The sequence below is a fragment of the Aromatoleum toluclasticum ATCC 700605 genome (assembly GCF_000378245.1).
GTDB classification, from domain to species: domain Bacteria; phylum Pseudomonadota; class Gammaproteobacteria; order Burkholderiales; family Rhodocyclaceae; genus Aromatoleum; species Aromatoleum toluclasticum.
Window position 1 is genome coordinate 263,003 of the sequence record NZ_KB899495.1, and the last position, 57,671, is coordinate 320,673.

48 protein-coding genes, 3 tRNA genes and 1 pseudogene (2 of these 52 running past the window's edge) are annotated in these 57,671 nt (G+C 64.9%); 13 read left to right on the plus strand and 39 right to left on the minus strand.

Annotation, left to right across the window (positions count from 1 at the left end):
- From F464_RS0110645 to F464_RS0110685, 9 genes are all read right to left on the minus strand, one after another.
- Positions 1-741: the 5' portion of an alcohol dehydrogenase catalytic domain-containing protein gene (locus F464_RS0110645; protein WP_018989793.1), read on the minus strand. 309 nt of this gene lie to the left of the window's left edge; 741 of the gene's 1,050 nt are visible here — the first part of the coding sequence; it begins with the start codon at positions 739-741; the stop codon falls past the left edge of the window.
- Between the two features lie 22 nt (positions 742-763).
- Positions 764-1,219 carry an SRPBCC family protein gene (locus F464_RS0110650; protein ID WP_018989794.1) on the minus strand — a complete coding sequence of 152 codons (456 nt, stop codon included), beginning with the start codon at positions 1,217-1,219 and terminating at the stop codon, positions 764-766.
- A 58-nt stretch (positions 1,220-1,277) separates the two neighbouring features.
- The gene (locus F464_RS0110655; RefSeq protein ID WP_018989795.1) at positions 1,278-1,997 is read right to left on the minus strand and encodes an SDR family oxidoreductase; all 720 of its coding nucleotides are present in this window, start codon (positions 1,995-1,997) and stop codon (positions 1,278-1,280) included.
- 410 nt (positions 1,998-2,407) lie between these two features.
- Positions 2,408-3,166, minus strand: a complete 759-nt coding sequence (locus F464_RS0110660) for an SDR family NAD(P)-dependent oxidoreductase (protein WP_018989796.1) — start codon at positions 3,164-3,166, stop codon at positions 2,408-2,410.
- A 152-nt stretch (positions 3,167-3,318) separates the two neighbouring features.
- Complete coding sequence (locus F464_RS0110665) at positions 3,319-5,811, minus strand: efflux RND transporter permease subunit (RefSeq protein WP_018989797.1); 2,493 nt, start codon at positions 5,809-5,811, stop codon at positions 3,319-3,321.
- Positions 5,812-5,863: 52 nt separating this feature from the next.
- Positions 5,864-6,907, minus strand: coding sequence for a WD40/YVTN/BNR-like repeat-containing protein (locus F464_RS0110670; RefSeq protein ID WP_228215491.1), 1,044 nt, complete (start codon positions 6,905-6,907; stop codon positions 5,864-5,866).
- 138 nt (positions 6,908-7,045) lie between these two features.
- Positions 7,046-8,422 (minus strand): DUF1329 domain-containing protein, encoded by a 1,377-nt coding sequence (locus F464_RS0110675; protein WP_018989799.1) that lies wholly within the window; start codon positions 8,420-8,422, stop codon positions 7,046-7,048.
- A gap of 23 nt (positions 8,423-8,445) precedes the next feature.
- On the minus strand, positions 8,446-10,119 hold the full coding sequence (locus tag F464_RS0110680) for a DUF1302 domain-containing protein (protein ID WP_228215490.1): 1,674 nt from the start codon (positions 10,117-10,119) through the stop codon (positions 8,446-8,448).
- A 435-nt stretch (positions 10,120-10,554) separates the two neighbouring features.
- Complete coding sequence (locus tag F464_RS0110685) at positions 10,555-11,286, minus strand: SDR family NAD(P)-dependent oxidoreductase (protein WP_018989801.1); 732 nt, start codon at positions 11,284-11,286, stop codon at positions 10,555-10,557.
- A 414-nt stretch (positions 11,287-11,700) separates the two neighbouring features.
- Here F464_RS0110685 and fdhD point away from each other — a divergent pair, with 414 nt between their 5' ends.
- Positions 11,701-12,591, plus strand: coding sequence for a formate dehydrogenase accessory sulfurtransferase FdhD (fdhD, locus tag F464_RS28305; protein ID WP_018989802.1), 891 nt, complete (start codon positions 11,701-11,703; stop codon positions 12,589-12,591).
- A 51-nt stretch (positions 12,592-12,642) separates the two neighbouring features.
- On the opposite strand, the gene F464_RS0110695 is transcribed toward fdhD, so the two are convergent.
- From F464_RS0110695 to F464_RS0110715, 5 genes are all read right to left on the minus strand, one after another.
- Positions 12,643-14,109: an FAD-binding protein gene (locus F464_RS0110695; RefSeq protein WP_018989803.1), complete on the minus strand. Its 1,467-nt coding sequence runs from the start codon at positions 14,107-14,109 to the stop codon at positions 12,643-12,645.
- A 159-nt stretch (positions 14,110-14,268) separates the two neighbouring features.
- Complete coding sequence (locus F464_RS0110700) at positions 14,269-15,174, minus strand: DmsC/YnfH family molybdoenzyme membrane anchor subunit (protein WP_018989804.1); 906 nt, start codon at positions 15,172-15,174, stop codon at positions 14,269-14,271.
- Positions 15,175-15,215: 41 nt separating this feature from the next.
- Positions 15,216-15,830, minus strand: coding sequence for a 4Fe-4S dicluster domain-containing protein (locus tag F464_RS0110705; RefSeq protein ID WP_026295910.1), 615 nt, complete (start codon positions 15,828-15,830; stop codon positions 15,216-15,218).
- Between the two features lie 70 nt (positions 15,831-15,900).
- On the minus strand, positions 15,901-18,510 hold the full coding sequence (locus F464_RS0110710; RefSeq protein WP_157353689.1) for a molybdopterin-dependent oxidoreductase: 2,610 nt from the start codon (positions 18,508-18,510) through the stop codon (positions 15,901-15,903).
- A 78-nt stretch (positions 18,511-18,588) separates the two neighbouring features.
- Positions 18,589-19,848 carry an acyl-CoA dehydrogenase family protein gene (locus F464_RS0110715; RefSeq protein WP_026295911.1) on the minus strand — a complete coding sequence of 420 codons (1,260 nt, stop codon included), beginning with the start codon at positions 19,846-19,848 and terminating at the stop codon, positions 18,589-18,591.
- A gap of 517 nt (positions 19,849-20,365) precedes the next feature.
- On the opposite strand from F464_RS0110715, the gene F464_RS0110720 reads away from it, so the two are divergent.
- Together F464_RS0110720 and F464_RS0110725 are read left to right on the plus strand one after the other, a co-directional pair.
- Positions 20,366-21,613, plus strand: a complete 1,248-nt coding sequence (locus F464_RS0110720; RefSeq protein WP_018989808.1) for an acyl-CoA dehydrogenase family protein — start codon at positions 20,366-20,368, stop codon at positions 21,611-21,613.
- A 56-nt stretch (positions 21,614-21,669) separates the two neighbouring features.
- Positions 21,670-22,392, plus strand: coding sequence for a class I SAM-dependent methyltransferase (locus tag F464_RS0110725; protein WP_018989809.1), 723 nt, complete (start codon positions 21,670-21,672; stop codon positions 22,390-22,392).
- Between the two features lie 29 nt (positions 22,393-22,421).
- Here the strand turns inward: F464_RS0110725 and F464_RS28310 are convergent, their stop codons facing one another.
- The 8 genes and pseudogenes from F464_RS28310 to F464_RS0110770 form a co-directional block, all read right to left on the minus strand.
- Positions 22,422-22,871 carry a tyrosine-protein phosphatase gene (locus F464_RS28310; RefSeq protein ID WP_084600477.1) on the minus strand — a complete coding sequence of 150 codons (450 nt, stop codon included), beginning with the start codon at positions 22,869-22,871 and terminating at the stop codon, positions 22,422-22,424.
- Positions 22,872-23,037: 166 nt separating this feature from the next.
- Positions 23,038-23,166 (minus strand): annotated as a pseudogene (locus F464_RS31595) (helix-turn-helix domain-containing protein); the annotation flags it as partial.
- 117 nt (positions 23,167-23,283) lie between these two features.
- On the minus strand, positions 23,284-23,670 hold the full coding sequence (locus F464_RS0110735) for an aminotransferase-like domain-containing protein (protein ID WP_018989811.1): 387 nt from the start codon (positions 23,668-23,670) through the stop codon (positions 23,284-23,286).
- Between the two features lie 70 nt (positions 23,671-23,740).
- A complete protein-coding gene (locus F464_RS0110740) occupies positions 23,741-24,334 on the minus strand; it encodes an STY4526/YPO1902 family pathogenicity island replication protein (protein WP_018989812.1) in 594 nt (197 codons plus the stop codon).
- 253 nt (positions 24,335-24,587) lie between these two features.
- On the minus strand, positions 24,588-25,814 hold the full coding sequence (locus tag F464_RS29905; RefSeq protein WP_198292257.1) for a hypothetical protein: 1,227 nt from the start codon (positions 25,812-25,814) through the stop codon (positions 24,588-24,590).
- 380 nt (positions 25,815-26,194) lie between these two features.
- A tRNA-His gene (locus tag F464_RS0110760) sits at positions 26,195-26,270 on the minus strand.
- A 42-nt stretch (positions 26,271-26,312) separates the two neighbouring features.
- Positions 26,313-26,389, minus strand: a tRNA-Arg gene (locus tag F464_RS0110765).
- Between the two features lie 23 nt (positions 26,390-26,412).
- Positions 26,413-26,489 (minus strand) — tRNA-Pro (locus F464_RS0110770).
- Positions 26,490-26,660: 171 nt separating this feature from the next.
- On the opposite strand from F464_RS0110770, the gene dksA reads away from it, so the two are divergent.
- Positions 26,661-27,086, plus strand: a complete 426-nt coding sequence (gene dksA / locus F464_RS0110775) for an RNA polymerase-binding protein DksA (protein ID WP_018989816.1) — start codon at positions 26,661-26,663, stop codon at positions 27,084-27,086.
- A gap of 90 nt (positions 27,087-27,176) precedes the next feature.
- Here the strand turns inward: dksA and pnp are convergent, their stop codons facing one another.
- The 14 genes from pnp to F464_RS0110845 all read right to left on the minus strand — a co-directional run bounded on the left by pnp (position 27,177) and on the right by F464_RS0110845 (position 41,898).
- Complete coding sequence (pnp, locus tag F464_RS0110780; RefSeq protein WP_018989817.1) at positions 27,177-29,276, minus strand: polyribonucleotide nucleotidyltransferase; 2,100 nt, start codon at positions 29,274-29,276, stop codon at positions 27,177-27,179.
- A gap of 169 nt (positions 29,277-29,445) precedes the next feature.
- The gene (rpsO, locus tag F464_RS0110785) at positions 29,446-29,715 is read right to left on the minus strand and encodes a 30S ribosomal protein S15 (RefSeq protein WP_018989818.1); all 270 of its coding nucleotides are present in this window, start codon (positions 29,713-29,715) and stop codon (positions 29,446-29,448) included.
- A gap of 80 nt (positions 29,716-29,795) precedes the next feature.
- On the minus strand, positions 29,796-30,725 hold the full coding sequence (gene truB / locus F464_RS0110790) for a tRNA pseudouridine(55) synthase TruB (RefSeq protein WP_018989819.1): 930 nt from the start codon (positions 30,723-30,725) through the stop codon (positions 29,796-29,798).
- Positions 30,726-30,731: 6 nt separating this feature from the next.
- Entirely contained in the window at positions 30,732-31,115 is a 384-nt protein-coding gene (rbfA, locus tag F464_RS0110795; RefSeq protein ID WP_018989820.1) for a 30S ribosome-binding factor RbfA, read from the minus strand.
- Positions 31,116-31,118: 3 nt separating this feature from the next.
- Positions 31,119-33,947 (minus strand): translation initiation factor IF-2, encoded by a 2,829-nt coding sequence (gene infB / locus F464_RS0110800; RefSeq protein WP_026295912.1) that lies wholly within the window; start codon positions 33,945-33,947, stop codon positions 31,119-31,121.
- Between the two features lie 17 nt (positions 33,948-33,964).
- Entirely contained in the window at positions 33,965-35,440 is a 1,476-nt protein-coding gene (gene nusA, locus F464_RS0110805) for a transcription termination factor NusA (protein ID WP_018989822.1), read from the minus strand.
- A gap of 24 nt (positions 35,441-35,464) precedes the next feature.
- Entirely contained in the window at positions 35,465-35,893 is a 429-nt protein-coding gene (rimP, locus tag F464_RS0110810; RefSeq protein ID WP_026295913.1) for a ribosome maturation factor RimP, read from the minus strand.
- A gap of 154 nt (positions 35,894-36,047) precedes the next feature.
- Positions 36,048-36,935 (minus strand): 23S rRNA pseudouridine(2605) synthase RluB, encoded by an 888-nt coding sequence (rluB, locus tag F464_RS0110815; protein WP_018989824.1) that lies wholly within the window; start codon positions 36,933-36,935, stop codon positions 36,048-36,050.
- A 61-nt stretch (positions 36,936-36,996) separates the two neighbouring features.
- Positions 36,997-37,590: an SMC-Scp complex subunit ScpB gene (gene scpB / locus F464_RS0110820; RefSeq protein ID WP_018989825.1), complete on the minus strand. Its 594-nt coding sequence runs from the start codon at positions 37,588-37,590 to the stop codon at positions 36,997-36,999.
- Positions 37,571-38,401 carry a segregation and condensation protein A gene (locus F464_RS0110825; protein WP_018989826.1) on the minus strand — a complete coding sequence of 277 codons (831 nt, stop codon included), beginning with the start codon at positions 38,399-38,401 and terminating at the stop codon, positions 37,571-37,573. Before F464_RS0110825 ends, scpB begins: the two co-directional genes overlap by 20 nt.
- 37 nt (positions 38,402-38,438) lie before the next feature.
- Positions 38,439-39,641: a tryptophan--tRNA ligase gene (locus F464_RS0110830; RefSeq protein WP_026295914.1), complete on the minus strand. Its 1,203-nt coding sequence runs from the start codon at positions 39,639-39,641 to the stop codon at positions 38,439-38,441.
- A gap of 3 nt (positions 39,642-39,644) precedes the next feature.
- Entirely contained in the window at positions 39,645-40,304 is a 660-nt protein-coding gene (locus tag F464_RS0110835; protein WP_018989828.1) for a site-2 protease family protein, read from the minus strand.
- A 78-nt stretch (positions 40,305-40,382) separates the two neighbouring features.
- Positions 40,383-41,015, minus strand: a complete 633-nt coding sequence (locus F464_RS0110840) for an L-threonylcarbamoyladenylate synthase (RefSeq protein ID WP_018989829.1) — start codon at positions 41,013-41,015, stop codon at positions 40,383-40,385.
- Between the two features lie 16 nt (positions 41,016-41,031).
- Positions 41,032-41,898, minus strand: coding sequence for a 3',5'-nucleoside bisphosphate phosphatase (locus F464_RS0110845; RefSeq protein ID WP_018989830.1), 867 nt, complete (start codon positions 41,896-41,898; stop codon positions 41,032-41,034).
- A gap of 676 nt (positions 41,899-42,574) precedes the next feature.
- Here F464_RS0110845 and gcvH point away from each other — a divergent pair.
- The 3 genes from gcvH (at position 42,575) to F464_RS0110860 (ending at position 47,636) form a co-directional block, all read left to right on the plus strand.
- Positions 42,575-42,958, plus strand: coding sequence for a glycine cleavage system protein GcvH (gene gcvH, locus F464_RS0110850; RefSeq protein ID WP_018989831.1), 384 nt, complete (start codon positions 42,575-42,577; stop codon positions 42,956-42,958).
- A gap of 67 nt (positions 42,959-43,025) precedes the next feature.
- Complete coding sequence (gene gcvP, locus F464_RS0110855; RefSeq protein WP_018989832.1) at positions 43,026-45,932, plus strand: aminomethyl-transferring glycine dehydrogenase; 2,907 nt, start codon at positions 43,026-43,028, stop codon at positions 45,930-45,932.
- Positions 45,933-46,025: 93 nt separating this feature from the next.
- The gene (locus tag F464_RS0110860; protein WP_018989833.1) at positions 46,026-47,636 is read left to right on the plus strand and encodes a glycoside hydrolase family 17 protein; all 1,611 of its coding nucleotides are present in this window, start codon (positions 46,026-46,028) and stop codon (positions 47,634-47,636) included.
- Here F464_RS0110860 and F464_RS30320 read toward each other — a convergent pair.
- On the minus strand, positions 47,538-47,984 hold the full coding sequence (locus F464_RS30320) for a hypothetical protein (RefSeq protein ID WP_232428886.1): 447 nt from the start codon (positions 47,982-47,984) through the stop codon (positions 47,538-47,540). The genes F464_RS0110860 and F464_RS30320 overlap by 99 nt on opposite strands.
- A 245-nt stretch (positions 47,985-48,229) precedes the next feature.
- Between F464_RS30320 and F464_RS0110865 the strand changes: the two genes are divergently transcribed.
- Complete coding sequence (locus F464_RS0110865; protein WP_018989834.1) at positions 48,230-50,887, plus strand: glycosyltransferase; 2,658 nt, start codon at positions 48,230-48,232, stop codon at positions 50,885-50,887.
- Between the two features lie 88 nt (positions 50,888-50,975).
- Here F464_RS0110865 and F464_RS0110870 read toward each other — a convergent pair whose 3' ends face one another.
- Positions 50,976-51,902 carry a LysR family transcriptional regulator gene (locus tag F464_RS0110870; protein ID WP_018989835.1) on the minus strand — a complete coding sequence of 309 codons (927 nt, stop codon included), beginning with the start codon at positions 51,900-51,902 and terminating at the stop codon, positions 50,976-50,978.
- A gap of 101 nt (positions 51,903-52,003) precedes the next feature.
- On the opposite strand from F464_RS0110870, the gene F464_RS0110875 reads away from it, so the two are divergent.
- The 3 genes from F464_RS0110875 (at position 52,004) to F464_RS0110885 (ending at position 53,610) form a co-directional block, all read left to right on the plus strand.
- Positions 52,004-52,780 (plus strand): ferredoxin--NADP reductase, encoded by a 777-nt coding sequence (locus F464_RS0110875; protein ID WP_018989836.1) that lies wholly within the window; start codon positions 52,004-52,006, stop codon positions 52,778-52,780.
- Positions 52,781-52,912: 132 nt separating this feature from the next.
- Positions 52,913-53,335, plus strand: a complete 423-nt coding sequence (locus tag F464_RS28320) for a hypothetical protein (protein ID WP_157353693.1) — start codon at positions 52,913-52,915, stop codon at positions 53,333-53,335.
- Positions 53,336-53,337: 2 nt separating this feature from the next.
- A complete protein-coding gene (locus tag F464_RS0110885; RefSeq protein WP_018989838.1) occupies positions 53,338-53,610 on the plus strand; it encodes a biotin/lipoyl-containing protein in 273 nt (90 codons plus the stop codon).
- Between the two features lie 24 nt (positions 53,611-53,634).
- Here the strand turns inward: F464_RS0110885 and F464_RS0110890 are convergent, their stop codons facing one another.
- A complete protein-coding gene (locus F464_RS0110890; protein WP_018989839.1) occupies positions 53,635-55,578 on the minus strand; it encodes a CHASE domain-containing protein in 1,944 nt (647 codons plus the stop codon).
- A gap of 196 nt (positions 55,579-55,774) precedes the next feature.
- Here F464_RS0110890 and ettA point away from each other — a divergent pair, with 196 nt between their 5' ends.
- Both ettA and F464_RS0110905 read left to right on the plus strand, forming a co-directional pair.
- Entirely contained in the window at positions 55,775-57,439 is a 1,665-nt protein-coding gene (ettA, locus tag F464_RS0110895) for an energy-dependent translational throttle protein EttA (RefSeq protein WP_026295915.1), read from the plus strand.
- A gap of 107 nt (positions 57,440-57,546) precedes the next feature.
- A protein-coding gene (locus F464_RS0110905) for an MBL fold metallo-hydrolase (protein ID WP_018989842.1) crosses the window boundary here: on the plus strand, positions 57,547-57,671 show its 5' portion. 856 nt of this gene lie beyond the right edge of the window; 125 of the gene's 981 nt are visible here — the first part of the coding sequence; the start codon lies at positions 57,547-57,549; the stop codon falls past the right edge of the window.

The window sequence follows — 57,671 nt, forward strand, 5'->3', positions numbered from 1 at the left end:
GTCCAGCACCAGCGCCGCGCGGCGCGGCCCGCAGAAGGCGCGGATGGTCTCGGCCGCCTGCGCACCGTTGCGCGAATTCACGACGAGGTCGGCGCCGAGCTGGCGCGCATGTTCGAGGCGTCCGTCGTCGAGGTCCGCTGCGACAATGCGCGATCCGCACATCACGCGCAACAACTGCACCGCCATGTGGCCGAGGCCGCCGACCCCGATCACCACCACGTTGGCATCCGGCGTCAGCAGCGGCAGGGCGCGCTTGATGGCGTGGTACGGAGTCAGCGCCGCATCGGTGAGCGGCGCCGCCTCGCGCGGATCGAGCGACCCCAGCGGCACCAGCAGCCGCGGCGACGGCACGAGCATGTACTCGGCCATGCCGCCATCGAGCCCGAAGCCGCCGCCGGCCTGCGGGACGGCATCGGCGTTCTCGCAGTAGTTCTCCATCGACGCCTGGCACGGGCGGCAGTGGCCGCAGCCCCAGTAGCCATACACCGCCACCGGATCGCCCTCGCGCAAGCCCTGCACGCCCGAACCCCACGCCGCCACCCAGCCGGCATTTTCGTGACCGAGCGTGAACGCGGGCTTGCTGCCCGCCCCCTGCGCCCCGTGATCCAGCACGTGCAGGTCGGAATGGCACACTCCTGCGCCGCCGATTTTCACCAGGACCTCGCCCGGTCCCGGAACGGGCACCGGCACCTCTTCCACGACCGGGGGGAGCCCCACCCCGACAAAGCGAAGCGCTTTCATGCCCGTCTCCTTGCCGCCGCGATCACTGGCCGGCGCCACGGATCACGGCAGCCGCGAGGCCGGCGAACATCAGCTCGTAGGCCATGCGCAGCCAGGCCTCGGCGTCGTCGGGCTTGCCCGATTCGGTCGTGAACTCGCTCGCATAGTCGAGGCGGGAACGCTCGCCCGGGAGAGATGCGATGCGGCCGTGGGCCTGGTAGTGCGTGATCCCCATCGGCTTGGCGCCGACGATCGAGAGGCTGTAGCTGAGGTTTGCCGGATCGAGCGCATCGAGCCGCTCGGAGACGGGCGCGTCGTAGCCCTTGTTGTAGATGTGGCGGATCATGCCGATGCCCTCCCCTTCCATATCGACCCGGTCGATCTGCACGGCCGGATCGTGCCTCGGCCACCAGCGTTCGATATGGGCGAAGTCCTGCAGCATGTCCCACAGCACTGCGGCGGGAGCATCGAATTCGTGACTCGTGGCGATCTTGTACATGGTTGCCGGCTTCCTCAAGAATGGTCTGGATGGCATGGCCGAGGGTCTGCGGGTCGGCTCAAGCCGCACCGCCGATGACGCTCGACGCGTTGTCGAGCACGATCTGGGCGCCATTGACGTGGCGCGACTCGTCGCTGGCGAGGAACAGCACCGTGTTGGCGACGTCCTCGGGCTGGCCGATGCCGGGAACGCCCGCTCCGGTCACCGCTTCGAGCAGGGGCGTGGAGATCATGCCCGGAAGGATCGCGTTGCAGCGCACCGGGTAGTTCTTCTCGCGGCAGTGCGCGGCGATGGTGTGCGTCATCGCGGCGATGGCGCCCTTGGCGGCCGCGTAGGTAATGACGCCGGGAAAACCGCGGATGGCCGACAGCGACGAGATGTTGATGATCGAGCCGCCGCGCGCCTTCATCGCGGCGACGGCCTGCTTGCAGCCGAGGAAGGTGCCTTCGGCGTGGATCGCGTTGAGCAGGCGGTACTGCTCCAGCGTGGCGCTCTCGATGTCCGCCGGGACGACGATGCCGGCATTATTGACGAGGATGTCGAGGTGACCGTAACGCTCGAGCGTATGCGCCGCGACCGCCTGCCAGTCGGCCTCGCTGCGCACGTCGTGGCGCAGGAAGTCGCAGTCCAGTTCGCGCGCGAGCGCGCGCCCCGCTTCCTCGCTGACGTCGGTAACGACGACTTTCGCGCCTTCCCGCGCCAACACGACGGCATCGGCCCGACCCAGCCCCGAAGCGCCCCCCGTGATGATTGCCACCTTGCCGCTGACACGTCCCATGTGCTGCCCCTGTGTGGTCTCTGGAGTGTGCCCGGCGGCGGATTGCGAACGCTGCCCGGAGCCGGGATTGGACGGACAGAATAGCCGACCGTCCGGTCGGACGTCCACAAGATTCGCCTGTGCGCTGCACAACAAACGGGACAGGCTGTTTTTATTGTACGCGGCTCTCGCGAAGCATCGACGCCCGACCGGACGGCGGCTACGAGGCGGGTGAGGAGCACGTCTTCCGCAGGATCACCTACCGCGAGGACGACGTGTATTGCGCCCAGGGTCAGAACCTGCCGGCGCTGTGCCGCTGCATTCCGCACAACCCGGTGCGGATGAATGGAGCGTGACGCCGGCGGCACGGATGCACTGGAAGCGTCGGCGGAGGGGCACGTCGGGGTGCCTGCCCCTCGCGCCGCTACCGCTTACAGCGCGGTCCAGCCCCCATCGACCGAGACCAGCGCGCCGTGCACGAAGGACGCCTTGTCGCTGGCGAGCCACAGCACGCACTCGGCGATGTCGTTCCCGCTGCCGAGACGACCGATGGGATGCAGCGCGAGCAGGCTCTGCTCCAGTTCGGCGGCGTTGGGGCGCAGTTCCAGCAAGGGAGTCTTGATAACGCCCGGGCACACCGCATTGATGCGGATATTCCGGCCGCCGTACTCCACCGCGCAGGTCTTGGTCAGTCCCGCCACCGCGTGCTTGCTCGCGACGTAGGCGGAGGATCCGGCCAGCACATGGAAGCTCAGCGCCGACGCGGTATTGATCACCACGCCGCCGCCCTGACGCAGCATCTGGGCGATAGCGTACTTCATGCACAGCCACACGCCCTTCTGGTTGACCGCCGTGACACGGTCGAAATCGGCCTCGGGCATTTCCGTGATGGGCGCGGATTCGCACACGATGCCGGCGTTGTTGTGGATGACGTCGAGGCGCCCCCAGGTTTCGACGACCTGGGCGATCATGCCTTCGACCTGGGCCGCACTGGTCACGTCCACCTTGAAGAAGCGCGCGGTGCCGCCCGCCGCTTCGATCTGCGCCGCCGCTTCACGGCCTTCCTTCTCCGCGATATCGGCCACGGCGACCCGCGCCCCCTCGCGCCCGAACGCCAGCGCCGTTGCGTAACCGATGCCGGTTCCGGCCCCGGTGATAAGTACGACCTTCCCCTCGAATTGCCCGGCCATCAGTGGTCTCCTTGATGATTCTCGTTGTCGTGCCCGCCGGACCCGCGGTCCGGCGGTGCCTGCTTTAGGGACTGCGCCGCCTGCGTCGGCGGACAGGGCCTGTCGCAACAGCGTGGCACCGGGCGGCACGGCCGCCCCGGAGCCGGCATGGGTCACACGTCGGCCAACGCTTCTTTGCGCACGCTTGCCTCTTTGCGCAGGGTCGCCTCATCCGGCAGGGCTGCCTCATCCGGCCGCGTCACCTTGCCGCGGGTCTCCCCCTGCAGCAGGAAGTGCGACAGTGCGGGAATCAGGATCAGTGCCCCGAGCATGTTCCACAAGAACATGAAGGTCAGCAGGATGCCCATGTCAGCCTGGAACTTGATCGGCGACCAGGCCCAGGTGACGACCCCCGCGGCGAGCGTGACACCCACCAACGCCACCACTTTGCCGGTGAAGGCGACCGCGCGCCGATAGGCCTCACCCAGCGAGTAGCCGAGCCGCTGCTGCGCGAGCTGCACGCTCAGCAGGTAGAGTGCGTAATCGACGCCAATGCCCACGCCGAGCGCCACCACCGGCAAGGTCGCGACCTTGACCCCGATCCCCAGCTTCACCATCAGCGCCTCGGCCAGCACCGAGGTCAGGATCAGCGGCAGCACCGCCACCACGACTGCGCGCCAGCTGCGGAAGGCGATCGCGCACAGCAGCACCACCGAGGCATAGACATAGAGCAGCATCGTGCGGTTGGCCTCGCGCACGACGATGTTGGTCGCCGCATCGATACCGGAACTGCCGGCCGCGAGCAGGAACTTGCGCTCGTCCGTGTCGTGCTTCGCCGCGAACGCGCTCGCCGCCTGAACCACCGCATCGAGCGTCTCCGCCTTGTGGTCGGACAGGTAGGCCAGCACCGGACTCAGCGAGCAGAGGTTGTTGAGGAACTCCGAGTTCCATGCCAGCGCGTTATTGATCTGCGCGTCGACGATCGACTGCGTGTCCGCCACCGTGAACCATTTCGGATTGCCTTCCGACGAGCCGGCGATGTAGGAGCGCATCGTGTCGGCGAGCGAGGTCGAACGCTGCACGCCCGGCACCTGCTCGAGCGTCCAGCTCAGGCGGTCGATCTCGGCGATGGTCTGCCAGTCGCGGCACATGTCGGGCGGCGTCTTCACCATCACGGCGAACACGTCGCTGGAGATGCGGTAATTGCCGGTAATGAAGGCGTTGTCGCGATTGTAGCGGGAATCAGGGCGCAGCTCCGGCGCACCGGCATCGAGGTCGCCCACCTTCAGGTCGCGCGAACCGTAGTAGCCGAGCACACCGAGCGCCACGCTGACAGCCACGGCAAGTGTCGCCCAACGGCGTTCGGTGAACTTGTCGAGCAATCGCCAGACGACGCCGATACCACGCCCCTTTTCCTCATCGTTCTCTTCGGCAAGGCTGCGCGCCGCCGCGGCAGGGCTGACCCCGACGTAGGACAGCAGCACCGGCAGCAGGATCAGGTTGGTGAAGATCAGCACGCCGACACCCAGGCTCGCGGTCATCGCCAGTTCGCGGATCACCGGAATGTCGATCACCATCAGCACCGCAAAGCCGACGACGTCCGCGAGCAGCGCGGTGACGCCGGCCATGAAGAGGCGGCGGAAGGTGTAGCGCGCGGCGACCCACTTGTGCGTGCCGCGTCCGACGTCCTGCATGATGCCGTTCATCTTCTGCGCGCCGTGGCTGACGCCGATCGCGAAGACGAGGAAGGGCACGAGGATCGAGAACGGATCGAGGCCGTGGCCGAGCGCCACCAAGCTGCCCAACTGCCAGATCACCGCCACAAGGGAACACGCGAGCACGAGCACGGTGCTGCGCACACAGCGGGTGAACATGTAGATAATGATCGCTGCCACGGCCGCCGCGAGCAGGAAGAAGGTCATCACCTTCTGCAGACCGTCGATCAGGTCGCCCGCCATCTTGGCGAAACCGATGATGTACATGCGCATCTTCGGCTGGGAGCCGTCGGCGGCCTCCGTGTACTTGCTGCGGATGTTTTCCAGCGCGGTCGACAGCTTGTGGTAGTCGAGCGGCTTGCCTGCGGCATCGGCAGGCAACAGCGGCACGACGATCATGCTGGAACGGTAGTCGTTGGACACCAGGGTGCCGGTGACGCCGGCGCGGCCGACGTTGATACGCAGGTCGTCGATCGATTTCGCACTGCCGTTGTAGTCGGTGGGCAGCACCGGGCCACCCTTGAAGCCTTCCTCGGTGACTTCGATCCAGCGCACCACCGGCGTGAAGATCGACTTCATCCACGCGCGGTCCACTCCCGGCAGCACGAGGATTTCGTCGTTGATCTTCGCAAAGGAGGCGAGGAATTCCGGATCGTAGATGTCGCCCGAGGTGTTCTCCACCACGACCCGCACCGAATCGCCCAGCCCCCGCAACTGCCCGCGGTTTTCGATGTAGTTCTTGATGTACGGGTGGCTCTGCGGGAGCATCTTGTCGAAGCTCGCACTGACCACCAACCCGCGCATCTGAAAGGCGAAAAATCCTGTCAGCAACACACAGATGGCGACGAGAACCAGCCGGTGGTTGAAGATCAGGCGTTCGACGATGTTGCCCGACTTGTCGTCGAAATCCTTCGGGTCGGAAATGACCTGCAGTGCTTGCGACTCGCTCATGACTCCTCGCTTCCTGGATCGTTATGGCAGTGTTCCTGCCTCTTGGCGGTGTCTAGCGCACCGTCTCGACACGCATGCCCTCGGCGCCCGCCAGCATCACCTGGCCCCCGGCGCCTGCCGACACGCCGAAATACGACATCGGCTGAGCCGGTTTGACCGGCGTGAATTTGCGCCCCTGGTCACGGCTGACCTCCATCGTGCCCGCCTGCGTGACCAGCACGACCATGCCGTCGGGCAGGACTGCGCCTGAGGTCACGCCCGCAAGGCTCGCCATCTCGATGCGCTTCCACGTCACCCCCGCATCCTCGCTGCGGAACACGCTGCCGCGCATGCCGAAGGTCAGCAGCGACGTCGGCGAGATCGGCAGGAGACCGAACAGCGTGCCGTTGTAGGGCGTCGGGAGGGCGACGAAGCGCTTGCTGTCGGGCCCGAGCCGCCACACCGTACCCTGCTCGCCGGCGAGGTAGATGTTCCCGCCGCGTCCGGCAATGGCATTGAAGTGCAAGCCCTTGGGATTGTCCGTGCGGTCCATCCATGGCACCCAGGTGGTGCCGCCGTCATCAGTGCGGAAGATGCGGTTGAACGTGCCGACCACGAAGCCGGTCTGCTCGTTGATGAAGTACACGTCGAGGAAGGGCTGCGTGCCGCCCGCATCGACGAGGGACTTCTCGTCGGCGAGCAACTGCTGCGCGGCCGCATCGTCTGCAGCGCGCTTCTCGAAATAGCCGACCGCCACCTCGGAGGCGTGCCGGCCGTCGAACTGTTTGACCCACGTCGCGCCGCCATCGGAAGTCTTCAGCACGACCCCGCCGTGCCCGACGGCCCAGCCGGTCTTTTCGGTCGGGAACGACACCGCCACGAGATCACTGCTGACGGGAACCGTCGCCTGCGCCCACGTGCGTCCGCCATCATCCGACAACACCGCCTGCCCCCGAATGCCGACGGCAACGAAACGCCGTCCGGCACCTGTCACCGCCAGCAACGGGCTGCGCGCTGCCAGACGGCTGCGCATGGCCGGTTCGTCGATCGGGTGAACGAATGCTCCCGCCCAGCGCGGAGCGACCGCCATGGCGGCAGTACCGAGGGCCTGCAGCATGAAAGTACGCCGGTTGACCATACGGCTTTCCCCTTCCAGTTACATCGCGCGTGATTCGACGGCGAAAACCCTGTCTCCGCCGTCATGTCCCGAACTTCCGCCGGACGCCCCCTGCATGCGTCGCCCGGCGGACAGCCCTTACCGTACGCCGGACCCCGCCAGCGCCTCGGGCGAGAAGAAGTGCTCCGGCTTCGGCGCCACAACCTCCCAGCCCTTGGGATCGGTGGCATACATTTGGTGGCCGTAGTACCCGTTGGTGAGGTCATAGGTCACGAACTGGTCGGTCGCATGGCCCTGCCCCGGCGCCTCGTAGAACGTGATCGGGATCGAATGGGTCGTCCGGTACAGCTGACCGGCCACGTCGTAGTTGTCGGCGATGCCGACCCCCGGCAGGTCCTCGTCCCAATAGAAGACGCGCTTCGGATACATGTGGCGCAGGCCCGGCTTGACGTTCGCCTCCACCACCCACACGCGGTGCAGCTCCCAGCGCATGCAGTCCGGGTTGAGGTGCAGCTTGGTGTTCACCGTGTCCGGCGGGCATACGGCCAGATCGCGCGCCTTGTAGTCGTTGTAGGGGATGTACAGCTCCTTCTTGCCGATCAGCTTGAAGTCGTAGCGATCGAGGGCACCGTAGAACACCGCCGAATCGTCCACCGTCGCGGCGCTCCCGCCGGTCGGGCTGGGCGTGTCGTAGGCGACGTCGGGCGACAGCTTCACGCGCCGCTGTCCGGGCAGGTAACCCCATGCCTGACGGCCGATATCGACCATATCCACGTTGTCGTGGATCACCAGCTTCTCGCCTGCCTTGCGGGCCGGATTCCAGTAGTCGATGCGGATTTTCTCGTACGGATCCTTGGGGCCGATCACGGACGTCTTCTTCGGGTCGAAGATCGGATAGTAGGCGGTGAAGTCATAAACGCCGGCGACCGTCTTGTTGCCCTGCGGATCGACCAGGTAGCTGGCAAGGCCCTTGATGTCGGTCACATGATTGTCGTACTTGAGCAAACGGTTCCACATCACCTCGTTGCCGGTCTTCGGGATCGGGAACGGCGTTCCGGCATAGCAGCCGTCCAGCTTGAGTTCCTTGTCCGCCGTCTTGCAGGCGGTGGCGTTCTTGATCGCGTTGTCCTGGAAGAGCTTCGGGTAATTCGCCGTGCGGTGGGTCGGGTAGACGTCGAGCCGGTACGTCGGGTACTTCTTGAGCATCGCCTTGATGCCTTCGGAGAGCTTGTCGCCGTACTTGTCCACGTTCTTGCCGTCGATGACGAGCACCGGCTTCTCGTTCGCGAACGGGTCCGGACGCGCCCCGGGCACTTTCGGGTCGTAGTTGGCGGCCTTGACCGGCCCGGTCCACTCGGGGATCGTGCCTTCCTTGTTGCCAGCCTTTTCGGCGCCCCACGGCAGCAGCGTGGTACCGAGTTGCCTCGCCTCTTCGGCGGTTACGGCAGCGATGGCCCCGCCGGCGTACGCGGCGATCAATGCGGCCAGCAAGCTCATTTTGGAACGGAGCATCATTTGAAGGTACCTCCAGTCGATCTTCAGAATGTGGTCTTGAACGTGACGGACAGCCAGCCGCGGTCATGCAGCGGTGCCATGCCGCCGCTCGCGGTACCCATCACGACAGGGCTGATGCCCGGGACGAAGGCGAGCGGGTTCGGCCCCTTGTTGTAACTGCCGAAGTAGTCCGTGTAGGCGATATCGAGCTTGTAACGGGCCTGGTAATCGAAACCCACACCGAGGCTCCAGCTGCCGTTGCCCTCGTTGCCCCCCGCCGGAACGGGTGAGTTGCCGCTGATGCCCGTGTCGAAGTGGATCGGCATCGTGATGTCGGTCTGCGGCAGGGCCGAGAACCACGTCGGCGTGAAGGTCATGCCCACGCCCCAGGCATCGCGCGTCGAGCACCCGTCGTCGCGACCGCCGCGGCCGCCGAATGGATCGGCGCACGCGTGGCCGACGCCGGCATAGAACGCCTTGGTCTTGCTGTCGAGGCTCTGCAGACGGCTGTAGGTGACTTCCGCCAACAGCGTCGCCGAATCGAACACCGCAGTCTTGCCGATGTACGCGATCGCGTTCGCCAGCGCATGCCACGTGTCGCCGCGCGCGATTTCCGGCGAACCGAAGGCGGTATTCAGCGCGGTATCCTTGCGATGCACGATTTCCGCACCGATCGCCGTGCCGCCCACCAGCGTGGACATGCTCACGCCGATCAGCTTGACGTCCTTGGCGTAAGCGTTGTGCAGCTCGCCGAAGGTTCCCCCGGTGCTCAGCACCGCCGGGATCTTGTCGTCGAAGCGGCGGTAGTAGACGCCGAACGTACCGTGATCGGTTGCCAGCTTGGCATTGACGCCCCAGCTCCCGGTGTCGTCCGGAATTTCGTCCGGACCGGACTTCAGGTTGCCGCGGTACGGAATCCCGAGATAATTGGTGCCGCGCTGGAACAGCGGGTCGAAGGTGTTGAAGTAGGTGCTGCCTTCGGCCAGCCGGTAAGGCTTCCATTCCAGGAAGTATTGACCGGCGATCGACAGCTTGTCGGTCACCTGCGCCGCGAACGAAAGCTGGTTGAGCGGGAGGAACAGTTCCTTCGCTTCGGAACCCGGCGTCGCAAGGGCCTTGCGGAAATCGACCGGCCCCTGGGAATACGAAACGCCGTGGATCGGCGAGAACAGCGATTCGCCCCAATACACCGTGTGGCGTCCCGCCTTCATGTCGATCGGCCGACCGGCCAGCTCGAGGCGCCCGAACACGAAGGCATCGAGAATCTCGCCCGAACTGGTATACCAGCGCGCCACCGAGTCGGTCAGGCGATTGCGCGGAAACGCGGTGCCAAGGCCCGCCCGCTGATACGCGGGATTGCCTTCGACGTCGCGGTCATAGGCCGCGTCGTACCACGCCGCCCCGGAAACGCGGAAACCGTTGTACTTGTTGTAGATGAAGTCGAATTCCGACAGCAGGTCGACGCGATTGGTGACCATGTCACCCCGATCGAACCGGTGCTCCCCCCCCTGCATCCCCCAGGAGTCGCCAAGCTTGCGGTCACGTTCGTCGATCCGCCAGCCGGCGTTGTACTTGACGGTGTTGTCCCAGCGGACGTTGAGATTTTCGTTTCCGGTCGGAATTTCGAACGCATGCGCAGCGCCGCTGCACAGGGCCGCGGCAGCCATCCCCTGCACGATCCGCCGCGGAATGATCCGGTATTTGTGATTTCGCTTCACTTCCAACTCCTCCTTTGAGCTGCGCTTCATTTGTTTTCAACCAACAACTCCTGAAGTCTCTTGCCGGCTTTGCTTCGCGAGCCGGTCTGCACCTGCCGCGAGGACCGGTCCAACCGGCCGGTCGATGCCTTGCGATGACTTACCCGCCTTCTTGGGGATTCCGCACCACCCTTAAAGTGAAACGTCCGGATATTTGGGTGACCGCGTTCGAGTGCAGAATATCGACCGACCGGTCGGGTGTCAAGAACATCTTGACACCTATTTTCAAAGTCCTGAAAACCGTTGTGCGACAAGGCCTTCGCACAATCAAAGGGAAAATGCAGCGCGCGTCAGAGACAGGCGCTTTCCGTCAAGGAGCCCTAACAAAGCCCCTCCTGTGCAGTCACCGGTCCGCCGCAGCGGACCGGTTTTCGGCCTCGCCGGATGCGGACAACGCTAAGCCGCGAGGAAGGCGCCGTCGACCGTCAATACACAGCCCGAGACGTACGAGGCTGCATCGCTCGCGAGCCACAGCACGGCGTTTGCGAGCTCCTGCGGCGTCCCGATGCGATGCAGGGGCACGGAATTGACGATACTCATCGTGGCGTCCGCCGCGCGCAGCATCGGCGTGTCGATGGGACCGGGCGCCACCCCGACCACGCGGATGCCGTACTGCCCGTATTCGTGCGCGGCCGAACGGATCAGCGACACCACTCCCGCCTTGCTCGCGGCGTAGATCGCGGCACCGGCGTAGATCGGCCGCAAGCCCTGCACCGATGCGATGTTGATGATCACGCCCGCCCCCTGCGCGACCATCGCCCGCAGGCCGTACCTCAGGCCATACAGCGTGCCCTTCAGGTTCACGGCGAGCACCTCGTCGATGGCTTCGTCCTGCAGCTCCGTGAGCGGCATCAGCGGGCCGTTGACCCCCGCGTTGTTGACGAGGACGTCGAGCCGACCGAAGCGCGAGGTGGCGACTTGCACGAGCTCCTGCACGTCCTGCGGCTTCGACACATCGCACTGGCGATATGCGATGGCCGCGTCGGCGAACGGCTCCGGTTCGAGCGCGCGGTCCCCGACCACGACGTGCGCGCCCTGCGCCGCGAAACCGATCGCCATCGCGCGTCCCATGCCGGAGTTGCCTCCGGTCACCACGACCACCTTGCCCTTCAGATCATCGAATTGCATCCAGGTCCCCTCATTCAGCCTTCGCACGGTCCGTGATCCGCAGCAGATCACGGCGATCTTTTGCCCTTGGCCAGCAGACGCCGTCGCAATGGACGCACCCTGGCCCCCTCGTTGTCACCACTCCTCGTGTTCTTGTAGAGTCGACGGACCCTCCATGACCTGCGGGACGTTTCGGCGTAACGGTGCGCATCTGCACAGTCCTCTGGGGGCGGAGCGGTAACAACGGTATCGACCGTCCGGTCGGTTGTCAATGGCACATTGCCGCTGGTCCTGGCCGCCGGAGAAGTTCCCCGAACAAAAAAATGCTCGCACCCGACCAGTCGGTCGCATGTTGATGATAAGATGAAGTCGTAGTAACCGCCCCGCGTGCGGCTGTAATCGACGCACCAAACCCTTTGCGCCGGAGTCGAGTCCATGAACGTCCCGCGAGAGCACCTTCCGCGGCCCTTCGGCGTCACACCCACGCCCGCCGAGCATCATTCGCCTGACAGCGGACGACGCGCGATTCCGGAATGCCAAGTCGTGCGCGAAGACGTCCTGACCATCGAGGTCGAGGGCATCGGCGCGTATTCCCTGATGTGGACACCGACCGACGAGCCTCCGGGCGACGTCGGCTACACGGCCCAGGACGGCGTCCTCGCCGAGGGCGACATCCCCGAGGCGCTGGCGCTCACGGCGGGCTTCGCCTTCACCGAGGGGATCATCGACACTCTGTCGGACATAGCGGCAATGTGGATTTGCCACGAGCGTCCGGACGTCGTGAACCTGCGCCTGGCGCATCCCGACGAGGCCAACGTGCGCCGTCGCAACGTCGTCGTGAACAGCTCCTGCGGAGTGTGCGGCGGGCGCGAGCAGTTGTTCAACGGTGTCACCTGCACCGCTCCGCCTGTCGGCAGCCTGCGCCTGCGGATCGCCGATCTCGCCAGCATCCGCACGGCGATGCAGGAACGGCAGCGCGTCTTCGGCGCCACAGGCGGCACGCACGGGGCGACCCTCTTCGGGTCCGACCTGCAGCTGCTCGCCGTAGCCGAGGACCTCGGCCGCCACAACGCGCTCGACAAGGTGATCGGGCGTCACCTCCTCGCCGGACGCAGTTTCGCCGGCTGCGGCGCCTTCATTTCCAGCCGTGTGAGCTACGAGATGGTGGCCAAGGCCGTGCGCGCCGGACTCGATGTGCTGGCCGCGATCTCCGCGCCCTCATCCCTCGCGATCGAACTCGCCCAGCGCCAGGGCCTCACGCTATGCGGTTTCGTGCGCGACAAACGCGCGATGATCTACGCGCATCCGCAACGCATCATCGACTGAAGCCTGCGGACCGCCGACTCCCGCCCGCAGTCCGCGCCGCCCTGACCTGATTCAGGCAGGCGTCGCTGCCGCCGCGCACCGCCCGGCGCATCGCCCGAAGAACGATCCCGGCCCCAGGCTCAACCCGCTCGCGTAACCCTCGCCATCCTGCGGAATGCTCGACACGCAGGCGCCCGCCGCATACAGGCCCGCGACGGGTCGGCCGAGCGGCGTCAGCACTTCGCCGTCGGCGTTGGTCTTGAGTCCGCCGAGGGTGATGAAGAGGTAGGTCGACTTGTTGAACGACACGTCGAAGGCCGCATACGGACCGACGTTCAGCGGCTTCACCCATTCGGGGTGCTTGTAGAACAGCGGATCCTCGCCCTTCTCCGCGTGGCGGTTGTAGTCGGCGAGTGTCCGCTGCAGCGATCCCTCCGGAAGCTTCAGCCCCGCCTCCATCTCCTCCACCGTCTCCCAGCCATCCACCAGCGTGTGGTGCGAGTAGTCCGTGAGTTCCGGATAGGCGAAGATCTCCGCGTCGAGGATCAGATAGGCTTTGTATTCGGGCTGCTCGATGATGTGAGCGGCGGTGCGGCCGTGGTACGAATCTTCGGCCACGAAGCGCTCGCCGCGCGCGTTCACGAGAATCCCCTTGATGAGCTGCGCGGGCGGATAGAAGGATGCAGTCGCGATGACCCCATCCATCGCTTGCGTTACCCCGCCCGCCGACACGCCGAGCTTGATCCCGGCGCCATCGTTGTAAGGGATGCCCAGCGGTTCGGAGTTGCCCGTTACCTGCGGCACGTACTCCTCCAGCATCTCGCGGTTCAGGTTGAAACCACCGGTGGACAGGATCACCCCGCGCCGCGCGCGCAGGTGGATGTCCTCGCCCGAGCGCTTCACACGCACACCGACAATGCGCCCATCCGAGCCCATCACCAACCCCGTAACCTGGCAATCGTAGGCCGCGCGGATGCCCTCCGCCGCACAGCGCGCGAGCAGCGCTTCCATCGCCTGCGACCCGGCGTCGTCGCCCGCGCGCGCGACCTTGTGACCGCGCGGCGCTGGTTTCGCGACCTCACGGAACGGCCACACCTTCTCGCTGCCGGTACTCATCAGGCATTCGGTGGTATTCAGGAACACCGACTTGCCCGGATAGTAGCTGCGCTCGAACTGCACGCCCTGCGCTTCCAGCCAGTCGAAGTGCTCCACGCAGCCGTCGCAGAAACGCCTCACCAGTCCGGCATCAGGGGCGTTGGTGCTCGCCATCAGGAATTTGTACATCTCGTCCGGCGTATCCTCGTAGCCGGCCGCCTTCTGTACCGCGGTTCCGCCGCCCAAATAGAAGATGCCCGACGACATCGCGCTCGCGCCGCCGCCGCCGCTGGCACGTTCCACCACCAGCACATCCGCGCCGGCCCGCCTCGCCTCCAGCGCGGCACACGCACCGGCGATGCCGTAGCCGACGATGATCACGTCCGCCGTGTCGTCCCAGTGCGCCACCGAGGACGCGTCCATGACTTCCGGAATTCCCTTCATGCATGTCTCCATCGTTGTTGTCGGGCGAAAGGACGACGACCGCCGCCCCGGCGGCGCCCACGGGACGGCCCCGAAGCTCCGGCCGTCGCCGGATCACCCGGATCGAAAGACAGCAGCGGGCCGCCGGTCGGCGCCCGCCGTTTCATTAGCCGGCGCCGCTCAGTGAGCCGCCGTGCTGCAAGCTACCGGGGCTGCGGGTGGCGTGGAGGAACGCATCGGCCAATCGGGCATCACCGGTTCGTAGGCACCGGCAATCACCACCGCGTTGCGGTAGGCGAAGTCGCCATACAGCCGGCACAGTGCGACCGCGAGCATCAGCACCATCACGATCCCGCCTGCGAAAGCGGACAACACTGCCGTCACCACCAGCGGTACGACGATGCCGCACACGCAGCCCCCAACGAGGAAGCCCGTCCTCAGGTCTCCCGAGAACAAGCGCTCGAAGGACGCGCGCACGCCTTCGCTGCGCTCGGCACGCAACAGGTGCAGCACCGACAGCAGCGCACTGGCGACGAGCGCGACCATCGCCGCCGGCTGCAGCCACGCCGCCGCCCCGCCGAGCAGCGGGATCAGCGCCCACGCGAGGATCAGCGCCGTCGCCAGCGAGTGCGCGACGAAGGCGAGCGGCACGAAGGGACCGCGCCACAGCCGGACCGCGCGCATCGAGCGCAGCAACATGCCCGCGTAGCCCATCACCGGCACCGCGACGACCAGCGCCGCGACCGCCAGCGGCTGCTGCAGTGCCGTCATGCCGAGATAGCCGGCCACCAGCGACAGCGTCGCGACGCCGATAAAGATGCTGATGAACAAGGTGCCGCGGCTTACCCACGACGTGCCGATGCGCGTGATGGCGCGCCAGGCGCGCTGCGGGTTGCCGAGGTGGCCGAGCAGCGCGAAGACTGCGCCGATCACGAACAGGATGCCTGGCCCCGCCAACAACGGCTGGTCGGTGAAGAGTGCAATCGCGAACAGTGCCGCGCCGACCCCTTCCCCCATGAAGCTCAGGGTCTCCTGGGGGCCCAGATGATGATTGAAGCGAACGCCGGTCTGGTACTTGAGGCTCATGACATCGATTCCCTTGGATCAGGTGAGTGGCGTGGGCCGCATCAGGCCTTGAGGTAATGCACGCTCGGCTTGGTGCCGGCATCGGGCAGCAGCGTGAAGGACTCGCGCTCGCGCAGCAGCTTGCTCGGCGCGCTCTCCGGGTCCGCCAGATCGCCAAAGATCCGCGCCTCGGCCGGGCAGGTTTCGACGCAGGCCGGCTGCAGGCCCTGGTCGACACGGTCCATGCAGAAGTCACACTTGATCACCGTGCCTTCGTCCCAGCGGCTGTACTTGGCCTTCTCGTACAAGGTCAGTTCGCCGTTGAAATAGCCGGTATCGAGGAGCCCCGGCTTCACGTAATGGCGGTGCTCGTACGGACACGACGTCGCACAGCTTCGGCAGCCGATGCACAGGTCGCTCTTCACGGCGACGATGCCGTCCTCGCGCTTGTAGCTCGCGCCGGTCGGGCAAACCGGCACGCAGGGGGGATCCTCGCAGTGGTTGCACAGCACCGGTAGGAACTCCCGCCGGGCATTGGGAAACACGCCCACCTCACGTTCATGCACACGCGCGAAGTAGATGTCCGGCGGTGTGCCGTTGGTGGCCTTGCAGGCGGCCGTGCACGCATGGCAGCCCACGCACACCTTCAGATCAATGACCATTCCAAGTCGAGCCATCAGTACCAATCTCCTCTATTCCGTGGGGGATAATCTTCTCGATCTTTATGTCGTCGCCGCGCGGCGGGCCTCAGCCCACACGCGTGACCCGCAGTTTCGGACTGGCCTCCATGGCACCGTCCATGATGTCGAGATTCTTCAGGTCGTAATCGAGCAGCTCGCCGAAGTGCGGGCCCATGGTCTTGCGCCGCGGCGGCAGGTTCTTCGCCCAGCTGCCGCCGTGGTGGTCCATGCCGACACACTCCGGATGTATGCACTCGCTGAGCAGGACGACGCCCTCCACCCGGCGGCCGCGCTGGTTCTCCGCGACTACGCGGTCGCCATCACGAATACCGTGGGCCTGCGCGTAGCTGCGGTTGAGGATGATCTTGCCGACGTAGGGGTGGTACTGCGTCAGCTCCGCGAGCCACGGGTTGAAGTTCGAGAAGGTGCTGGTCAGGAAGGGCCACTTGTAATTCACCGCGAACAGCTCGAAGCCATTCTCATTGCGGCCATGCCCCGGCGCCGGGTACCAGTCGACCAGCGGCTTGTAGCGCGACACGTCCCAGTCCATGCCCAACGCGTCGGTGGTCGCCTTCACGCGCGCGCCCGCCTCGAGGAAGTACTCGTAATACACCGGGATGCGGCTCTTGTAGAAGGGGCGCGGATACTTCTCCTGCACCGACTTCGCCCAGCGGATGCGGCCTTCCTTCGCGACGTCCGCGAGCGAGAGCTTGCCCCCGGTCATCGAGCGGATCCAGCGCTCCATGAGCTGCTCGTTGCCATACTTCCCGTCCGGCAGCAGCGCCCATTCCCCCTTCAGTTCGAGGAACTGGTTGACGGTCTGGTTGAAGGCCGGCAGGAAACCCGCCTTCTCGGCGATGTCGATCCAGATGTCGACGTTGTGCTTGTAATCGGTCGGCACGACGGGCTGGCGCAGATTGATGCAGTACTCGTTGGTCGCCGTCGAACCCATCGTGTCGGGGATGTTGTTCGCCCCCATGTCCAGCCGTTCGAGCTGCGTCTGCGTCGGGAAGATGATGTCCGCGAACTCGGCGGTTTCGTCGATGTTAGGCACGATCGACAGCTGAAAGCCGAATTTCCTGTGGAAATCCGCCTGCTGCTTCGGGTTGCCCTCGTTCAACAGGTCGTTCGACACCACCTGCACATACACCATCGGATTGTGCGGCACCTTGTCGTTGAACTTCTTCGGCTCCAGCACGTTGACCTTGCTCACCAGGCCGCTGTTGTACGAACCCACCGCCGCCAGCGAATCCGCCGACATGTTGTACGGATTGGGCACGTCCTTCATCGGGAAGGGCGCGGGGAAGGAATCGCCGTAGGTCGCGATCTTGCCCGCCGCGACGAGGCCGTCGCGCTCGCGCATGCCCGAGCCGGCGCCCATCCAGGTGCTGTTCTCGGAAAACTCGGGGTGATGCGCAAAGACGGTGTCGGCGAGCAGCCCGCCCGGCACATCCACGGCGCCGACCATGGTGTTCAGCATCGCGATCGCCAACCCCTGCTCGAAGCCCTGCGAGTGCTGGCTGATGCCCTTGTACCAGTGCGCACAGGCCGGACGCAGCGGCAGCGTGTGGCCGTCGATGTCAATCGTGGAACCGACTGACGCCGCCGTCGCGAACTCGCGCGCGAGGCGCCGGATCGTGTGGGCGGGTACACTCGTGATCTCGGAGGCGCTCTCGGGCGTGAACTTGGCCAGGTGCTTCCTGAGAAGCTGGAAGGACGGCGTGCACGGCTCGCCATCGACGACGAAACTGCCCTCCAGTGCCGGGCTCGCAAGCGTCGGGTCGTCATACACCTTGGCCCTCTGGTCGGCGGTATCCCACAGCTGCGGCTTGCCCGTCCCCGTGTCGCGTGCGTAGTGGCCGTCCACGTCGCGTATCAGGTAGGAGCCGTTGGTCAGCCTGCGCACGAACTCGACGTCGTGCATGCCGAGCTCGTTCACCATTACGTTGATCATCGCCATGACCAGCGCGCCGTCCGTGCCGGGGCGGATCGGCACCCACTCGTCGGCGATCGAGGCGGCGTTCGAGCACCACGGGTCAATGACCACGAGTTTCATGCCACGACGGCGTGCGCGCGACATCTCGAGCGTAGCCGTGACCGCGGCCCAGTTCGACATCGCACCCTTGTTCGAACCGAACAGCATCAGGTAATTGCAGAAGTGGAAGTCCGGCCCGACGTGGAAACCGCCATGCACCTGCTGCAGCACCGGGTGCACGTTGTTGCCGCAGAACGCGCGGCCCCCGGAAGTGTGGTTGAAGCTACCGAAGGAAATCAGCAGCGAGGGCAGGAACCAGGGCAGGGTCGTGAAATCGGAAGTCGCGAACACCAGTCCGCCGGGATCGACATCACGGCAGTGCTTCACCTTCTCGGCGGTGATCGCGACCGCTTCGTCGTAGCTGATCTCGACCCAGCCCGGATCCACGCCGATGCCCTTCTCAGGGTTCGTGCGCTTCAATGGCTTGGTCACGCGCCGCTTGCTGTAGGCCATCATCAGCTGGGCTTGGCCCTTCGCGCACAGCTTGCCCTGGCTGAAGGGATCCTCGGGATCGCCGCGCACGGCGACGACGACGCCATTGACCCGACGCGCGAGCATGCCGCAAGTGCCTGCCGGGCAACCGTAGCAGGTCGTCTTGAGCTCGACATCCTCCCACGTACCGCTTTTCACCGACGCTGTCACTCTCTGTCCCTCCAACCGTATCGTTATGTCCGTCGAGGACGGTCGCCCGAGCGCCGCCCCCGCCGCGTCACTGCGTGATCATTTCGAGTACGCCTTGATGCTCGCGTAGTCGCGCCCCTCGTACTTGCGACATTCGAGCTTGGCAACCGTCCGACAATGCACTTCGTCCGGCCCGTCGGTCAATCGCACGATCCGGGTATTCGCGTACAGTTCCGCCAGCCCGAAATCCTGCGAAACCCCGCCACCGCCATGCGCCTGGATCGCCAGGTCGATGATGCGCTGGGTCACCTGCGGCGCCACCACCTTGATCATCGCGATCTCGCCGCGCGCTTCCTTGTTGCCGACCGTGTCCATCATGTAGGCGGCCTTCATGCACAGCAGGCGCACCATCTCGATGTCGATACGCGCATTGGCGATGCGCTCCTCCCACACCGAGTGCTCGTTGATGCGCTTGCCGAAGGCCTCGCGCGACATCAGGCGGATGCACATGCGCTCCAGCGCCACCTCCGCCGATGCGATGTTGCGCATGCAGTGGTGGATGCGGCCGGGCCCGAGGCGACCCTGCGCAATCTCGAAGCCGCGCCCTTCGCCGAGGATCAGGTTCTCCACCGGCACCCGCACGTTGTCGAGGATCACCTCGAAGTGGCCGTGCGGCGCGTGGTCGAAGCCGAACACGTTGAGGTGGCGCACCACTGTCACCCCCGGCGTGTCGCGCGGCACCAGAATCATCGACTGCTGGCGATAGGTCTCGGCGTTCGGATCGGTCTTGCCCATCACGATGAAGAACGCGCAGTGCGGGTGACCGGCGCCCGACGACCACCACTTGTGGCCGTTGATCACGTATTCGTCGCCTTCGCGGCGGATCTCGGTGCGGATGTTGCGCGCGTCCGACGACGCCACCTTCGGCTCGGTCATCAGGAAAGCCGAGCGCGTCTCGCCGTTCATCAGCGGCACCATGAAGCGGCGCTTCTGGTCTGCCGTGCCATAGCGGTGCAGCACTTCGAAGTTGCCCGTGTCCGGCGCCATGCAGTTGAACACCTCGGACGCGAAGGACACCCGCCCCATCAGCTCGGCGATCGGGGCGTACTCGACGTTGGTCAGGCCGATGCTCGTGAAGAAGTCGTCGTCGTGGTCCGAGGGAGGCATGAAGATGTTCCACAGCCCTTCCGCCTTCGCCTTCGCCTTGAGTTCCTCGAAGATCGGCGGCGTTTCCTTCCAGCGGTCGATCGTCGCCATCTGCTCGTGATAGATCGGAATCGCCGGATAGATATGCGCATCCATGAAAGCCCGGACCCGCTCCATCCACTCAAGGGATTTCTTCGATTGCTCAAAATGCATTTCTGGCGACCTCTGTGAATTGATGACGCAGCCCCGGCCCGACGCGGGCGGCGGAGCAACTTTGCGAATACGCGCGCGCTGACATGACCCAGCGTATCCGACCGACCGGTCGGGTGTCAATATGTCGATGCACATCCTGGCGCATGCGTCATCCTCCTCGCGACATCCCGGCGCCACCGTCCGCTCCGCCAGCCCCACCCGTGCCCGGCTTGCATCCCCGGCAACGGCCGGAGCAGGTGTACTTCATCCGGCTCGGAATCAACGGGCACACCTGTGACGAACGGTCGCCGCCCCCTGTCGTCCCGGACGCGCCTTCGACCTCGCTCACGTTCGCCTGCCGCCAGACTTCGGACCCCTTCGCCGTCATTCCGCTCGCCTGCCTCATCCCTCTCGATTTCGCACCAAAGATACACGACCGCCCAGTCGGTCGTCTATAATCGTCCACGACCCTGCCGGGGAAGCAGTGCATAGCCCGCACGCCCGACGCCGGGCGCTCACACACGAGGAACGGAACCCGATGGATTTCGACTATTCCGAGAAAACCGAGACGGTCCTGGAAGTGCTGCGCCACTTCATGAGCCGGCGCGTGCTGCCGATGAATCTCACATGGCACCAGTGCGCCGCGCGCGGCGAATATCCGCTCTCGGTCATCGAGCCGCTCAAGGCCATCGCACGCGAGGAAGAACTCTGGAACCTGTTCCTGCCCGGCCTGCGCGAGAACGAACCGGGCACCCGCCTCGCCAACCTCGAATACGCTCCGCTGGCCGAAACTATGGGCCGGATTCCGTGGGCATCCGAAGTCTTCAACTGCAGCGCGCCGGACACCGGCAACATGGAGCTGCTGCACCTGCATGCCACCGACGCGCAGTACGAGCGCTGGCTGCATCCGCTGCTGGAAGGACGCATCCGCTCCTGCTTCGCGATGACCGAGCCGGACGTCGCCTCCTCCGACGCCACCAACATCCGCACCAGCATCCGTCGCGATGGCGGCGACTACGTCATCAACGGCCGCAAGTGGTTCGTCACCGGCGCCGCCCACCCGCACTGCACCTTCGCGATCGTGATGGGCCTGACCAAGGACGACAGCAACGAGGAGGCGCACTGCCGCCACTCGATGATGATCGTCCCGATGGACACGCCGGGGGTCGAGATCGTGCGCAACATCCCCGTCATGCACCACCTGTCCCCTGAAGGGCACTGCGAGATCGTGTTCCGCGACGTCCGCGTTCCCGCGGAAAACCTGCTCGGGGAGGAAGGCAAGGGTTTCGCCCTCGCCCAAGCGCGCCTCGGTCCCGGCCGCGTGCACCACTGCATGCGCACCATCGGCCAGTGCGAGCTCGCGCTCGAGATGATGTGCGAGCGTGCCCTCGAACGCCGCACCTTCGGCAAGTACCTCAGCGACTTCGCCAACATCCAGGAATGGATCGCCAAGTCCCGCGTCGAGATCGACCAGGCGCGGCTTCTCGTGCTGCGTGCCGCGTGGCTCATGGATCAGCGCGGCAACCAGGCCGCACGCGTCGACGTCTCTGCGATCAAGCTCGTCGCCGCGCAACTGCAGACCCGCATCCTCGACCGCGCGATGCAGGTCTTCGGCGCGATGGGCCTCACGCCCGACACGCCGCTGTCGCTGTTCTGGACCTGGGGCCGCGCGATGCGCTTCTTCGACGGCCCGGACGAAGTGCACCTGCGCGTGCTGGCGCGCAGCGAACTCGACAAGGCCAAAGCCAACCGCGGCGCAACGGCGGCCTACTATCTGTTGGAATAGGACTGTCGCCAGCTCCCCAGACCCCGACCCAGTCCCCAACCTCGCAGAATTCGACCATGGAAAAACTCGGCCCCGGAAGCGACGCCGACACGCTGCAGGTGTTGGCCATGATCCCCCGCGACGGCTTCTCCCTCGTCGTCGATGCCGGTAGCGGCATCGGCCGCCAGACGCTCGCCCTCGCCTCCCGCTTGCAGACGACGGTGCATGCAGTCGACACCGCCGCAAAGCATCTCGACAGTCTCGGGCGCTATTCCGCGCAACTCGGCATCGAGCATCTGGTGCAGACGCACTGCATGGACATGGCAGACATCCCGGCGATCTTTCGTGACGTCGATCTGCTGTGGTCCGAATGCGCCGCCTACCACATCGGCTTTCCGAACGCGCTGGCCAGCTGGCTCCACGCCATCCGCCCCGGCGGCTACGCCGTCATCAGCGAGCTGTCATGGCTGCGCGACGAAGTGCCCGAACACGTGCACACGTACTTCCGGCGCGGTTATCCCGACATGCGCACAGTGGACGAAAACCTTTCGATCGCCCACGCCGCCGGCTATGAAGTGATCGCCACGCACATCCTCTCGAGGGCCGCCTGGATCGACGGCTACTATGACAAACTCGAGCCGCTCGCGCGATCACTGCTGGACCATCCGGAGCAGGCGGTGCGCACCTTCGCCGCACAGACGCTCGAAGGAATCCACGTTTTCGATTCCGCCGCAGACAACTACGGCTATGTGTTCTATGTTCTCAGGAAACCTGTCGGCGAAACGACGGCAGTCGCCTGACCCGGCGACGCGCTGTCGCTCTACCGGCTTCAGCGTGATTCCAGCCAGCGCTCGCGCATCTCGCAAATTGCACGTTCGTTCAAGCCCGCACACGTTCGTAGATAGTCCTGCATCGAGCCGTAGCGCTCTTTCACGGCATCCAGAGCCGCATTCAGATACTCGGGCCGCGCGTCCAGAATCGCATCGACCATTTTTTCGGAAGCGGGCCGCTCGGTGATGTACTGGACAATGCGTGCCGTCGCAGCCCGACGATCGGCATCGGCCATTGTGCGAATTCTGGACGACAGCAGGTAGTCCGCCATCACCACCTCAACGGCAACACCCAGGGCGCGCAGGATGACCGCGACGGTAAAGCCCGTGCGGTCCTTGCCAACGACACAATGCACCAGTACCGGCACCTCATCCTCACGGAACAGCCGAAACAGCGTCGCCAGGTGCGGCGCAAGCGCCTCGGGAAATCGCCGGTACATCTGCCTCATCAGTTCGACCGCACCTTCCGCGTCATGGCGTTTGCGCAGCGCCCAGTTCCCTGATCAACTGCTGACGAACAACATCGCAGTTGCCTCGATGCTGCAGGAACTGCGCACGCAGCCACGCCTCGTGACCACCCAGCACGCCGCCGCGCCGCGGTTGCCGGTACGGGACCGGACCGCCGGCACCCAGATACCGTCGTACAGTGTTACGCGCAATCCCAAGCATCTTGGCAATCCGCTTTGCGCCCCAGCCCGATCGCCCCAATCGAACGATGGTCGTCACCGCCTCCGGCTCCAGCATCTCCCGTGCTCCGCAAACCTCACGGCGCACAGGATTCACCTCCGCGTGTTTCGTTTCCAACGGCTGCCTCCTTGCGAGCAAGGGGGTTAGTTCTTCGTGTCGCTAGGGGGGGGCAATTTACCGTGTCGCCTGACACGGGTCGACGGGTTGCAGTTGGGCTAGCGCCGGGATGGGCGTGAAGCCGGGCAGGAAATCGCATTCGGGAAGCGGACTGCGCAAGAGCTGGCGCAGTGCCGCCATGTCGACCGTGTACGCGCCGGTCGCACGGCTGACTTTGCGACTGCCGATCAAGCCGCGCTCTTCCAGGCGCAGCAAGGCGCGCTGGACAACCTGGTGTCCCAGCAGGGTGTACCCCGCCAGTGTTCGGCTGGAGATGCGCACGGGCGCCCGGTCTGCGCCCCGCCAGAGGAGAGCGAGGAGGACTGCGGTGGCTGCGTAGTCACCGTTCAGGCGAATGAGCACCTCAAGGGTGATCTGCGGCTCGGAAGGGCTGTGTCCGGACATCGGTGAAGCACGGCTGGTTGAGGAAGTCCCCGGCAGAAGGGTCTTGCACTGGGTCGGATGAATCCAGCGCTTACGGCGTTGACGCTGAGTTGGAAGCATCCAGATGCTCGATGCCCTCGGTGTCCGCATCGAATTCGTGCACGACATGCCACAGCGTGGCGATGGAGTGGTCGGGGAATGCCCGATGCAGTTCCACGAACTGACGCTGCGGCGAGCACGTGCAACGAATGGTGGACCAGGCGTTGTGGACCGCCTCGCGTACACCCGGATCAGGAAGGGACGGTCGGCCGCGCGGCGGCGGATCGGGGCACAGCAGCGCGCGTTGCTGCTGAATATCGGCCAAGGTCATCTTGAAAAGGTGAACCAGCAGCGGAGGTTGGGCGCCGTGCATGACGTGATATTCCATCAGCTGCCGCATTTCGGCGATCGCGCAGTGCCGCCGATAGGCGGCCTCGAGCGTTGCGGGATCGAAATGAATGCGGACGTCGAGCTGAGGCATGCCGGCGATGGATGCGAGATCGCGGGCGGACGCGGCACGCAGGGTGTCGAGGATGTCGGGACTAAGCCCGGCTGCGAGCAGCGTCTGCAGCTCTCCGCTGTCCAACAGGTGAATGAGATGCGACAGCAGGGCGTACCGCAGTTGCTCGCTTCTGATCGGGATCATCTTGCTCCTCCTACTCCGTCTCGGCGCCGGGCGGCTTCTCCGCGCAGGCCCGGTGATACGCATCGAGGAGGGATCGTGTAGCCGCCCAGGAGGACGGATCACGCAGCAAGGCCAGGATGGGGTCGGCCTCGGCGTCACTCCCCTTGGCGGAGATCCCCAGTTGCGCCAGGAGCCGATGAGCGGCCGCGCGCCCCACGTGCCCGGTCGCTTCGGCGTCGTCGCACGAATCGGGCAAGGGCTCGACGCTGAATCCTTATGGCAGTTTGGGGTCCACCCGCACGCAGTCGGACAACCGGAACGCGTTGGCGAAGTCCGCGATCCGCTTCGAAAGGCGTACCCTTGTCCGCGCGTGCCAGCCCTTTCTCGTCCGCAGCGGGGCTGCTGCCGCCCCGCGCGCCACCGCATCTGTGGCATCGGACGCATCGGACACCGTCTCGCTTGGCGGCGGCTCGCCCAAGAGACGGCGGATCTCCGAATCCGGCAACTGCCGGTCGGCACCGGCGACCGCCAGCGCGGCGCGCTCCGCGGCCGCCGGCGTGCACTGTGCGAGCACCGCAAACTGCGCGGTCATGCGGCGAAGGATCGTCTCCACTTCGTCCTTGCCGAGTCGTGGCGGATCGTCCATCTCCCGGACCGCGTTGATCTCCGTGGCGAAGTCGGCCACGAGCTCCTCGAATGCGGTCTTGCGCACCAGGGGATCCAGATTGAGCGCGTCGGCGAGCTTTTCGAGGCACCCGAACCGGGAGCGAATGGCGGCTGTGCTCTCGTGGGTAAGGTGCAAGCCGATCGGCGCCAGGTAGTCTATGGCGAAGAGGTAGATGGAGGCGGTCACGCTGTGCAGCTTCAGGCCGCAACGTTGGGCGTGCTCGGACAATTCGCGCAGGCTCAGCGGTCGCTGGAGCTCGGATTCGAGCTCGCTCTTGAGCAGCGCGGTGCCGCGGGCCTTCTCCCAAAACAGGGTTTCTGCGCGATTCTCGTTCTCGGCCAGGTGGGCCGAAATGACATCGGCCTCGCCCGCCCACGGATGCACCACGACGCGAATCCACTCGTAGCGGGCATCGTGCGTCTCGAGCCATAGCTCCTGGACGATCTGCAGGCGCGTATTGCCGCCGAAATAGCACATGTAGCGGCTGGCACCCGGTCTGCGGGTCACGCTCAACGCATCCTTCAGCCCGCCCCGGGCTTCGATGGAGGCACGGATGTCGGCATACCGCTTGTTGGTTCGCACGCGCGGGTTGCGGTCGTAGCAATCGATATCCATGCATCGCAGGAGCATCCAGCCGTCGACATCCTCACCCGGCTGGAGGTCGGCCACGGCGTTGGCCGCTTCCTTGACGGCCAGGCTGTGTTGAACGAGCAGCGCGCGACGCTCGCCGGTTATGCCATGGGACGCGGGCGCGTGCAGCTTTCCTCGCTTTTCCATGTGCTGGGCCAGTTCCTTGACGGAGATGGAGTCAGGCAATCGCGTTTTGGACGTCATGGCCGTCGACGACCTCGCTGAGAGCTTCCGGCGGCACACCCGCGTGGGTGCCGTCGAGGCTCGGGATGAGCTCCCACAGGAGCGCATGCATTGCAGGACTCGCCTTGACCGGGTCGATCCAGTGCTCCGGGACCTGGGCGGTCGTGGCATTGCGGTATGCAACGGCGTGCGGTATGACCGTTTTCAGGAGCAGAACCTTGCACTTGAGCGCAAAGGCTACTCGGCCATTCGAAGCGCGAGATGACCGCGCATCATGTCCGCAAGCGCCGAGGCGAGAACGTGAGCCCGTAAAGTAAAAACGGCTCGCTTTTCAGCGAGCCGTTTTGTAGAACGATTGGCGATTTGTAGATTGCCTACTTTTCCCCAAGTCCTTGATTACTTGGGGCGACATACCGGGATCGAACCGGTGACACCTGGAGCCACAATCCAGTGCTCTACCGACTGAGCTAATGCCGCCACTACTCCGGCTGCAGAAACTCTGCAGCCAAAAACCTTTACTGGCCTGCCCGACAGGAATCGAACCTGTAACCCCCGGCTTAGAAGGCCGGTGCTCTATCCAGTTGAGCTACGGGCAGATCCCGCGGGCATCGGGGTTAGCTGGTCGGGGTGGAGGGATTCGAACCCCCGACATCTTGCTCCCAAAGCAAGCGCGCTACCGGACTGCGCTACACCCCGAGAGCCGCGAATAATACACACTCATTCCCGGTGCGTCAAACATGAAATAGAGAAAATTTCACCCCTGCCGAAAAACATCGAATGAGGCGGAGAACTGCGTCTTTTCTTGCCCACCAGATCGGTTTCTGATATTAGTTCGCTTCTTTCAATTACCAACCGGAAGTCGAAGTCATGCCGGACGATACACTGCAGAAACAGTTCCCGCCGTACGTCCCCGAAAAGGGCGAGGAATACATGAGCGAAAAGCAGCTGGCCCACTTCCGCAACATGCTGGAATCGGTAAAACGGGAACTGGCTGGCGATATCGAGCGCACCGTTCACACCATGCAGGACGAAGCAACCGCCTTCGCCGACCCCAACGATCGCGCCAGCCAGGAATCGGACATTGCGCTCGAACTGCGTAACCGCGACCGCGAACGCAAGCTGATCAAGAAGATCGACGAAGCCATTGGCCGCATCAATGCCGGCGAATACGGCTACTGCGACAGCTGTGGAGTGGAGATCGGCCTCAAACGGCTGGAAGCACGCCCCACGGCAACGATGTGCATCGACTGCAAGACGCTGGAGGAAATGCGCGAGCGCCAGGTCGCAAAATAATCGGGCCACCTCCGCCGGGCCTTTCGCACAGCCAGACGCAGGATAAAAAAAGGGACGCCGCAGCGTCCCTTTTCATTTCGTCGAACCGAATTATTCAGCCGCCTGATCCAGCAGCGCCTTCATGCTCAGGCGGATCTTGCCACGCTCGTCGGTCTCGAGGACCTTGACGCGCACAGCCTGACCTTCCTTGACGTAGTCGGCGACGTTGTTCACGCGTTCATTCGCGATCTGCGACACGTGCAACAGGCCATCACGGCCCGGCATGATGTTCACGATCGCGCCGAAATCGAGCAGGCGGATGACGGTACCATTGTAGATCTTGCCGACCTCGACCTCGGCCGTGATGGCGTCGATCTTTTCCTTCGCGAGCTGTGCGCCCTCGGCACTAACCGAGGAGATCGTCACGTTGCCGTCGTCCTGGATCTCGATGACGGTCCCGGTCTCTTCCTGCAGCGCGCGGATCACCGCACCACCCTTGCCGATCACGTCGCGAATCTTCTCCGGATTGATCTTCAGCGTGATCATGCGCGGAGCAAACTCCGACACTTCACCACGATGCGAGGCGAGCGACTGCTTCATGATGCCAAGGATGTGCATGCGGCCCTCGCCCGCCTGAGCGAGCGCAACCTGCATGATTTCCTTCGTGATCCCCTGGATCTTGATGTCCATCTGCAGCGCCGTGACGCCCTTGTCGGTACCCGCGACCTTGAAGTCCATGTCGCCGAGGTGGTCCTCGTCGCCGAGGATGTCGGTCAGGACGGCGAACCGGTTGCCTTCCTTGATCAGGCCCATCGCGATACCGGCCACGTGCGCCTTCATCGGCACGCCGGCGTCCATTAGCGCGAGCGAGCCGCCGCACACCGACGCCATCGAGCTCGAGCCGTTGGACTCGGTGATCTCGGACACGACGCGGACCGTGTAGCTGAAGTCCTCCGGCGCCGGCAGCGCTGCAATGAGCGCGCGCTTTGCCAGACGGCCGTGGCCGACTTCGCGACGCTTCGTCACGCCCATGCGGCCGGTTTCGCCGGTCGAGAACGGCGGGAAGTTGTAGTGCAGCAGGAAGCTCTCGCGGTATTCGCCCGCGATCGCGTCGATGATCTGCTCGTCACGCCCGGTACCCAGGGTCGCGATGACGAGCGCCTGGGTCTCGCCACGGGTGAACAGCGCCGAACCGTGCGTACGGGGCAAAACGCCGACGCGGATATCGATCGGGCGAACCGTGCGGGTGTCGCGGCCATCGATACGCGGCTCGCCTGCCAGGATGCGGCTGCGCACGATGCCTGCCTCGAGTTCGTGGAAGATGTCCTTGAGCTCGTTGCCGGACGGAGCCGCTTCCATCTCTGCGGTGACCGTCGCGAACGCGTTCTTGCGGATCTCGTTCACGCGCTCGGTGCGGGCCTGCTTGCTCGTGATGCGGAATGCATCCTCGAGTTGGGCGCCCGCGAGTTCCTTGATGCGGTTGATGAGCGCCTCGTTCTTGGCGGGCGGCTGCCAGTCCCACTCGGGCTTGCCGGCGATCTCGACGAGTTCGTTGATCGCGCGGATAGCGGCCTGCATCTGCTGGTGGCCGAAAACGACCGAACCCAGCATCACTTCTTCCGACAGCTCCTGCGCTTCGGATTCGACCATCAGCACCGCGGCCTCGGTACCGGCAACGACCAGGTTCAGCTGGCTGGTCTTGAGCTGCTCGACCGTCGGGTTGAGGATGTACTCGCCGTTGGCATAACCGACGCGGCAGGCACCGATCGGGCCGTCGAACGGCACGCCCGAGATTGCCAGCGCGGCGGATGCGCCGATCATCGCCGGAATGTCCGGATCGATTTCCGGGTTGAGCGAAAGCACCGTGATGATGATCTGGACTTCGTTATAGAAGCCGTCCGGGAACAGCGGGCGGATCGGGCGATCGATCAGGCGGCTGGTCAGCGTTTCCTTCTCGGTCGGACGCCCTTCACGCTTGAAGAAGCCGCCAGGAATACGGCCGGCGGCGTAGAACTTCTCGACATAGTCGACGGTGAGGGGGAAAAAGTCCTGCCCGGGCTTGGCGTCCTTGGCGGCAACGACGGTCGCCAGGACCATCGTGTCATCCATGTTCACGATGACGGCACCACCCGCCTGACGGGCAATCTCGCCGGTCTCGATGGTGACGGTATGCGCGCCGTATGCGAATGTTTTTTTGATGGCGGTAGGCAAGTTGAATATCCTTTAGGTGAGAGTAAGCAGCAGACTACAACTGCGAAGCTGTCCCGGTCACGCAACCCTGACAGCAAAAACAAAGCCGGTGCGACCCCGCGGGATCCGCACCGGCTTGTTCGCTTACCTTGTCTTTTGCGACGCTGTCAGACGCGACACGGCCAGCGATTTACTTGCGCAGACCCAGACGTTCGATCAGGCTGCGATAGCTGTCGGCATTCTTGCCCTTCAGGTAGTCCAGCAGCTTGCGGCGCTGGCTGACCATCTTGAGCAGGCCGCGACGCGAGTGATGATCCTTCGCGTTGGCCTTGAAGTGACCGGTTAGCCCGTTGATGCGGGCGGTGAGCAGAGCGACCTGCACTTCCGGCGAACCTGTGTCGCCTTGCGCACGCTGGAAGTCGGTGACGATCTGCGCCTTGGATGCGGTATCGAGAGCCATGTGGGTATTTACTCTTTTCGTTTTCTGCCAATCAGAAGCGTGGGATTATACCCAACGCACCATGAAAAACTCAATGATTATCAAGACAGCCGTGCTGTGGTACCGGTTGCAACGAGGCGTTTGGGCAACAGGCGGCTGTCATCGCCCAATTCCCCCAGACCGAGAAAGCGCCCGTCCCCGTAAACCCTGACGAGGCCCCGTTCGCGGCACTCGAGAAGCAGCGCACGCCCCTGCAGCAAACCGGCGGCCTGTGCGGCGGAGAGTGCCACCTCGGGCAGATGCGCCACCAGCGCGTCGGCCGGTGCAAGCAAGCCTTCCCTCTCTTCGGCCGACGCAGCTTCAAGCCCGGCGAGCGTCACGGCGCCGGAACCGACTGCGAACGGACCGATGCGCGTGCGCCGCAACGCCGAGAGATGCGCCCCGCAGCCGAGAATCCGTCCGAGATCGATCGCGAGCGTCCTGATATACGTGCCCTTGCTGCATGCAACCCGGATACTAAAGGTTTCCCCGCCGAATTCGAGCAACTCGAGCGCATGGATCGTGACGCGGCGCGGAGCCAGCTCGACCTCGATGCCGGCGCGCGCATATTCGTACAGGGGCTTGCCGTCGCGCTTGAGCGCCGAGTACATCGGCGGGACCTGATCGATCTCGCCGGTGAAGCGCACCAGCGCCGTGCGTACGTCATCTTCCGAGACGGACACCGGCGCTTCGGCAATCGGACGCCCTTCGGCATCGCCGGTATCCGTCTCGATGCCCAGACGGACGGTCGCCTCGTATTCCTTGTCGGCGTCGAGCAGCATCTGCGAGAACTTCGTCGCCTCCCCGAAGGTCAGCGGTAGCAGCCCCGTCGCCATCGGATCTAGCGTACCGGTATGCCCCGCCTTTGCCGCATTGAGCAGACGGCGCGCCGTCTGCAACGCCGCATTCGACGTGATGCCCTGCGGCTTGTCGAGCAGCAGGACGCCGTCCAGCGCGCGGCGCTGGTGCCTGAATTGCTTCTGCGCTTTCAAGACCGCTCAGCTTTCCGGATCGTCCTTGTGGCGCGCATCATCCTCGCGCACCACCTGATCGATCAGTTTCGACATGCGGTTGCCGCGCTCGACGGACGGGTCGTAATGGAAGTGCAGTTCGGGCAGCGTGTGGATACGCACACGCTTACCAAGCTCCCGGCGCAGGAATCCGCTCGCGCGGCGCAGGCCGATGAGGATTTCGTCGAGCCCCTCCTCGCCGCGCATCGAGGTGAAGAACACCTTGGCATGTGCGTAGTCGGGGGTGATCTCGACGTCGGTCAGCGTGATGAATCCCACGCGGGGATCCTTCACTTCCAGCCGGATCAGCTCGGCCAGTTCGCGGCGGACCTGCTCTGCCACGCGCTGGCTGCGGGAATACTCCTTGGGCATCTCTTAGAGCGTCCGCGCGATTTCCTGGATTTCGAACACTTCGAGCTGATCGCCTTCCTGGACATCGTTGTAGTTTTTCACCGACAAGCCGCATTCGAAGCCGAACTTGACTTCCTTGACGTCGTCCTTGAAGCGCTTGAGCGATTCCAGCTCGCCCGTATGGACGACGACGTTGCCACGCAGCACGCGAATCTGCGCACCACGCTTGACGAGGCCTTCGAGCACGTAGCAGCCCGCGACGGTGCCGATCTTGGGTACGCGGAACACCTGGCGGACTTCGACGAGACCGAGCTGATTCTCGCGCCTTTCCGGCGACAGCAGACCCGACAATGCTGCCCTGACATCATCCACGGCATCGTAGATGATGTTGTAGTAACGGATATCCACGCCGAAGGTCTCGGCGAGCTTGCGCGCCCCGGCATCGGCACGCGTGTTGAAGCCGATGATGACCGCACCCGAGGCCTGCGCCAGGTTGACGTCGGACTCGGAAATCGCGCCGACCGCGGAGTGGATCGCGTTGACGCGGACCTCGTCCGTGGACAGCTTGTTGAGCGATTGCACGAGGGCTTCCTGCGAACCCTGCACGTCGGCCTTGATGATGAGCGGCAGGGACTTGACCTCGCCCTCGGCCATCTGCTCGAACATGCTCTCGAGTTTGGCGGCCTGCTGCTTGGCGAGCTTCACTTCGCGGAACTTGCCCTGGCGGAACAATGCGATTTCGCGAGCCTTCTTCTCGTCGGCGAGGACGATCGCCTCGTCGCCGGCAGACGGCACATCCGAAAGGCCGAGCACCTCAACCGGAATGGACGGACCAGCCTCGTCGATCGCCTTGCCATTTTCGTCCAGCATCGCGCGGATGCGACCGAAAGTGGCGCCCACGAGCATGACATCGCCCTTGCGCAGGGTGCCGGACTGAACCAGCAACGACGCAACCGGGCCGCGTCCCTTGTCGAGGCGTGCCTCGATGATGAGACCCTTGGCCGGCGTATCGACCGGCGCCGTCAGTTCGAGCACCTCGGCCTGCAGCAGAACGGATTCGAGCAGGCTGTCGATGCCTACACCGCTCTTCGCCGAGACGTTGATGAACATGACTTCGCCGCCGTATTCCTCGGGCACGACGCCCTCGACGATCAGCTCTTGCTTGACGCGCTCGGGGTTGGCCTCGTGCTTGTCGATCTTGTTCACCGCGACGACGATCGGAACTTGCGCAGCCTTCGCGTGATGGATCGCCTCGCGCGTCTGCGGCATCACGCCGTCGTCGGCAGCGACCACGAGGATGACGATGTCGGTAGCCTGCGCACCGCGGGCACGCATGGCGGTGAATGCCTCGTGGCCCGGGGTATCCAGGAACGTGAGCATGCCGCGCGGCGTTTCGACGTGATAAGCGCCGATGTGCTGTGTGATGCCGCCGGCTTCACCCGAGGCGACCTTGGTACGCCGGATGTAGTCGAGCAGCGACGTCTTGCCGTGGTCGACGTGACCCATGACGGTCACGACCGGCGCACGGGGTTCGACGGTCGCATCGGCCTGCACAGCCGCGTCCTCGAGGAAGGCATCCGGGTCGTCGAGCTTTGCAGCGAACGCCTTGTGCCCCATTTCCTCGACCAGGATCATCGCGGTTTCCTGATCCAGCACCTGGTTGATGGTGACCATCGACCCCATCTTCATCAGGGCCTTGATCACTTCCGCAGCCTTCACCGCCATCTTGTGTGCGAGATCGCCCACCGTGATGGTTTCGGGCACGTGAATCTCGCGCACCACCGGTTCGGTGGGCATCTGGAACGACTTGTGATCGTCCTGCTGCCCCCGGCCCTGGCGGCCACCGCCACGCGCGCCACGCCATGAACCGGTGGTGGCACCGACTTCACCGCGCGTCTTCAGACCGCGGCGCTTTGCGCTGTCGCCAGCACCCGCTTCCGCGGGACCGCCACGCGCCCCACGCTTCGCGTCCTTGGCGCCTGCTTTATCATCGCCCTTTGCCGGACGATGCAGCGTACCGGAGGGCGCCTTGGCGGCCTCACGGACTTCGGGCTTGGCTGCTTCCGCGCGCTTCTCGGCTTCCGCCCGGACACGTGCCTCTTCTTCCGCACGACGAGCCTCGGCGGCCGCACGTGCGGCGGCTTCGCGTTCCTGCTTGGCCTTAAGATCGGCCATCTGGCGGGCGCGCAATTCTTCGTGCCGGCGTGCCTCGCGTTCGCGTGCGGCACGCTCCTCGTCGCTGAGAATGGAGACGCGCGGACGCAGCACCGACGTGGGCGCGGCGGGAGCATCTTCGACAGCCTCTGCAGCGGCAGGCTGCTCGGGCTCCTCGGCGACGGCTTCGATGACGGGCTCGGGTTCGGGTTCGGGCTCAGGCTCGGGTTCCGGAGCGGACTCGACGACCGGCTCCGGCTCCGCCTCGACGACAGGCGAAATTTCTTCCACGGGAGCCTCGGACACGATGTCGACCGCGGGCTCGACCATTGCCTCGACCTCGGCAGCCAGCGTTTCCTCGACTCCGGACAGCTCGCCGACACCGGACTCTGCGCCCGTTTCATCGCGCTTCACGAACACGCGCTTCTTGCGCACTTCAACCTGAACGGTACGGGCGCGGCCGGACGAGTCCGTCGCGCGGATCTCGGACGTCTGCTTGCGGGTCAGCGTGATCTTGCCCTTGGGCTGGCTGTCACCGTGCGAGCGACGCAGATACTCGAGCAACCGCGCCTTGTCCTGCTCGGTCAGCAACTGGTCGGGGCTGGTCTTCTCAACACCGGCTTTCTGCAACTGCTCGAGCAGTACCGCTGCCGGCATTCTAAGTTCGCCGGCGAACTGGTTTACGCTCATTTGTTCCATCAGTCAGTGCCCTCCCCTCATTCTTCGAACCAGTGCGCGCGCGCGACGGATATCAGCGCGCTGGCACGTTCTTGTTCGATTCCGGCGATTTCGACGAGCTCATCGACTGCGAGATCGGCCAGATCGTCGCGGGTGCGTACGCCATGCTCGGCCAGCTTGGCAGCGAGCGGCTTGTCCATCCCGTCGAGATTGATCAGATCGTCGGAAACATTTTCCAGCTGCTCTTCGGTCACGATGGCCTCGGTGAGCAGAACGTTGCGCGCACGGTTGCGCAGCTCGTTGACCGTCTCTTCATCGAAGGCTTCGATCTCGAGCATTTCGGCGAGCGGCACGTACGCGATTTCCTCGAGCGACGAGAAACCTTCGTCGATCAGGATGTCGGCGAGCTCCTCGTCGACATCGAGCTTATCGATGAAGAGCTGGCGCAGACCCTGGCGCTCCTCGCCGGACTTCTGCGCGGACTCCTCTTCGCTCATCAGGTTGATGGTCCAGCCGGTGAGCTCGGACGCAAGCTTCACGTTCTGTCCGTTACGCCCGATCGCGATCGCGAGGTTGTTCTCGTCGACGACGACGTCCATGCTGTGGCTTTCCTCGTCCACCACGATGGACACGACTTCGGCCGGCTGCAGCGCGGAGATCACGAACTGGGCCGGATCCGACGACCACACGATGATGTCGATCTGCTCGCCGGCAATCTCGTTGCGCACCGCGGTCACGCGCGAGCCGCGCAGACCGACGCAGGTGCCGATCGGATCTATGCGTGCGTCGTTCGACTGCACGGCGATCTTCGCGCGCAGGCCGGGATCGCGGGCGCAAGCCTTGATCGCCAGAAGCCCGTCCTCGATTTCGGGCACCTCAAGCTCGAACAGCTTGCCGAGGAATTCCGGAGCCGTGCGCGACAGGATCAGCTGCGGACCGCGGGCACCCCGGTCGATGCGCAGCAGGAAGGCCTTGACGCGGTCGCCGACGCGCAGATTTTCGCGCGGAATCATCTGGTCGCGCGGGATCATGGCCTCGAGGCGGCCGACTTCGATGATCGCGTTGCCGCGCTCCATGCGCTTGATCGAACCGGAAACGAGATGTTCCTTGCGGTCGAGAAAGTCATTGAGCACCTGCTCGCGCTCGGCATCGCGGATGCGCTGCAGGATCACCTGCTTGGCTGCCTGGGCGCCGATGCGGCCGAAATCGATCGGCTCGAGCGGCTCCTCGATGAATTCGCCGACCTGGATGCCGGCCTGGACTTCGCGGGCGTCGATGATGCCCATCTCGGCCTCGTCGTTGACGACTTCCTCGTCCGGCAGCACGACCCAGCGGCGGAACGATTCATAATCGCCGGTCTCGCGATCGATGATCACGCGCACATCGGCTTCGTCATTGATGCGCTTCTTCGTTGCGGAGGCGAGAGCCGTCTCCAGGGCACCGAACACGATGTCCTTGGCTACATTCTTTTCGCGCGCCAGCGCATCGACAAGCAGCAAAATTTCGCGGCTCATTAATCAAAATCTCCACACACGAATTCAAAATCTGGGCACGAGACGCGCTTTCTCGACCTCGTCGAAGGGAAGAGCAACTTCACCCTTCTCGGTGCTCAGATGCACCACACCTTCGGCAAAGCCCGTGAGCACGCCTGCGAAATTCCTTTGATTGCCGATCGGCATGCGCAGGCGAACCTGCACGTCGCTACCGACGAAGCGTTCGAAGTCAGCGGCCTTCTTGAGCGGCCGGTCGAGGCCCGGCGAGGAAATCTCGAGGCGGTCGTAGTCCACGTTCTCGACTTCGAAAACGCGCGTCAGCTGGTTGCTGACCGTTGCACAATCATCGACATTCACGCCGCGCTCGATATCGATGAACACGCGCATCAACCGCCCCTTCGGGGAAGTCTCGAAATCCACCAGTTCGAAACCCAGGCCGGTTACCACCTGCTCGACCAGACGTTCCACGTCCATTTCCACGCCCACAAATAAAAAATGGGCATAACGCCCATCTTTGTTGATCCCATCCACAAAAACGATGCCGGCGCGAAGCCGGTATCAAAGCTTTGCGATTATAACCGCCCCATTGAAAACAGGCAATTGCGAAGCAGGCCGCACCCCTCGCCTCTCATGTCCGCCCGCGCGGCGTGGTGGTGTGCACGCGGACCTGTCGCGCCTTTTCCGCGGTTCGCGCCGAAACCTGGCGTTGCGGCTGCGGAAGACCGGCCAGCTTGTACACTTCTTCCTCTGGCATTTCCATCCACATGCCACGCTTGAGGCGGGACGACAGGGTCACCGGGCCGTAGCGCACGCGCATCAGGCGGCTAACCGTCAGCCCTACGGCCTCGAACATACGCCGCACCTCGCGATTACGCCCTTCGGACAACGTGACCTTGTACCAGTGGTTCGCGCCCTCCCCTCCCTGGTCGGTGAGGCTTGTGAAGCGCGCGAGGCCGTCTTCGAGCTGTATCCCGACCTTGAGCGACTCGATCTGCTCATCGGTGAGCTCACCGAGCAGGCGTACCGCATATTCGCGCTCCAGTTCGTAGCGCGGATGCATGAGGCGGTTGGCGAGCGTTCCGTCATTGGTGAATAGCAGCAGGCCTGAAGTGTTGAAGTCGAGCCGGCCGACGGCAATCCAGCGCCCCTTGCGCAGCAGCGGCAGGCGTTCGAAAACGGTTGGCCGCCCGTCCGGATCTTCTCGCGAGACGATTTCACCTTCCGGCTTGTGGTAGATCAACACGCGTGGTGCGCGCGCGGCGAACTTCACGGAAAGAAGCCTGCCATTGACCTTCACCCGGTCCCCGGGGCCGATCTTCTGCCCGAGTTCCGCGGGCTCGCCGTTGACGGTGATGCGCCCGGCGACGACCCATTCCTCGATCTCGCGCCGCGAGCCGACCCCCAGGCGGGCGAGGACTTTCTGCAGCCGTTCCGGTTCGTGCTCTTCCTGCGGCGCACCGCGACCGCCGGCCTGCCCCCGCCGCGCCGGATGGTCGCGCTCCGGCTCCGCAGGCATTCCGGCGCCGTCGGGCAGACGGGCGCCGCGCGCGCGCGCGGGCTGCGGCGCGGCCGCAGGCTCAGTTTTCTTCTTCGTTGGCGGCCGGAGAGGCCGATTCGATTTCTTTGGTGTCGACAAGGTCCATGATCCTTTCGATTTCGGTTAGCGCGGGCAATTCTGTGAGGCTTCGCAGGCCAAGGTCATCGAGAAACCGCCGCGTCGTCGCGAACAAGGCCGGACGACCGGGGGTATCGCGATGACCGACGATGTCTATCCAGCCCCGCGACTCGAGCGTCTTCAGCACATTGGGAGACACGGCCACGCCGCGGATATCCTCGATGTCGCCGCGCGTGACAGGCTGACGATAGGCGATGATCGCGAGCGTTTCCAGTACGGCGCGCGAATACTTCGGCGGCTTCTCTTCCTTGAGCCGATCGAGGAAGACCTGATACTCCGGTCGTGTCTGGAAACGCCAGCCGGAGGCGAGCTGCACCAACTCGACGCCCCGCCCGGTCCAGTCGCCGCGCAGCTCGTCGAGCAGGCGCCGGACGAGATCCGCCCCAGGGTCGGGATCGAAGAGGCGCCGGACATCCGCGACCGGCAGCGGCGCAGCTGCAGCGAGCAGCGCCGCCTCGATCACGCGCTTGAAGTCATCAGGCGTCGTTGGCTGCATCGGCGAGTTTCACGTAGATCGGGGCGAAGGGCTCGTTCTGGGCGACCTGCACGAGTTTTTCCTTCACGAGTTCAAGCACCGCGAGGAAGCTCACGACCAGACTGACCGGACCGCGCGAGGATTCGAACAGGGAATCGAAGACGACAAAGCTGCCGTCCGAGAGCTTGCGCAGGATCGCCGTCATGTGCTCGCGCACCGACAGTTCATCGCGCTTCACCTGGTGATGCTGGGTGAGGCGGGCCTTCTTCATGATCTTGAGCCACGCGAACTGCAGATCGTGCAGGCTGACCTCGGGCAGGCGCTCGACGACCTTCTCGGCGACGAAGACGCTGACCCACTCGTGATCGCGTTCGATACGCGGCAAGGCGTCGAGCCGCGCCGCCGCCATCTTCATCTGTTCATATTCGACCAACCGGCGCACGAGCTCGGCGCGCGGATCGAGCGACTCGTCCTCGCTCGCGCGCGGCGGACGCGGCAGCAGCATGCGCGACTTGATCTCCAGCAGCGTCGCGGCCATCAGCAGGTAGTCGGCCGCGAGCTCGAGATTGTGGCGGCGCATCGCCTCGACATAGCCGAGATACTGCCTTGTGAGCGGAGCCATCGGAATGTCGAGGATGTTGAGGTTGGCCTTGCGGATCAGGTAGAGCAGCAGGTCGAGCGGCCCCTCGAAGGCTTCGAGGAAGACTTCCAGCGCATCGGGCGGGATGTAGAGATCCTTGGGCAGCTCGAGGAGCGGCTCACCGTACAGGCGAGCGAAGACCTCGACCGGGACGGGCGTCTCGGCCGGGGTCAGTGCAAGCGGCAGGTTCATACCGCATTCATCCTGCAAGCCACCCTTTGCCAGAGCGTCAGCGATACGAGAGGCCCATCGCCTCGCGCACGTCCCGCATCGTCTCTTCGGCGAGCACGCTTGCCCGCTCGCAGCCATCGGCGACGATACGCCGCATCAATGCGGGATCCTCGATGTAACGCTGGGCGCGCTCGTGCATGACGACCTGCTCCTTCAGAACCCCGTCGATGACCGGCTGCTTGCATTCGATGCAGCCGATGCCGGCGCTGCGGCAGCCCTTCTGGACCCAGCTGCGCGTGTCCTCATCCGAATAGATGACGTGGAACTGCCACACCGGGCACTTGTCCGGATCGCCCGGATCGGTGCGGCGCACGCGCGCCGGGTCGGTCTGCATGGTACGGATCTTCTTTGTGACCGTGGCCGGATCCTCGCGCAGGAAGATGGTGTTGCCGTAGCTCTTCGACATCTTCTGGCCGTCCAGCCCGGGCATGCGGGCGGCCTCGGTGAGGAGCGCACCCGGCTCCACGAGGATCATCTTGCCGCTGCCCTCGAGGTAGCCGTGCAGACGCTCGAGATCGACATGCCCCACGCTGCCCGCCTCGCGCAGCATGAGCCGCGCCTGTTCGAGCGCCTCGGCGTCGCCTTCCTGCTGGAAGCGCTTGCGCAGTTCCTCGAACAGCTTGCCGGCCTTGCCACCGAGCTTCTTGACGGCATCCTTCGCCTTGTCCTCGAAGCCGGGCTCGCGCCCGAAGAGGTGATTGAAGCGCCGGGCGATCTCGCGCGTGAACTCGATGTGCGGCACCTGATCCTCGCCGACCGGGACCTTGTCCGCACGGTACAGGAGGATGTCCGCCGACATCAGCAGCGGGTAACCGAGGAAGCCGTAGGTCGCGAGATCCTTGTGGGCGAGTTTTTCCTGCTGGTCCTTGTAGGTCGGGACGCGTTCGAGCCAGCCGACCGGCGAAATCATCGACAGCAGCAGGTGCAACTCGGCGTGCTGCGGGAGCTTGGACTGGATGAAGATCGTCGCCTTCTCGGGATCGACGCCGGCCGCGAGCCAATCGACGAGCATGTCCCACACGCTGTCGGCAATGACCTCGGGGCTGTCGTAGACCGTCGTCAGCGCATGCCAGTCGGCAACGAAGAACAGGCAGGGATACTCTTCCTGCAGTTTGACCCAGTTCTTGAGCACACCGTGGTAGTGGCCCAGATGAAGTCGCCCGGTCGGGCGCATGCCAGAGAGAACACGTTCTGCGTACATGATTTAGAACCCGAAAAGCGTCGCGAGAAGGATCTGGAAGAGTGCAATCAGCGGCCACAAAATGTGGCCGAGGATGCCGGTAAAAAGGAGCACGAGAAGAATCGGAAAGCCGTAGGGCTCGATGCGCGAGAACTTCCAGGCCAGCCGGTGCGGAAGCAGGCTGACGAGGATGCGACCGCCGTCGAGCGGCGGGATCGGCAGGAGGTTGAGCAGCATCAGCACCGAGTTGATCTGGATGCCGGCCACGCCCATCTCGCGCATCGGCTCCGCGTAGCTGCCGTGCGGATCGGACATACCGAGCTTCAACAGCAGGGCCCAGCCGAGGGCCATGAGGAAATTCATGAACGGCCCCGCCGCCGCAACCCACAACATGTCCGCCTTCGGCCGGCGCAGGCGGTTGAAGTTGACGGGCACGGGCTTCGCCCAGCCGAACAGCATGCCACCGCCGCCCAGCAACGCACTCAGCGCGAGGATGGCGACCGGCACGAGCACGGTTCCGACGGGGTCTATGTGCTTGAACGGATTGAGGGTGATGCGCCCCTCCTGCTCCGCGGTGGGATCACCGAAATGCCGCGCCACGTAGCCGTGCGCCGCCTCGTGCAGCGTGATGGCAAGCAGCACCGGCAGGGCCCAGATGGCAAGGGTAGCGATCAGCGAATCCATGAAGTCGGGGGGCAAAACGTTGCATTCTAGCAGAGCGGGCAAATCCCCTCCGCCCCAACGCGCGGTCCGCCCGTGCGCTCAGTCGGCTTCGAATCCGAAAGGTGCCAGGTCGCCGCGGCCGGCACGGACGAGCACCGGCACGCCCGACGTGAGGTCGATCACGGTCGTCGCCTCGGGGCCGCAGAAGCCGGCCTCGATGACCAGTTCGACCTGTTTTTCCAGGCGATCGCGGATTTCCTCGGGATCGGTCAGGGGCAGGTCGTCGTCCGGCAGCAGGAGCGTCGAGGTGAGGATGGGCTCGTCCAGCTCCTGCAACAGCGCCGCCACGACCGGATGCTCGGGGACGCGCAGGCCGATGGTCTTGCGCTTCGGGTGCAGCACGCGCCTGGGCAATTCCTTCGTACCTTCGAGAATGAAAGTATACGGACCTGGAGTGACCGCCTTCAGCAGGCGATACTGGGCGTTGTCGACCCGCGCGTACTTCGCTATCTCCGAGAGATCGCGACACATCAACGTGAAGTTGTGCCGTTCATCCACGCCACGCAACCGCCGGATACGCTGCAGCAGGTCGGCGTCGCCGGTGATGCCGCCGAGCGCGTAGGCCGAATCGGTCGGAAATGCCACGAGTCCGCCGGCGCGCATGATCTCGGCGGCCTGGCGGATCAGCCGCGGCTGGGGAATTTCGGGGTGAAGCGAAAAGAACTGGGCCATGAATGCCTTCTGGGGGTCAGGGGTGCGAGCCGGCGCTCGGCACAATTGCACCGAGCCGCGACCAGACGGGAACGAGGTCGGGCGGCAGCGGATCGCAGCGACCGAGATCCACGGGGCTTTCGCCGCTGCCGTGGAAATCGGATGCGCGCGAGGCAAGCAGTCCGCGGCGGCGCGCAACGCTCGCGAAGCGCAGCACGTCCGATTCCGCATGGGCGCCGGAAACGACCTCCAGCGCCTCGCCGCCGCCGGCGGTGAAGCTGTCGAAGAGTGCTTCCATGTCGCTTGCGGAAAGACGGTAGCGCCCGGGATGGGCGATCACGGCGACCCCCCCCGCCGCGCGGATCCAGCCCACTGCATCGTCGATCCGCGCCCATACATGGGGAACGAACCCCGGCTTGCCGCGGGCGAGATAGTAGCGAAACACCGTTGCGACATCGGGCATCAGTCCGCTCGCCACGATGTGGCGGGCGAAATGTGCGCGGCCGACCAGCGCCGGATTGCGCGCAAACCGGCGGGCACCGTCGAGCACGCCATGCAATCCGACCGCGTCGAGCGCGTCGCTCATCGCCTGCGCACGCTGCTCGCGCCCGCTGCGCACCTGCGCCAGACCGTCGAGCAGCCGCACATTGCGGTGGTCTATGCCGAGACCGACGACATGGATCGTCTCATCGCGAAAAGTCACCGAAATCTCGACCCCCGGCACCAGCGCAATGCCACACTCACGCGCGGCCGCCCCTGCCTCGTCGATTCCCCCGACCTCGTCGTGATCGGTGAGCGCAAGCAGGTCGACGCCATTGGCCGCCGCGCGCCGCACCACCTCGGCGGGCGTCAGCCAACCATCCGAGACGGTCGAGTGGCAGTGAAGATCGGGATTCAGGAACATTGTCGGGGAAACCTGCGGCGCTATCCCGGCCGGAGGCCGAAACTGATTTTTTTTCATGATAGCAAACCGCAGGGCCGCCCCAGCCGTTGCCAGCCCCTCCCCTTGGTGCTATCGTCCGCCCGTCGCGCGGGGGAGCCTCCCGGCGAGGGAATCTCCAATGGCAGTACCCAGGAGATCGCGCAGGCAAGTGGACCGACGACCGAATGCCGACCCGGAAGACGACAGGAGCATGTTGAAGGCATGCAGAGCGGGTGCATCGACCGCAACCGCTGCGACCTCCACCGCTCCCCCCGGCACCGGAGTCGGGCGAGCACGGCGCTGCGAAGCAGGCCCAAGGGCATTGCGCTTGCAGTCTCGACAACCGGCAGTTCCGACAACGAATCCCGCGTTTCGGCAGGAGCACCCCGTTCCCCCATGCAGACGCCGTTTCACCCGGCCCGATCCGTCGCCCGCAGTTCCCCGCGTCGCGTTCAAGCGCGAACCATTCCCCTATCGTCCCGGCCCGACGCACCGGCGCGTCGACGGGCCGCGAACGCCGCCACGGCGCTGCAGGGCAGCACGGGCGGGCAGCACCGGCTCCCCGCCGGCCTGACGCCGACCTTCCGATTTTTCCCGACGCAACACTGCATCCGGACCGAGAGCCCGGCACACGAACCTTCCATCCTTGGAGCCCGCCATGAGCAACATTCCCGCAAATCTCAAGTACACCGAGTCGCACGAGTGGATCCGTGTCGAAGCCGACGGCACGCTGACCGTGGGTGTGACCGATCACGCCCAGGAGGCGCTGGGTGACGTGGTCTACCTCGAGTTGCCCGAAGCGGGCCGCACGCTTGCTGCGGGCGAAGCGTGCGCGGTGATCGAGTCGGTCAAGGCAGCATCGGACATCTACGCTCCGGTATCGGGCGAGGTCGTCGAATCCAACCAGGCGGCCGTCGATGCGCCCGAATCAGTGAATGCCGACGCCTACGCGACCTGGCTGTTCAAGATCCGGCCCGACGCTGCAGCCGATCTCGGCAAGCTGCTCGACGCCGCCGGCTACGAAGCCGTCGCCAACGCCTGATCCCGTCGCACGCACCTCCCTCCCGGGCCGACGATGCGCGGCCCGGCACACCAGTCGAGTTTTCTTCATGTCGAACACCCCTGTCTCCTCCTCCGTGCGTGCCCCCCTGTCCCGGCTCGAGCAGCGCGATGCCTTCATCGCCCGCCACGTCGGGCCGAATCCCGCCGAGACCGCGAAGATGCTTGCGGCGATTGGCGCCCCGACGCTGGACGCGCTGATCGACCAGACCGTCCCTGCGGCGATCCGCCTGCCCGCCCCCCTGCCCCTCGGCGCGGCGAAACCGGAACACGAGGCGCTGGCCGAGCTGCGTTCGATCGCGCAGAAGAACGTCGTGAAGAAATCGCTGATCGGCATGGGCTATTACGGCACCCACACGCCGGCGGTGATCCTGCGCAACGTGATGGAAAATCCCGGCTGGTATACCGCCTACACGCCGTATCAGGCGGAAATCTCCCAAGGCCGCCTGGAGGCACTGCTGAACTACCAGCAGATGGTGATCGACCTCACCGGACTGGAGCTCGCGAACGCTTCGCTGCTCGATGAAGCCACGGCCGCCGCCGAGGCGATGACGATGGCGCGACGCATCAGCAAGTCGAAAGCGAACGCCTTCTTCATCGACGAGGCCTGCTTCCCGCAGACCATCGATGTCGTGCGCACCCGCGCCACGTATTTCGGCTTCGAGCTGGTGTTCGGCCCGGCCGCCCGCGCGGCCGATCACGACGTCTTCGGCGCGCTGCTGCAATATCCGAACGAACGCGGCGAGATCGCCGACCTCGGCGACACGATCGCCGCACTGAAGGCCAAGGGTGCGGTGACCGCAGTGGCATCGGACCTGATGGCGCTGGTGCTGCTCAAATCCCCTGGCGCAATGGGCGCCGACATCGCGCTCGGCTCTGCCCAGCGCTTCGGCGTGTCGATGGGCTTCGGCGGCCCGCACGCCGCCTTCTTCGCGACGCGCGAGGCCAATGTCCGCGCGATGCCGGGCCGCATCATCGGCGTATCGAAGGACGCGCGCGGCAAGACGGCATTGCGCATGACGCTGCAGACCCGCGAGCAGCACATCCGCCGCGAGAAGGCGAACTCGAACATCTGCACCTCGCAGGTCCTGCTCGCGAACATGGCAGGGTTCTACGCGGTGTATCACGGCCCGGAAGGACTGCGCACGATAGCCGCGCGCATCCACCGCCTTGCCGCCATCCTCGCCGAAGGCCTGCGCCGCGGCGGATTCGCGGTGCCGACGGCAGCCTTCTTCGACACGCTGCAGGTCGGCACCGGCTCGCGGACCGGCAAGATCACCGCCGCGTGCGAGGCTGCCGGCTTCAACCTGCGCAAGGTCTCGGACAATACGCTAGGCGTCTCGGTCGATGAGACGACGACGGCTGCCGACATCGCAGCCGTGCTCCAGTGCTTCGGCGCAACCACCGATATCGCCGCACTCGACGCCGTGGTCGCTGCGAACGGCGGCGCCATCCCGCCGGCGCTGCTGCGCGAGGATGCGATCCTGAAGCATCCCGTGTTCACGATGCACCGCACCGAACACCAGATGCTGCGCTACCTGAAGAAACTGCAGAACCGCGACCTCGCCCTCGACCACTCGATGATCTCGCTCGGCAGCTGCACGATGAAGCTCAATGCGACGAGCGAGATGATCCCCGTGACATGGCCGGAATTCGCGAACATGCACCCCTTCGCGCCGCGCGAGCAGGTGGCCGGCTGCCTCGAGATGATCGAAGGCCTGGCGGACTACCTCAGGGCGGTCACCGGTTTCCCGGCGATCTGCATGCAACCGAACTCGGGCGCCCAGGGCGAGTATGCCGGTCTCGTGGCAATCGCCCGCTATCACGCCAGCCGCGGCGAAGGTCACCGCAACGTGTGCCTGATCCCGAAGTCCGCGCACGGCACGAACCCCGCGACAGCACAGATGTGCGGCATGGAAGTGGTGGTGGTCGCGTGCGACGACAAGGGCAACGTGGAAGTCGCCGACCTGCGCGAGAAGGCCGCCCGGCATGTCGACCGCCTCGCCGCGCTGATGATCACCTACCCCTCTACGCACGGCGTGTTCGAGGAGGCGATCCGCGAGATCTGCGCCATCGTGCATGAACATGGCGGCCAGGTTTACATGGACGGCGCCAACCTCAACGCCCAGGTCGGCCTGACCTCCCCCGCCCACATCGGTGCGGACGTCAGCCACATGAACCTGCACAAGACCTTCTGCATCCCGCACGGCGGCGGCGGACCGGGCATGGGCCCGATCGGCCTCGCGGCGCACCTTGCCCCCTTCATGGCCGACCACGCCGTCGCCGCGACCGGAGGCGAAGACCGCCCGAACAAGGGCCAGGGCGCCGTCAGCGCCGCGCCCTTCGGCTCGGCGAGCATCCTCCCGATCTCGTGGATGTACATCGCGATGATGGGCGGGGAAGGCCTCAAGCAGGCCACTCAGGCGGCGATCCTCAATGCGAACTACATCGCCAACCGCCTCGCCGACCATTATCCGGTGCTGTACACAGGCTCGCAGGGGCGCGTCGCGCACGAGTGCATCCTGGATGTCCGCCCGATCAAGGCCGCGACCGGAATCAGCGAGGTGGATATCGCCAAGCGCCTGATGGACTACGGCTTCCACGCACCGACGATGTCCTTCCCGGTGGCCGGCACGATCATGGTCGAGCCCACCGAGTCGGAAGACCTGGGCGAACTGGACCGCTTCATCGACGCGATGATCTCCATCCGCAACGAGATCCGCGAGATCGAGGCCGGCCGCTGGGCCGCCGAGGACAACCCGCTGAAGAACGCACCCCACACCCAAGCGGATTTCCTCGGCGACTGGGCCCGCAGCTATACCCGCGAGCAGGCGGTCTTCCCGCTGTCCTGGGTCGCCGAGAACAAGTTCTGGCCAAGCGTCAATCGCATCGACGACGTGTACGGAGACCGCAATTTGTTCTGCGCCTGCGTGCCGATGGAAGATTACGCAGGCTAAAATCGCGCCGCTTCTTGCGAACGGAAGCCACGCCACGCCGGCGTGGCTTTTTTTCGGCCATCAGCCACCAAACCAGAACGCATTTTCATGCCCATGCATAGCCCGTCCCCGCCGAACGACCGCAACTGGTTCAGCCTGCTCGTCGCAAGCCTGGCCGTCCTGCTGGTCCTGGGAATCCTGCTTGTGCAGCAGACCCGGCCGGTGCCGATGCATGACCTCAAGCTCGCGGACGGCGAGCGGCTGAAATGCGTGTCCTACGCCCCCTACCGGCTTCCCGGCCAGACGCCGTTCGACGAAAAGCTCATGATCTCGCGCGAGCAGATCGCCGCGGACCTCGCCGCGCTGGCGAAGATCACCGAGTGCGTGCGCATCTATTCGGTCGACCAGGGGCTGGACCAGGTGCCCGCCGTAGCGCGCGAGGTCGGGCTCAAGGTGCTGCTCGGCGCCTGGGTCAATGCCGACGCCAGGCGCAACATGAAGCAGCTCGACCACGCGATCGGGCTTGCCAACGAATACGCCGACGTCGTTCGCGTGCTGATCGTCGGCAACGAGGTACTGCTTCGCCGCGAGCGGACCGAGGCGGAAATGCGCGAGCTGATCGACTACGCACGTGCACGCGTCAAGGTACCCGTGACCTATGCGGACGTCTGGGAATTCTGGCTGAAGCACCCGAAGCTAGCGGAGTCGGTCGATTGGGTCACGGTCCACATCCTCCCGTTCTGGGAAGACCACCCGGTCGCGATCGACCGCGCCGTCGCCCACGTCGCCGAGGTGTTCGACGAGGTCGGGGGCCATTTCGACAAGCCGCTGATGATCGGTGAGACCGGCTGGCCCAGCGCCGGGCGCCAGCGCCAGGATTCGGAACCTTCCCAGGTCAATCAGGCGCGCTACATCCGCGAGTTCGTGCATATCGCGCACGAGAAGGGCTGGAACTACAACCTCATCGAAGCCATCGACCAGCCGTGGAAACGCCGCCTCGAAGGCACGGTCGGCGGCTACTGGGGCATGCTGGGCACCGACCTCGCCCCCAAGTTCCCCCTCGCAGGCCCCGTCACCGAGCGCTCCGGCGTCGCAAGCCCGCTGGCCGGCGCCGCGCTGGGCGCCGTCCTGTGCCTGCTGCTGGCGCTCGGCACGCACGGCAGCCCCGCGCGGCGTGCCGCACTGGGCATGACCGGCGCCGTCGCCGGGCTCGCCGCCGTTCTCGGGTGGGAGCATGCGCAGCTTGCCTGGCGTGACCCGTTCGAATGGTGGCTGCTCGGCAGCATCGGCGCGCTGGGCCTGACGAGCGCCCTTGCCGCATCGCGCTGGTCGGCCGCAACGCCGATCAGCCCGGCGAGCGAGGCCTGGGCGGCCGCTCGCGCCGGTCGGTTGAGCGGCCTGACTGCCGGGCAGTGGCTCGGATTGCTGCGGGGATTCCTGCTGTTCGCCGCGGCGGTCGCTGCCCTGCTGCTATTCGCCGACCCGCGCTACCGCGATTTCCCGGTGTTCCTGTACCTCGTCCCTGCCCTCGTGTTCGGCGTCACCGGATGGTGGACGGCGACCCGTTTCGGCGTCGACGAAAAGGTGTGCGGCCTCGTGACCGCCGTATGCGTGGTCGGCCGCTGGCTATCGGAGCCCCTCAACCCGCAGGCCATCGCGTGGCTCGCCACGGGCCTGATCCTCGCCGCGCCGTGCCTGCGTGCCGTCGCGCGCAAGGACCAGTAGCGACAGCATGGCGCCCACGGCGGCGTAATCGAAGCTGTAGAGCACGAGCCCCGCGACCCCGCAAAGCCATCCGCCCCAGGCGACAGGCCGCCGGCGCGACACGAAGGCGAGCAGGCCCAGAACCAGGCTGACCCAGCCGAGCCGCTGCTGCATGAACAACTGGACGAGCGCCCATTTCGCGAGACACATCCCCTCCGGGCCATCGGCGAGCAGCGGCTTGCAGTCGGCCGGGAACACGGACGCCTCGAGCACCGCATAGCGCAACAGAAGGACCGCAACCAGCACGATGGAACTCACCCGGAACAGTCGCGCAACAGCCCCGCGCCGCCGCATTTCCTTTCCTGACAACGCCGTTTTTCCTTATTAATCAACACGCCCTGCACGAGGCGGCAACATGTTGCAAATTAACCCACATTCTCTTTGCTAAGCGGCGGAAAAAGCGCATAAACTCCGCGGCCAACGGCTGTACGGGCCCGTATGTGCCAATTCTGGCATAGCCTGAAGTATTTTATTGCACCGCAAGGCCCGGTGCCTCGCCTGTCGGGCGCAGGCGCCGCGGTGTTTGACGCAGTCCTCGAGGGACATTGATCCTGATGAAAAACGCGGCTTCGCTGATTTACCGAATTGTCGTAGCTCTGATACTTGCCGGAATCGTCGCCGGCGCGCAGTACCTGATCGCAGAACGCTGGAACCGGGGCACCGAATTCGTCGGCGCCGCCAACAGCATCCACGGATACGCCTACAGCCCCTTCCAGCGAGACCAAAATCCGCTGCAGGGCACCTACCCGAGCGAGGCCGAGATCGCGGCCGACCTCGATCTGCTCGCTCAGTCTGCCGAACATATCCGCACCTACGGCAGTCTGGAAAACCCCTCCATCGTTCCGCTCGCGATCAATCGCAAACTGACGGTGATGGCCGGCGCGTGGATCGGACCGGACGAGGAAAAGAACGAGAAGGAAGTCGACGCGGTCATCGATTCGGCGCGCAAGTACACGCACGTCGACCGCGTGATGATCGGCAACGAAGTGCTGCTGCGCGGCGACCTCACGGTGAAGGAGCTTGCCGTCCACCTCGACAAGGCACGCAAGGCACTCCGCCGCGCCAAGAAGCCCGTCTCCACCGCGGAGCCGTGGCACGTCTGGCTAAAGAATCCGGAGCTTGCCAACAGCGTCGACTTCATCACCGTGCACCTCCTGCCCTACCACGAGGGGGTGCCGGTCGAGAACGCCGTCGACTATGCCCTCATGCGCTATGACGAACTCGTCAAGCGCTTCCCGGGGAAGAAGGTCGTCATCGGCGAAATCGGCTGGCCCAGCCGCGGCCCGGTCATGGACAGCCTGGGCGGCGGCGAAACCAAGGGTGTCGCCTCGGCCGAGAACCAGGCGCGCTTCATCCGCGAGTTCCTCGCCAATCCGCGCTCGGCCTCGCTCGATTACTACATCATGGAAGCGATCGACCAGCCGTGGAAGATCGAGATCGAAGGCTGGGCCGGCGCGTACTGGGGCATGTTCAACGCCGACCGTCACCCGAAGTTCGCGCTCGACGGCCTCGTCGTGAAGGATGTGCGCTGGCACGAGAAAGCGCGCACCGCGGGTCTGATCGCCCTCCTTCCCATGTTCCTGATCGCGTTCTTCCTGCGCGACTGGAGCGTGCTGGGACGCCTGTGGCTGGCCGGCCTGGTGCAGGCCTGCGCGACGACGCTCGTCATCGGCATCAACGTGCCGGCCGACTATTACCTGACGCAGCGCGACCTCGTCGGTCTCGCGATGCTGATCGGCGCGACGATGCTGACGATCGCGGTGCTGCTGTCGCACGGCTTCGAGTTCGGCGAGGTGCTGTTCAAGCGCAAGTGGAACCGCCGCTTCCTGCCCTTGCCGCCGCACGACGCGGACAAGGAACCCTTCGTCTCGATCCACCTCGCCTGCTGCAACGAGCCGCCCGAGATGGTCATCGCGACCATCGACAGCCTCGCGACGATGAAGTACCAGAACTTCGAGGTTCTCGTCCTCGACAACAACACCAAGGACGAAGCGCTGTGGAAGCCACTGGAGAAACGCTGCGCCGAACTGGGGCCGCGCTTCCGCTTCTACCACCTGGACAACTGGCCCGGCTTCAAGGCCGGCGCACTGAACTTCGGCCTGCGCCAGACCGACCCGCGCGCCGAAGTCGTCGGCGTCGTCGATGCGGACTATGTCGTGTCGCCCGACTGGCTGTCGTGCCTGATCCCGCACTTCGACGACGGTGACGTTGCCGTCGTGCAGGCTCCGCAGGCGCACCGCGACTGGGAAACCCACCCCTTCCGCCGCATGTGCAACTGGGAATTCGACGGCTTCTTCCGCATCGGCATGCACCACCGCAACGAGCGCAACGCGCTGATCCAGCATGGCACGATGACGCTCGTGCGTCGGCTCGCGCTGGATGACGTGGGCGGCTGGTCGGAGTGGTGCATCTGCGAGGACACCGAACTGGGCCTGCGCCTGATCGAGAAGGGTTACGACACGCGCTACGTGGACCACATCCTCGGCCGCGGCCTCACGCCCGCCGACTTCCCGGCGATCAAGAGCCAGCGCTTCCGCTGGGCATTCGGCGCGATGCAGATCCTCAAGCACCACCTGCCGGCGATGATCGGCCCGAGCCGGCTCAACCTCGCGCAGCGCTACCACTTCCTGACCGGATGGTTCGCGTGGCTGGGCGATGCGCTGCAGCTCGTCTTCGCCTTCGCGAGCCTCGCGTGGACCGTGGGCATCCTGTTCTATCCGAAGGCCTTCGGCCTGCCCGTGACTTCGCTGGCACTACCCATCCTCGCCTTCATGGCGTTCAAGGCCGGCCTGGGGCCGATCCTCTACCGGCGCACGATGGACGCCCCGTGGAAGGACATCCTCGGCGCCTCGGTGCTGTCGGTCGGCCTCGCGCATGCAATCGCGCGCGGCGTGTTCGCCGGTCTCGTCAAGCGGCGCGGCGAGTTCGTGCGCACGCCCAAGGGATGGAAGGACAAGGGTACCCTCGCCTTTTTCTCGCCGCTACGCGAGGAAATCGGCCTGCTGGTCGCGCTGGTGCTGGGCGCCGTCGTGCTGATGCTGCAGCGCGGCTACGACGACCTCGAGGTGCAGTTGTGGGTCGGCATCCTCGCGCTGCAGTGCATCCCCTACCTCGCATCGATCGCCTGCCAGGTCGCCTCCTACATGCCCGAGGCGGAGCCTGCGACGCCGCTGGCGACTGGCCACGGCGGCACGGCCGGACAGGCCGGCTGACCCGGTCGCTGCAGAAGATCTCACAGGGCGCCGCCAGGCGCCCTTTTCACGTCGGCACTCAGCACTGCACTGCCTCGCCCCAAAAGAATCAGGGGATGTAAGCGAGCGGAATCTCGTCGCTCGTCCGTGCACCGGCGGTCATCTCACGACACAGCGCAATGAAGGCGCGCATGCCCGGCGTCGTGAACTTCTGGCGGTGCCAGAGGAAATGGAAGGAGCGCTGCAGGTCCAGTTCCGGCGTATCGACGGGCACCAGACTGCCGCGCCGGAAGGCCTCGCGCAGCGCGAGGCGCGAAATGCAGCCTATCCCCAGCCCGGATTCCACCGCCCGCTTGATCGCCTCCGTATGCTCCAGTTCCAGGCGCACGTCGATGCGCGCCGTGACGTGGCGCGTGGCCTGATCGAAGGTCTCGCGCGTACCGGAACCGATTTCACGCAGGATCCACGGCTGCCGCGTCAGTTCGTCCAGGCCCGCCCGTCGCCGGCCCGCCAGGGGATGCGAGGGCGCGCAGAACACCACCAGTTCGTCCTCCAGCCAAGGCACCGCCTCGAGGTCGGGATGGTGGCAGCTGCCCTCGATCATGCCCATGTCGAGCTCGAAGCCCGCGATCTGCTGGACGATGGTCGCCGTGTTGTGCACGCTCAGGTGGATGCGGCTCTCGGGATGACGTTGCAGGAAGGTCGCCACGATCAGCGTGCCGAGATAGTTGCCGATCGTGAGCGTCGCGCCGATCCGCATGCTGCCGAAGCCCATGCCGCCCTGCAGCAAGTCCTCGATATCCTCTGCGCGCGCGAGCAGTTCGACCGCGCGCGGCAACAGGCGCTGACCGAGCTCGTTGAGGCGCAGCGACTTTCCGACGCGATCGAAAAGGCGCACGTCGAACTGGCGCTCGAATTCCGCGAGACTGCTGCTCGCGGCGGACTGCGACATCGCGAGATGCTCGGCCGCCTTCGATACGGTACCGGCGCGGGCCGTTGCAACGAAGACTTCCAGCTGCCTGAGGGTGTGCTTCATATCGATTTTTCAGATATTGATTATTTGAATTATCCACGCATCAGGTTAGAGCCGGTAATTAGAATCGCACCATCTGATACCGAAGCGGAGCAAAACCCGAAATGAGCAACCTGGCGACCGAGCGCGTCCTGAGCGTGCACCACTGGAACGATTCCCTCTTCAGCTTCCGTACCACCCGCGACCGGGCGCTGCGGTTCACGAACGGCCAGTTCGTGATGATCGGACTCGAAGTCGAAGGCCGTCCGCTGACGCGTGCGTACAGCATCGCGAGCCCGAATCACGAGGAACATCTCGAGTTCTTCAGCATCAAGGTGCCCAACGGTCCGCTGACCTCGCGCCTCCAGCACCTCCGGGAAGGCGATCCGATCGTCGTCAGCAAGAAGCCCACCGGCACCCTGGTGCTGCACGATCTCAAACCGGGCAAGCACCTCTACCTGCTCTCGACCGGTACCGGACTGGCTCCCTTCATGAGCGTGATCCAGGATCCCGAAACCTACGAACGCTTCGAGCGCGTGGTGCTCATCCATGGCGTGCGCACCGTGTCCGAACTGGCGTATCGCGACTTTATCGCCAACGCATTGCCGCAACACGAGTTCTTCGGCGAATTCGTACGCGACAAGCTCATTTACTATCCGACGGTCACGCGCGAACCCTTCGAGAACCAGGGGCGCCTCACCGACCTCATCAACAGCGGCAAGCTTTTCCGCGACATCGGACTGCCCGAACTGGATCCCGCCAGCGACCGCGCCATGATCTGCGGGAGCCCCGCAATGCTCAAGGATTGCTGCGACCTGCTCGATTCGCGCGGCTTCCACATTTCGAAGCACATCGGCGAGCCCGGTGACTACGTGATTGAGCGCGCATTCGTCGAGAAATGAAGTCGAGAAGTAAGCGTGCGTCCGGCGCAGAGCGCCGGATGGCCGCCGGTTACGCGCGGGCACAAGGACGGGATGCGCAAGCGGCCATGCAGGAGTACACTTCCTCCCACTCGCAGCAAGCCGGATCGAAGCATGGAACTCCCTCGCCGGACGGTCGTACTCCCTGTACATACCGCCGCACGCCTGTCCCTTCCCCTGTTGGCGGCGCTATTGGCAATGGCGCCCTTGGCCGCTCAGCCCGCACCACCCCCGGACCACCCGTCGCCGGGCGCCGCCATGCAGTTGATCCGGCCCGACACCGAACAATCTGGGGCCTTGCGCCGAACCGGCGTCGCGCTCGACTCGATCGACGCCAACGAGTACACCTACATCGAGGTCGATGAGGCGGGAAAGAGCTACTGGATCGCGACCGCGCGGATGAAGATCATGCGCGGCGACCTGGTGCAGTTCGCCGACGGGGTGACCATGGAGCAGTTCTACAGCAAACTGCTCAAGCGCACCTTCCAGTCGGTGATGTTCGTCGACAGCGTTTCGACCACGCCCGGAAAGCGATAAGCGTGGCGGCCCGGATCGTCGAAATCCGCATGCCGAAATTCCCGGAATGCTGGGACAGCTGCGGAAACTGCCGCACAGAAGACGTCTTCGTACAAAGCGTACTCGTGCGGGCAGGCGAATCGATCGGCTTCGACGAGCCCTTGATCGTCCTGGAAACCGGCAAGACCGCGATGGACATCCCCTCGCCCCGAGCCGGCACCATTGTCGAGGTCAAGGTCGATGAAGGCGACCTGATCGACGAGGGCGACCTGATCGCTCTGGTCGAGGTCGGCTAACGCGCGTCCGGCCGTCCCTTGCCGCTAGCGCACCCGACATGCGCGATTGCGCCCGCCGAGCTTCGCGCGGTACATGGCCTCGTCGGCACGACACATCAGCTCGTGCTCGTCCTTGCCATCCTCGGGATAAACGGCAATGCCGATACTCGACGAGATGCGCACTTCGTGCCCCTCCAGTACAAAAGGCTTTTCGAGCGCACTGCGGATCTTCTCGGCGACGATCTCGGCATCCTTGTCAGCACCGATTTCAGGTAGCAGCACGACGAATTCGTCCCCGCCCCGCCGCCCCAGTGCGTCGGACGACCTGATCGAGCCCTGCATGCGCCGGACGGCGTCGCACAGCAACAGATCGCCGACATGATGCCCCCGCTCATCGTTGACCTGCTTGAAGTGGTCGAGATCGATGAACAGCAGCGCGAACCGGTGCGCCGAACGACGTGCCTGGACGAGTGCGTAGCCGAGCAGTTCGCCGAACATGAGCCGATTCACGGCCCCGGTCAGGATGTCGTGCGTCGCCATGTGTGCAATGCGCCGCTCGGCCTCCTTGCGTTCGGAGATGTCCGACAGGAGCGCGATGACGCCCTTCATCCGCCCCCAGCCGTCGTTGAGCGGCGCAAGCGAGACGAGAACGGTCAACTGCCTGCCGTCTCCGCGCGTCAAGCGTACCTCGTAGCGCTTGCTTTGCCCTTCCTCGAGGCGGGCCAGGATCATCTCGCGACTTTCGCCACCACCGTCTGCCCATAGCTCGTCCAGCATCATTCCGAGCAATCGCGATTCCTCCCGCCCGACGAGTTCGACAAATCCGGGATTGACGAAGATCAGCCTGAAAGCGGCATCGGTCGCTGCGATGCCGTCGTGGGCAATATTCACGAGCGTGCTGTATTTTTCCTCGCTCCGTCGCAAGGATTCCGTGGTCCGCGCCAATCGGGCTGCCCTCTCGCGGGTCATCGCGAAGAACAGCGCCGTTACGACTAGCAGGACACCGACCAGCACGACCGAAACGAATTCCGCCTGGCGGATGTCGGGTTCGGCATCGAAGGCCGGCAGCGCCTCGAGCCGGATCACCCATTCGATCCCGCCCAGCAATGCGCGCTCGGTACTGACCGGGCCCGCGCCTGAATAAGGCATGCCCGCATGACTGTCGTAGAGCAGGGCTTCCGGAGCCTGGATCCGGTCGAACACCTGCATGCGGATCTGGCCGGGGTGTTGGTCCAGCATCTGACGCATCAGGCGGGCCATCCGGAACGGAAGGTAAACCCATCCCCTGAGCGCCGCCCAGCGCTCGGCCTCCGTCGCAACCGGCATGCCGTTGGCGAACACTGGCATGTAGAGCAGGACCCCCGCCTGCACGTCCGTATCCGTCTCCTGGACGAGAACGGTCTTCCCGCTCAGGGCCGGCTCGCCGGACTGTACGGCCCGATCCATCGCCTCGCGCCTGACGGGTTCGGAATACATGTCGTAGCCGATCGCACGTGCGTTACGCCAGTCGGCCGGTTCGAGCACGACAACGCTGCTGCGGGCGTCCCGCTGACCTTCGGGCCATACCCCGTAGTCCCTGCTGCCGAATTCGCGCATGGTCTGCGTATGGGCCTCGAGCTGGCCCGGCAATATCCACTGGGCAAATCCGATTCCCTGCACTCCCGGAAAGTCTTCCTGGAACGACAGCCGCTGCAGGTAGGTCCGCCACACGGCGAGATCGAGGTCCGCGCGTGAGCGCAGAAATGCCTGGCCGCCGCGGAGCAGCATGCGATAGGAGCTGAACCGCTCGCTGACTTTCAGAACCACTTCAGTAGAGTGGCTCGCCAAGTGCGCTTGCACCTGCTCGTCGTGACGTTGGCCGAGGTGGCGCCAGACGACGACTGCCGCCCCGATCGCGCAGGCGAGTGCGACGGCAATGAAGACCCCCCCGGCGGGCGACCAGCTGCGCGCCGGCGCGGTACTGGCACCCGGATCTTCGGCATCGTCCATTTCGCGATCCATCGGGGGCCGGGGTGCGCAACAGGAACGCGCCCCATGAGGCCATCATGTAACAAAATAATAGCAGCCGCTCCCGCCGTCGGCTCGGGATTCCTTCTCACTTGCGCGACAGCGCAAGCTTCACCGGGCTTGAGGTATCCTTTGCGCACTTCACATATCCGTTTGACCGAAACAAAAAAGCGACCCAATGGCCCAATACGTAATGTCGATGCTCCGCGTGAGCAAAGTCGTGCCGCCCAAGCGGCAGATCATCAAGGATATTTCCCTGTCGTTCTTCCCCGGCGCCAAGATCGGCCTGCTCGGCCTGAACGGGTCGGGCAAGTCCACGGTGCTGCGCATCATGGCCAACGCCGACAAGGAATACGAAGGCGAGGTGCAGCATCTGGCCGGCATCCGCATCGGCTACCTGCCGCAGGAGCCGCAACTCGACCCCGCGAAGACCGTCAAGGAAGAGGTCGAGTCCGGCCTGGGCGAAATCGTGGAAGCCCGCAGCAGGCTTGAGGAGATCTACGCGGCGTACGCCGAACCCGACGCCGACTTCGACAAGCTCGCCGAAGAGCAGGCGAAGTACGAGAACATCCTGGCAGCCGCCGGCTCCGACATCGAAACCCAGATGGAGATCGCTGCCGATGCGTTGCGCCTGCCCGCCTGGGACGCCGCTGTCGGCAACCTGTCCGGCGGCGAGAAGCGCCGCGTCGCGCTGTGCAAGCTGCTCCTGTCCAAGCCCGACATGCTGCTGCTGGACGAACCGACGAACCACCTCGACGCCGAATCGGTGGAGTGGCTGGAGCAGTTCCTGACGCGCTTCCCGGGCACCGTCGTCGCCGTCACGCACGACCGTTACTTCCTCGACAACGCTGCCGAGTGGATCCTCGAACTCGACCGCGGCCACGGCATCCCGTGGAAGGGCAATTATTCGTCCTGGCTGGAGCAGAAGGAAGCCCGCCTGGAAACCGAATCCAAACAGATCGACGCCCACATGAAGGCGATGAAGACCGAGCTGGAATGGGCGCGCTCGAATCCGAAGGCCCGCCAGGCGAAGTCCAAGGCTCGCCTCGCGCGCTACGAGGAAATGACGACCGTCGACTACCAGAAGCGCAACGAGACGCAGGAGATCTTCATTCCGCCCGGTGAGCGGCTCGGCGGCAAGGTCATCGAGTTCAACGGCGTGTCGAAGGCCTTCGGCGACAAGCTGCTGATGGACAACGTGAACTTCAGCATCCCGCCGGGTGCCATCGTCGGCGTGATCGGTCCCAACGGGGCCGGCAAATCGACCCTGTTCAAGATGATAGAGGGGCGCGACAAACCGGATTCGGGCGAGATCACGATCGGTTCGACGGTGAAGATCGCGGCCGTCGACCAGTCGCGCGAAGGCCTTGCGAACGACAAGACCGTGTTCGAGGCGATCTCGGACGGCGCCGACGTGCTGACGGTGGGCCGCTTCGAGATGCCCAGCCGCGCCTACATCGGCCGCTTCAACTTCAAGGGCGGCGATCAGCAGAAGATCGTCGGCAACCTGTCCGGGGGCGAGCGCGGCCGCCTGCATCTGGCCAAGACGCTGATTTCAGGCGGCAACGTGCTGCTGCTCGACGAACCGTCGAACGACCTCGACGTCGAGACGCTGCGCGCGCTGGAAGACGCGCTGCTCGAGTTCGCCGGCTGCGCGCTGATCATCAGCCACGACCGCTGGTTCCTCGACCGCATCTGCACGCACATCCTCGCGGCGGAAGGCGACTCGCAGTGGACCTTCTTCGCGGGCAACTACCAGGAATACGAGGAAGACAAGAAGAAGCGGCTGGGTGAGGACGGGGCGAAGCCGAAGCGCATCCGCTACAAGCCGATCACCCGCTGACAGCTACAACCGGGCGGCAGGTTTGCACCGCCGCCCGCCTCGCGATGAGCGCGCTTTGCGCTATCCTCCATGACGTGTTCATCGCCCTAATCGACAGGAGAATGTCCATGTACAAGAGTCTCCAGCGAATCCTCGCGGTGAGCGCTGCGCTGTTCACCCTCGCACCGGCAGCGCCGGCGCTGGCGGAAGCCCCCATGGTGAAGACCCAGGTTCCGGGCTACTACCGGACCAT

Coding starts and splice junctions, on each gene's coding strand:
- F464_RS0110725 (WP_018989809.1), top strand. CDS start 21,670: ATGGAAAAACTCGGCCCCGGAAGCGACGCCGACACGCTGCAGGTGTTG.
- F464_RS0110830 (WP_026295914.1), bottom strand. CDS start 39,641: ATGTACGCAGAACGTGTTCTCTCTGGCATGCGCCCGACCGGGCGACTT.
- scpB (WP_018989825.1), bottom strand. CDS start 37,590: ATGCAGCCAACGACGCCTGATGACTTCAAGCGCGTGATCGAGGCGGCG.
- F464_RS0110650 (WP_018989794.1), bottom strand. CDS start 1,219: ATGTACAAGATCGCCACGAGTCACGAATTCGATGCTCCCGCCGCAGTG.
- F464_RS0110665 (WP_018989797.1), bottom strand. CDS start 5,811: ATGAGCGAGTCGCAAGCACTGCAGGTCATTTCCGACCCGAAGGATTTC.
- rimP (WP_026295913.1), bottom strand. CDS start 35,893: ATGGACGTGGAACGTCTGGTCGAGCAGGTGGTAACCGGCCTGGGTTTC.
- F464_RS0110870 (WP_018989835.1), bottom strand. CDS start 51,902: ATGAAGCACACCCTCAGGCAGCTGGAAGTCTTCGTTGCAACGGCCCGC.
- F464_RS0110860 (WP_018989833.1), top strand. CDS start 46,026: ATGCATAGCCCGTCCCCGCCGAACGACCGCAACTGGTTCAGCCTGCTC.
- F464_RS0110695 (WP_018989803.1), bottom strand. CDS start 14,109: ATGAAGGGAATTCCGGAAGTCATGGACGCGTCCTCGGTGGCGCACTGG.
- ettA (WP_026295915.1), top strand. CDS start 55,775: ATGGCCCAATACGTAATGTCGATGCTCCGCGTGAGCAAAGTCGTGCCG.
- fdhD (WP_018989802.1), top strand. CDS start 11,701: ATGAACGTCCCGCGAGAGCACCTTCCGCGGCCCTTCGGCGTCACACCC.
- F464_RS0110655 (WP_018989795.1), bottom strand. CDS start 1,997: ATGGGACGTGTCAGCGGCAAGGTGGCAATCATCACGGGGGGCGCTTCG.
- rbfA (WP_018989820.1), bottom strand. CDS start 31,115: ATGCCCAAGGAGTATTCCCGCAGCCAGCGCGTGGCAGAGCAGGTCCGC.
- F464_RS0110825 (WP_018989826.1), bottom strand. CDS start 38,401: ATGAACCTGCCGCTTGCACTGACCCCGGCCGAGACGCCCGTCCCGGTC.
- F464_RS0110670 (WP_228215491.1), bottom strand. CDS start 6,907: ATGCTGCAGGCCCTCGGTACTGCCGCCATGGCGGTCGCTCCGCGCTGG.
- F464_RS0110735 (WP_018989811.1), bottom strand. CDS start 23,670: ATGTCCGGACACAGCCCTTCCGAGCCGCAGATCACCCTTGAGGTGCTC.
- infB (WP_026295912.1), bottom strand. CDS start 33,947: ATGGAACAAATGAGCGTAAACCAGTTCGCCGGCGAACTTAGAATGCCG.
- F464_RS0110865 (WP_018989834.1), top strand. CDS start 48,230: ATGAAAAACGCGGCTTCGCTGATTTACCGAATTGTCGTAGCTCTGATA.
- rluB (WP_018989824.1), bottom strand. CDS start 36,935: ATGCCTGCGGAGCCGGAGCGCGACCATCCGGCGCGGCGGGGGCAGGCC.
- gcvP (WP_018989832.1), top strand. CDS start 43,026: ATGTCGAACACCCCTGTCTCCTCCTCCGTGCGTGCCCCCCTGTCCCGG.
- F464_RS0110890 (WP_018989839.1), bottom strand. CDS start 55,578: ATGGACGATGCCGAAGATCCGGGTGCCAGTACCGCGCCGGCGCGCAGC.
- F464_RS29905 (WP_198292257.1), bottom strand. CDS start 25,814: ATGACGTCCAAAACGCGATTGCCTGACTCCATCTCCGTCAAGGAACTG.
- F464_RS0110660 (WP_018989796.1), bottom strand. CDS start 3,166: ATGGCCGGGCAATTCGAGGGGAAGGTCGTACTTATCACCGGGGCCGGA.
- F464_RS0110840 (WP_018989829.1), bottom strand. CDS start 41,015: ATGGCCCAGTTCTTTTCGCTTCACCCCGAAATTCCCCAGCCGCGGCTG.
- F464_RS0110700 (WP_018989804.1), bottom strand. CDS start 15,174: ATGAGCCTCAAGTACCAGACCGGCGTTCGCTTCAATCATCATCTGGGC.
- F464_RS0110675 (WP_018989799.1), bottom strand. CDS start 8,422: ATGATGCTCCGTTCCAAAATGAGCTTGCTGGCCGCATTGATCGCCGCG.
- F464_RS0110715 (WP_026295911.1), bottom strand. CDS start 19,848: ATGCATTTTGAGCAATCGAAGAAATCCCTTGAGTGGATGGAGCGGGTC.
- F464_RS0110720 (WP_018989808.1), top strand. CDS start 20,366: ATGGATTTCGACTATTCCGAGAAAACCGAGACGGTCCTGGAAGTGCTG.
- F464_RS0110705 (WP_026295910.1), bottom strand. CDS start 15,830: ATGGCTCGACTTGGAATGGTCATTGATCTGAAGGTGTGCGTGGGCTGC.
- F464_RS28320 (WP_157353693.1), top strand. CDS start 52,913: ATGGAACTCCCTCGCCGGACGGTCGTACTCCCTGTACATACCGCCGCA.
- dksA (WP_018989816.1), top strand. CDS start 26,661: ATGCCGGACGATACACTGCAGAAACAGTTCCCGCCGTACGTCCCCGAA.
- F464_RS0110845 (WP_018989830.1), bottom strand. CDS start 41,898: ATGTTCCTGAATCCCGATCTTCACTGCCACTCGACCGTCTCGGATGGT.
- F464_RS28310 (WP_084600477.1), bottom strand. CDS start 22,871: ATGAGGCAGATGTACCGGCGATTTCCCGAGGCGCTTGCGCCGCACCTG.
- gcvH (WP_018989831.1), top strand. CDS start 42,575: ATGAGCAACATTCCCGCAAATCTCAAGTACACCGAGTCGCACGAGTGG.
- F464_RS0110740 (WP_018989812.1), bottom strand. CDS start 24,334: ATGATCCCGATCAGAAGCGAGCAACTGCGGTACGCCCTGCTGTCGCAT.
- F464_RS0110875 (WP_018989836.1), top strand. CDS start 52,004: ATGAGCAACCTGGCGACCGAGCGCGTCCTGAGCGTGCACCACTGGAAC.
- F464_RS0110835 (WP_018989828.1), bottom strand. CDS start 40,304: ATGGATTCGCTGATCGCTACCCTTGCCATCTGGGCCCTGCCGGTGCTG.
- nusA (WP_018989822.1), bottom strand. CDS start 35,440: ATGAGCCGCGAAATTTTGCTGCTTGTCGATGCGCTGGCGCGCGAAAAG.
- rpsO (WP_018989818.1), bottom strand. CDS start 29,715: ATGGCTCTCGATACCGCATCCAAGGCGCAGATCGTCACCGACTTCCAG.
- F464_RS0110685 (WP_018989801.1), bottom strand. CDS start 11,286: ATGCAATTCGATGATCTGAAGGGCAAGGTGGTCGTGGTGACCGGAGGC.